Origin of the sequence: Bradyrhizobium sp. YCK136, assembly GCF_044570075.1 — a bacterium.
GTDB classification, from domain to species: domain Bacteria; phylum Pseudomonadota; class Alphaproteobacteria; order Rhizobiales; family Xanthobacteraceae; genus Bradyrhizobium; species Bradyrhizobium diazoefficiens.
In genome coordinates this window covers 9,503,916-9,561,586 of the sequence record NZ_CP172424.1, presented here as the reverse complement: position 1 = coordinate 9,561,586, position 57,671 = coordinate 9,503,916, and the positions used below count along the sequence as shown (strand labels likewise).

45 protein-coding genes, 2 tRNA genes and 6 pseudogenes (2 of these 53 cut by a window edge) are annotated in these 57,671 nt (G+C 63.5%); 19 read left to right on the top strand and 34 right to left on the bottom strand.

Going from position 1 to position 57,671, the window contains the following annotated elements:
* A protein-coding gene (locus tag ACFLEY_RS46230; RefSeq protein ID WP_060909508.1) for a metallophosphoesterase crosses the window boundary here: on the bottom strand, positions 1-742 show its 5' portion. Its footprint begins 86 nt before the window's first position; only the first 742 of its 828 coding nucleotides appear in the window; it begins with the start codon at positions 740-742; its stop codon lies off the left edge, out of view.
* A 207-nt stretch (positions 743-949) separates the two neighbouring features.
* Between ACFLEY_RS46230 and ACFLEY_RS46225 the strand changes: the two genes are divergently transcribed.
* The 4 genes and pseudogenes from ACFLEY_RS46225 (at position 950) to ACFLEY_RS46210 (ending at position 3,476) form a co-directional block, all read left to right on the top strand.
* Positions 950-1,636 carry a DNA-3-methyladenine glycosylase I gene (locus ACFLEY_RS46225; RefSeq protein ID WP_028172574.1) on the top strand — a complete coding sequence of 229 codons (687 nt, stop codon included), beginning with the start codon at positions 950-952 and terminating at the stop codon, positions 1,634-1,636.
* A gap of 302 nt (positions 1,637-1,938) precedes the next feature.
* Entirely contained in the window at positions 1,939-2,232 is a 294-nt protein-coding gene (locus ACFLEY_RS46220) for a hypothetical protein (protein ID WP_028172575.1), read from the top strand.
* Between the two features lie 260 nt (positions 2,233-2,492).
* Positions 2,493-2,703 (top strand): annotated as a pseudogene (locus ACFLEY_RS46215) (DUF3551 domain-containing protein).
* Positions 2,704-2,987: 284 nt separating this feature from the next.
* Complete coding sequence (locus tag ACFLEY_RS46210) at positions 2,988-3,476, top strand: PLD nuclease N-terminal domain-containing protein (protein ID WP_249162710.1); 489 nt, start codon at positions 2,988-2,990, stop codon at positions 3,474-3,476.
* Positions 3,477-3,539: 63 nt separating this feature from the next.
* On the opposite strand, the gene dinB is transcribed toward ACFLEY_RS46210, so the two are convergent.
* Entirely contained in the window at positions 3,540-4,640 is a 1,101-nt protein-coding gene (gene dinB / locus ACFLEY_RS46205; protein WP_396604458.1) for a DNA polymerase IV, read from the bottom strand.
* A 43-nt stretch (positions 4,641-4,683) separates the two neighbouring features.
* On the opposite strand from dinB, the gene ACFLEY_RS46200 reads away from it, so the two are divergent.
* Both ACFLEY_RS46200 and ACFLEY_RS46195 read left to right on the top strand, forming a co-directional pair.
* Positions 4,684-4,758 carry a tryptophan-rich sensory protein gene (locus ACFLEY_RS46200; RefSeq protein ID WP_369527220.1) on the top strand — a complete coding sequence of 25 codons (75 nt, stop codon included), beginning with the start codon at positions 4,684-4,686 and terminating at the stop codon, positions 4,756-4,758.
* A 95-nt stretch (positions 4,759-4,853) separates the two neighbouring features.
* Positions 4,854-5,063 carry a hypothetical protein gene (locus tag ACFLEY_RS46195; protein WP_060909506.1) on the top strand — a complete coding sequence of 70 codons (210 nt, stop codon included), beginning with the start codon at positions 4,854-4,856 and terminating at the stop codon, positions 5,061-5,063.
* A 27-nt stretch (positions 5,064-5,090) separates the two neighbouring features.
* On the opposite strand, the gene ACFLEY_RS46190 is transcribed toward ACFLEY_RS46195, so the two are convergent.
* The 5 genes from ACFLEY_RS46190 to ACFLEY_RS46170 form a co-directional block, all read right to left on the bottom strand.
* A tRNA-Ser gene (locus ACFLEY_RS46190) sits at positions 5,091-5,157 on the bottom strand.
* A 272-nt stretch (positions 5,158-5,429) separates the two neighbouring features.
* Entirely contained in the window at positions 5,430-6,773 is a 1,344-nt protein-coding gene (locus ACFLEY_RS46185) for a glycosyltransferase family 4 protein (RefSeq protein WP_396604457.1), read from the bottom strand.
* Positions 6,774-6,915: 142 nt separating this feature from the next.
* Positions 6,916-7,683, bottom strand: a complete 768-nt coding sequence (istB, locus tag ACFLEY_RS46180) for an IS21-like element IS1631 family helper ATPase IstB (protein WP_038952109.1) — start codon at positions 7,681-7,683, stop codon at positions 6,916-6,918.
* A gap of 4 nt (positions 7,684-7,687) precedes the next feature.
* The gene (istA, locus tag ACFLEY_RS46175; protein WP_100214066.1) at positions 7,688-9,445 is read right to left on the bottom strand and encodes an IS21-like element IS1631 family transposase; all 1,758 of its coding nucleotides are present in this window, start codon (positions 9,443-9,445) and stop codon (positions 7,688-7,690) included.
* A gap of 211 nt (positions 9,446-9,656) precedes the next feature.
* Positions 9,657-10,199 carry a hypothetical protein gene (locus ACFLEY_RS46170; protein WP_129557404.1) on the bottom strand — a complete coding sequence of 181 codons (543 nt, stop codon included), beginning with the start codon at positions 10,197-10,199 and terminating at the stop codon, positions 9,657-9,659.
* A 396-nt stretch (positions 10,200-10,595) separates the two neighbouring features.
* Here ACFLEY_RS46170 and ACFLEY_RS46165 point away from each other — a divergent pair, with 396 nt between their 5' ends.
* From ACFLEY_RS46165 to tnpC, 3 genes are all read left to right on the top strand, one after another.
* Positions 10,596-10,994 carry a transposase gene (locus ACFLEY_RS46165; protein WP_026192391.1) on the top strand — a complete coding sequence of 133 codons (399 nt, stop codon included), beginning with the start codon at positions 10,596-10,598 and terminating at the stop codon, positions 10,992-10,994.
* Positions 10,991-11,380, top strand: a complete 390-nt coding sequence (gene tnpB, locus ACFLEY_RS46160; protein ID WP_145982908.1) for an IS66 family insertion sequence element accessory protein TnpB — start codon at positions 10,991-10,993, stop codon at positions 11,378-11,380. Before ACFLEY_RS46165 ends, tnpB begins: the two co-directional genes overlap by 4 nt.
* 93 nt (positions 11,381-11,473) lie before the next feature.
* Positions 11,474-13,018, top strand: a complete 1,545-nt coding sequence (gene tnpC / locus ACFLEY_RS46155; protein WP_224517700.1) for an IS66 family transposase — start codon at positions 11,474-11,476, stop codon at positions 13,016-13,018.
* Here tnpC and ACFLEY_RS46150 read toward each other — a convergent pair.
* The 17 genes and pseudogenes from ACFLEY_RS46150 to ACFLEY_RS46070 form a co-directional block, all read right to left on the bottom strand.
* Positions 12,961-13,734, bottom strand: a complete 774-nt coding sequence (locus ACFLEY_RS46150) for a hypothetical protein (RefSeq protein ID WP_060909504.1) — start codon at positions 13,732-13,734, stop codon at positions 12,961-12,963. The genes tnpC and ACFLEY_RS46150 overlap by 58 nt on opposite strands.
* 129 nt (positions 13,735-13,863) lie before the next feature.
* Positions 13,864-14,927 (bottom strand): annotated as a pseudogene (locus ACFLEY_RS46145) (IS630 family transposase).
* Between the two features lie 55 nt (positions 14,928-14,982).
* A pseudogene (locus ACFLEY_RS46140) lies at positions 14,983-16,045 on the bottom strand (IS630 family transposase).
* 19 nt (positions 16,046-16,064) lie between these two features.
* Positions 16,065-16,346 (bottom strand): hypothetical protein, encoded by a 282-nt coding sequence (locus ACFLEY_RS46135; protein ID WP_129557403.1) that lies wholly within the window; start codon positions 16,344-16,346, stop codon positions 16,065-16,067.
* 59 nt (positions 16,347-16,405) lie between these two features.
* Positions 16,406-16,903: a hypothetical protein gene (locus ACFLEY_RS46130; RefSeq protein WP_129557402.1), complete on the bottom strand. Its 498-nt coding sequence runs from the start codon at positions 16,901-16,903 to the stop codon at positions 16,406-16,408.
* Positions 16,904-17,007: 104 nt separating this feature from the next.
* Positions 17,008-17,084, bottom strand: a tRNA-Arg gene (locus ACFLEY_RS46125).
* A 284-nt stretch (positions 17,085-17,368) separates the two neighbouring features.
* Positions 17,369-20,479, bottom strand: coding sequence for an EAL domain-containing protein (locus ACFLEY_RS46120; protein WP_038965178.1), 3,111 nt, complete (start codon positions 20,477-20,479; stop codon positions 17,369-17,371).
* A gap of 173 nt (positions 20,480-20,652) precedes the next feature.
* Positions 20,653-21,738: a branched-chain amino acid ABC transporter permease gene (locus ACFLEY_RS46115; RefSeq protein WP_171463731.1), complete on the bottom strand. Its 1,086-nt coding sequence runs from the start codon at positions 21,736-21,738 to the stop codon at positions 20,653-20,655.
* Positions 21,735-22,745, bottom strand: a complete 1,011-nt coding sequence (locus tag ACFLEY_RS46110) for a branched-chain amino acid ABC transporter permease (protein WP_011083706.1) — start codon at positions 22,743-22,745, stop codon at positions 21,735-21,737. Before ACFLEY_RS46110 ends, ACFLEY_RS46115 begins: the two co-directional genes overlap by 4 nt.
* A complete protein-coding gene (locus ACFLEY_RS46105; protein WP_011083707.1) occupies positions 22,742-23,464 on the bottom strand; it encodes an ABC transporter ATP-binding protein in 723 nt (240 codons plus the stop codon). The genes ACFLEY_RS46110 and ACFLEY_RS46105 overlap by 4 nt, the downstream gene beginning before the upstream one ends.
* On the bottom strand, positions 23,461-24,225 hold the full coding sequence (locus ACFLEY_RS46100; RefSeq protein ID WP_060909502.1) for an ABC transporter ATP-binding protein: 765 nt from the start codon (positions 24,223-24,225) through the stop codon (positions 23,461-23,463). Before ACFLEY_RS46100 ends, ACFLEY_RS46105 begins: the two co-directional genes overlap by 4 nt.
* Positions 24,226-24,403: 178 nt before the next feature.
* Positions 24,404-25,588 (bottom strand): substrate-binding domain-containing protein, encoded by a 1,185-nt coding sequence (locus ACFLEY_RS46095; protein ID WP_028172584.1) that lies wholly within the window; start codon positions 25,586-25,588, stop codon positions 24,404-24,406.
* Positions 25,589-25,699: 111 nt separating this feature from the next.
* A complete protein-coding gene (locus tag ACFLEY_RS46090) occupies positions 25,700-27,748 on the bottom strand; it encodes an acyl CoA:acetate/3-ketoacid CoA transferase (RefSeq protein WP_060909501.1) in 2,049 nt (682 codons plus the stop codon).
* A 113-nt stretch (positions 27,749-27,861) separates the two neighbouring features.
* Entirely contained in the window at positions 27,862-29,172 is a 1,311-nt protein-coding gene (locus tag ACFLEY_RS46085; protein ID WP_039186767.1) for an MFS transporter, read from the bottom strand.
* A 195-nt stretch (positions 29,173-29,367) separates the two neighbouring features.
* Positions 29,368-30,687 carry a sigma 54-interacting transcriptional regulator gene (locus ACFLEY_RS46080; RefSeq protein WP_309142264.1) on the bottom strand — a complete coding sequence of 440 codons (1,320 nt, stop codon included), beginning with the start codon at positions 30,685-30,687 and terminating at the stop codon, positions 29,368-29,370.
* A gap of 383 nt (positions 30,688-31,070) precedes the next feature.
* Positions 31,071-32,807: a bifunctional diguanylate cyclase/phosphodiesterase gene (locus ACFLEY_RS46075; protein ID WP_060909500.1), complete on the bottom strand. Its 1,737-nt coding sequence runs from the start codon at positions 32,805-32,807 to the stop codon at positions 31,071-31,073.
* A 198-nt stretch (positions 32,808-33,005) separates the two neighbouring features.
* Positions 33,006-33,977 (bottom strand): sensor histidine kinase, encoded by a 972-nt coding sequence (locus ACFLEY_RS46070; RefSeq protein ID WP_060909499.1) that lies wholly within the window; start codon positions 33,975-33,977, stop codon positions 33,006-33,008.
* Positions 33,978-34,156: 179 nt separating this feature from the next.
* Here ACFLEY_RS46070 and ACFLEY_RS46065 point away from each other — a divergent pair, with 179 nt between their 5' ends.
* Positions 34,157-34,996: an SDR family NAD(P)-dependent oxidoreductase gene (locus tag ACFLEY_RS46065; protein ID WP_060909498.1), complete on the top strand. Its 840-nt coding sequence runs from the start codon at positions 34,157-34,159 to the stop codon at positions 34,994-34,996.
* A 126-nt stretch (positions 34,997-35,122) separates the two neighbouring features.
* On the opposite strand, the gene ACFLEY_RS46060 is transcribed toward ACFLEY_RS46065, so the two are convergent.
* The 3 genes and pseudogenes from ACFLEY_RS46060 to ACFLEY_RS46050 form a co-directional block, all read right to left on the bottom strand.
* Positions 35,123-36,499 carry a cytochrome P450 gene (locus tag ACFLEY_RS46060; RefSeq protein WP_060909497.1) on the bottom strand — a complete coding sequence of 459 codons (1,377 nt, stop codon included), beginning with the start codon at positions 36,497-36,499 and terminating at the stop codon, positions 35,123-35,125.
* 142 nt (positions 36,500-36,641) lie between these two features.
* Positions 36,642-37,877, bottom strand: a complete 1,236-nt coding sequence (locus ACFLEY_RS46055; RefSeq protein ID WP_060909496.1) for an LLM class flavin-dependent oxidoreductase — start codon at positions 37,875-37,877, stop codon at positions 36,642-36,644.
* Positions 37,878-38,226: 349 nt separating this feature from the next.
* Positions 38,227-39,278, bottom strand: a pseudogene (locus tag ACFLEY_RS46050) (FAD-dependent oxidoreductase).
* A 159-nt stretch (positions 39,279-39,437) separates the two neighbouring features.
* On the opposite strand from ACFLEY_RS46050, the gene ACFLEY_RS46045 reads away from it, so the two are divergent.
* Positions 39,438-40,850: an MFS transporter gene (locus tag ACFLEY_RS46045; RefSeq protein WP_060909495.1), complete on the top strand. Its 1,413-nt coding sequence runs from the start codon at positions 39,438-39,440 to the stop codon at positions 40,848-40,850.
* 129 nt (positions 40,851-40,979) lie between these two features.
* Positions 40,980-42,158: a PHB depolymerase family esterase gene (locus ACFLEY_RS46040; RefSeq protein WP_028172592.1), complete on the top strand. Its 1,179-nt coding sequence runs from the start codon at positions 40,980-40,982 to the stop codon at positions 42,156-42,158.
* A gap of 93 nt (positions 42,159-42,251) precedes the next feature.
* Here ACFLEY_RS46040 and ACFLEY_RS46035 read toward each other — a convergent pair whose 3' ends face one another.
* On the bottom strand, positions 42,252-42,944 hold the full coding sequence (locus ACFLEY_RS46035; protein ID WP_011083722.1) for an MBL fold metallo-hydrolase: 693 nt from the start codon (positions 42,942-42,944) through the stop codon (positions 42,252-42,254).
* A 171-nt stretch (positions 42,945-43,115) separates the two neighbouring features.
* Between ACFLEY_RS46035 and ACFLEY_RS46030 the strand changes: the two genes are divergently transcribed.
* Positions 43,116-44,714, top strand: coding sequence for an alpha-amylase family glycosyl hydrolase (locus ACFLEY_RS46030; RefSeq protein WP_060909494.1), 1,599 nt, complete (start codon positions 43,116-43,118; stop codon positions 44,712-44,714).
* 186 nt (positions 44,715-44,900) lie between these two features.
* Here the strand turns inward: ACFLEY_RS46030 and ACFLEY_RS46025 are convergent.
* Positions 44,901-46,248, bottom strand: a pseudogene (locus ACFLEY_RS46025) (alpha-amylase family glycosyl hydrolase); the annotation flags it as partial.
* A 54-nt stretch (positions 46,249-46,302) separates the two neighbouring features.
* On the opposite strand from ACFLEY_RS46025, the pseudogene ACFLEY_RS46020 reads away from it, so the two are divergent.
* A pseudogene (locus ACFLEY_RS46020) lies at positions 46,303-46,793 on the top strand (MmcB family DNA repair protein).
* A gap of 114 nt (positions 46,794-46,907) precedes the next feature.
* On the opposite strand, the gene ACFLEY_RS46015 reads toward ACFLEY_RS46020, so the two are convergent.
* On the bottom strand, positions 46,908-47,462 hold the full coding sequence (locus ACFLEY_RS46015) for an ActR/PrrA/RegA family redox response regulator transcription factor (RefSeq protein WP_008141807.1): 555 nt from the start codon (positions 47,460-47,462) through the stop codon (positions 46,908-46,910).
* Between the two features lie 102 nt (positions 47,463-47,564).
* A complete protein-coding gene (locus tag ACFLEY_RS46010) occupies positions 47,565-48,887 on the bottom strand; it encodes an ActS/PrrB/RegB family redox-sensitive histidine kinase (RefSeq protein ID WP_060909492.1) in 1,323 nt (440 codons plus the stop codon).
* A gap of 106 nt (positions 48,888-48,993) precedes the next feature.
* Between ACFLEY_RS46010 and ACFLEY_RS46005 the strand changes: the two genes are divergently transcribed.
* The 4 genes from ACFLEY_RS46005 (at position 48,994) to ACFLEY_RS45990 (ending at position 53,346) form a co-directional block, all read left to right on the top strand.
* Complete coding sequence (locus ACFLEY_RS46005) at positions 48,994-49,797, top strand: ABC transporter ATP-binding protein (RefSeq protein WP_060909491.1); 804 nt, start codon at positions 48,994-48,996, stop codon at positions 49,795-49,797.
* A gap of 118 nt (positions 49,798-49,915) precedes the next feature.
* Positions 49,916-50,734 carry an ABC transporter permease gene (locus tag ACFLEY_RS46000; RefSeq protein WP_060909490.1) on the top strand — a complete coding sequence of 273 codons (819 nt, stop codon included), beginning with the start codon at positions 49,916-49,918 and terminating at the stop codon, positions 50,732-50,734.
* Between the two features lie 122 nt (positions 50,735-50,856).
* Complete coding sequence (locus ACFLEY_RS45995) at positions 50,857-52,185, top strand: polyhydroxyalkanoate depolymerase (protein ID WP_028172598.1); 1,329 nt, start codon at positions 50,857-50,859, stop codon at positions 52,183-52,185.
* A gap of 321 nt (positions 52,186-52,506) precedes the next feature.
* Entirely contained in the window at positions 52,507-53,346 is an 840-nt protein-coding gene (locus ACFLEY_RS45990; RefSeq protein ID WP_011083731.1) for a M48 family metallopeptidase, read from the top strand.
* Between the two features lie 64 nt (positions 53,347-53,410).
* On the opposite strand, the gene ACFLEY_RS45985 is transcribed toward ACFLEY_RS45990, so the two are convergent.
* Together ACFLEY_RS45985 and ACFLEY_RS45980 are read right to left on the bottom strand one after the other, a co-directional pair.
* Positions 53,411-54,171, bottom strand: a protein-coding gene (locus ACFLEY_RS45985) for an IS5 family transposase (protein WP_110115998.1) whose coding sequence is annotated in 2 segments (ribosomal slippage) — positions 53,411-53,832 and positions 53,832-54,171 — 762 coding nt in all. Because the reading frame shifts where the segments join, the coding sequence is not laid out codon by codon here.
* Positions 54,172-54,476: 305 nt separating this feature from the next.
* Positions 54,477-56,618 (bottom strand): transglycosylase domain-containing protein, encoded by a 2,142-nt coding sequence (locus ACFLEY_RS45980; RefSeq protein WP_060909489.1) that lies wholly within the window; start codon positions 56,616-56,618, stop codon positions 54,477-54,479.
* Between the two features lie 180 nt (positions 56,619-56,798).
* Here ACFLEY_RS45980 and ACFLEY_RS45975 point away from each other — a divergent pair, with 180 nt between their 5' ends.
* Positions 56,799-57,224 carry a DUF1330 domain-containing protein gene (locus ACFLEY_RS45975; RefSeq protein ID WP_060909488.1) on the top strand — a complete coding sequence of 142 codons (426 nt, stop codon included), beginning with the start codon at positions 56,799-56,801 and terminating at the stop codon, positions 57,222-57,224.
* 162 nt (positions 57,225-57,386) lie between these two features.
* On the opposite strand, the gene ACFLEY_RS45970 is transcribed toward ACFLEY_RS45975, so the two are convergent.
* Positions 57,387-57,671 carry the 3' end of an ABC transporter substrate-binding protein gene (locus tag ACFLEY_RS45970; protein ID WP_060912792.1) on the bottom strand. The gene runs 942 nt beyond the window's last position, so the window shows 285 of its 1,227 coding nt (coding positions 943-1,227); its start codon lies beyond the right edge, outside the window — the gene reads right to left on this strand; it ends in the stop codon at positions 57,387-57,389.

Genomic DNA, 57,671 nt, shown 5'->3' with positions numbered 1-57,671 from the left:
AGGCCGCCGGCCGCTTCAGCGGCGCGTCGAGATCGATCCATTGCGCCTCGCCCGCCGCCAGCCAGAACGCCTTGTTGGCATCGAGATCCAGCACGATATGCGTCGGCGGCCGGCCCGGTTGCAGGCCCGCGTTGAAGACCCAGGTCTGGCCCAGCCGGTCGAACCACGAGCCGTCGGTGATGAAGGGCGACTGATGCACATGTCCCGAGATCACCATCGACGGCTGATACTGCATGATCCACTGCACCACCTCGACATCGCCGAAGAAGCGCTTGCCGCCCCAGCTCGTCGGCGAATTCGCCGGCGGCGCATGATGCGCCCAGATCCAGCGCTGCGGCCGGCTCGCCGCGGCATCGCGGAGCTGGTCGGCGATGCGCTGCTTGACCAGCGGTCCATCCCACCACGGGCACACCGTGAACAGGGTGTCGCCGATGGTGAGGCCGTCGCCGTCGCAGGCGATCCCCAGCTCGCGCACCTCCGAGATCCAGCGCGAGATCTTCTCGCCTTCCGCGTTGCGCTCGTCGAGGTTGTGATTGCCGGAGCAGATGATCACGCGGGTCTTCCCGGCAAGCAGCGCGAGGTATTTCTTCACCACCACGATCTGCGCGCGAAAATCCACCATCGAGCCGATATCGAGCGCATCGCCGGCGAAGATCACCAGGTCGAATTGCGGCGCCGCGCTGACCAGCCAGTCGAACTGCGGCAGCGCGTAGTGCAGGTCAGCCACGACCAGGCAGCGCATTTGAAATCCGTTCGCGATTGAAATTGTCTGGGAATTCCAAAACGGCAAAAAGCAAGAAGCAGACCAGCACGGCCGCCCCCTCGCGTCAATCCAATGAGCCGGAGCATGCCGCGGCGTATCGCGGCATGCAGGGCATCGGGCGTCGCAGGTCTGGACCGGACCATCGAATTCTGCTGTCGTGGCATATCCTCAATCGCTCGTGTCCGCATGACCCCGTTCAAGACCATTCGTGCCCGCGCCGAGAAGCGCAAGGGCGGCCCCAAGGCGCTGGACAGGCTGATGCCCGACAAGCCCGACCTCAAGCGTCTGGCCAAGCTCGGCGACGACCGCATCCTCGCCGAGATGACCCGGCGGGTGTTTTGCGCAGGGTTTGCCTGGAGCGTGATCGATTCGAAATGGGACGGCTTTGAAGCGGCCTTCCTGCATTTCCAGCCGGCCAAGCTCACCTTCCAGCCGGAAGACTATTGGGAAGGTCTGCTGCGCGATGCGCGGATCGTGCGCAACGGCGCCAAGATCATGTCGGTGCGCGACAACGCCGCCTTCGTCCAGGCGATCGCAAAGGAGCACGGCAGCTTCGGCAAGTTTTTGGCGAAGTGGCCGTCGTCCGACGAAATCGGCCTGCTCGATCTCCTCACCAAGCGCGGCAGCCGGCTCGGCGGCAATACCGGCCAGATGCTGCTGCGCTTCGTCGGCTGGGACGGTTTCGTCACCTCCAGGGATGTCGTGGCCTGCCTGCGCGGTGCCGGCCTCGATATCGGCGAAGAGGTGAAGTCGAAGGGCGATCTCGCAAAAGTGCAGGCGCAGTTCAACGCCTGGGCCGGGGAGACCGGTCTGCCCTACACATATCTGTCACGCATCTGCGCGCTCTCGGTCGGCGAGGTCAGGAGCGAGTAACGGATCAAAAGGCATCAGGAGAGGCCTATCAGGCTGCCCATGATTTGCTCGGCGACGGCGCGGACCGCGACATCCGGATCGTCGAAGCTGCCGATTAGAGCCGCTCACAGGCAGATCGTGGACATCGTGTGGCGATCCCGTGCCGTGAGCACGGCGGATGAAATCGCGATCACGAAATACATTTCACCGGAACATTTGTGCGCAGCACCCGTTCGGGAATTTGAGCCAGGCGACACAGGCGCAGGGAACGCCCGTCCTAGCTCAACTCAATGAAACCCGGCACGACAGAAACGGAGCAGCCCATGAAGCTCACATCCGAACAGGTGAAGCAGACCGTCAACCAACTCGGCGCCCAGGTGCTGCCCGACGAGCATCCCGCCATGCCGCAGCTCAACAGCATGTTCGGCGAGCATACCTTCTTCGTCGACGAGACGGGCCTGAAGGTCCTCGAGCCGACCCCGTCGCTCGGCGCCGAGCGCCAGACCGGCGAAGTCGTCAGCCTCGCCGACTGGAGCGATGCCGACCTCACGCGTCTGATGGCCCACGAGCCGGAGCCGACGGGTGTGATCGTCGTGTTCGAGCATGTGAGGCATTGACCATTGCTGGTCGTGAAGGAAGATCAGATCGGCGGGGGAGACCCCCGCCGTGAGGGTGTGGCGCCGTCAATCGATACGGCCGCCTTCAGGCAGCCCCGAGCTTGAGATTTTCGCGAAAGCGTGGGCGCTTTTCGCCCCAGGTCGCATCAATAAACGCCGCAGCGTCTGGCAAGGGCTTTTACTGGCGGTATGGTCGACGCGTCGGCGATATAATTCGCCTCCATCCATCCATGGAGGTCGAGATGCATCGTGCCGTTCCGATGCTGGCATTGCTCGCCACATTTTTATCCGTTGTATTCTCGGGGCCGGCCCAGGCCGCCGAGGCGGATCGTTACTGCCTGCGTGGTCCGCAACTGGGGCTTTCCGGGCAATTGCCAGTTCGCCACACGCTCGCAATGTCTGGCTGCCGCTTCCGGCACGAACGCATATTGCGGCATCAATCCACGCTATGCCGCTCCGCGGCGGCGCTGATCACCCTCAGAGATAAACCGTTCTGCGGTTATCTGCGCGGCAGACGCGTCCAATCAGGAAAGGCACGCTCAGATGCGAAAGCTTGCACTGTTCGTCATTCTGCTCGCGTTCGCGGGAATGTTCCCTTCCAGCGAATCGTATCCTCAGAGCGCGCTTCGGGGCGCGGTCATCGGCGGTGCCGTCGGCGGTCGTCGCGGCGCTGCGATAGGAGCTACGGCCGGAGCGATCGCCGGCGCCCACCGGCGGCATCGGCATTGGCATAGATATTATTGGCGGAACGGCAGTTGCTGGTACCGCTCGAGCAGCGGAAGATCGCACCGCGTGTCGCATCGGTACTGCCGTTAAGTGGAGCGACGGATCGAGAACGGTCATTCAACGAGGGGATTGCAATGTTCTTCGTTCAAGAGGGATTCACGTACCGAAATTTCCTGATGGACATGATTGCGATATTCGCATTCGTCGTCTGGTTCTGGCTGCTCATCGTCATCTATGGCGACCTGTTCAGGCGCCACGACATCTCCGGGTGGGGCAAGGCACTATGGGTGCTCGCGCTGGTTCTGACCTCCTACCTCGGCATCTTTGCGTACCTCATTACGCAAGGGCGAAGCATGGCCGAACGTAACGCCGAGCAAGCTCAGCGGGCGCGCGAGGAGTTGCGGCACATCGTCGGCTTCAGCGTTGCAGACGAGCTTACCAAGCTTGATCAGCTCAGAAAGGCGGGATCCGTAACGGATGACGAGTACAGGCGGCTTCGCACCAGGCTGGTTTCCTAGCCGTCGTTGCGCGCAGCACATTCGGAAGCGATTTTTGAAAAATCCCGTCACCGTCCATCCGGTTCAAATACCGAAAGTCAGCTGCGGCTCCGGATCATCCCCGTCCTGGAGGGCAGACAGCGATACGCCCAACAGCCTGACGCGCTTGGGCAGTGGCATCTCGACTTCGAGCAGGCCGCAGGTCAGCCGCTCCAGATCGTCCCGGCCTGCAACCGGTGTTGGTGCGGACCTGCTGCGTGTGATGATCTCGAAGTCAGCAAATTTGATCTTCAAGGTGACTGTGCGGCCGCGATTGCCGGTCGCCTCGCAATGGCGCCAGACCTTGTCGACGAGAGGCTTGAGCGCGGCGACCAGCGCGTCGAATTCGTCGAGGTCGGCCTGGAACGTGGTCTCCGCGCCGATCGACTTGCGGATCCGGTTGGCCCGCACCGGACGTTCGTCGACACCGCGTGAGATCCAATAGTAATAGGCACCCGCCTTGCCGAAATTCGCGTTCATGAACTCCAGCGTCTGGTTACGCATGTCGCGACCGGTAAATATGCCGAGCGCATTCATCTTTGCGCTGGTCGCCGGGCCAATCCCGTGGAATTTGCCGACAGGCAGCGCCTCGACGAAGGCGGGTCCCATCTCCGGGGAGATCACGAACTGGCCGTTGGGCTTGCGATGATCGGAGGCGAGCTTGGCCAGAAACTTGTTGTAGGAGATGCCCGCCGAAGCGTTGAGCCCCCTCTCGGCCTTGATCTTCTCGCGGATCCGCAGCGCGACGTCGCGCGCCAGCGGAATGCCCTGCAGGTTTTCCGTCACGTCGAGATAGGCCTCGTCGAGCGACAACGGTTCGATGATCGGCGTGTATTCGGCAAAGATGTCGCGGATCTGCCTGGAGATCGCCTTGTAGACCTCGAAGCGCGGCCTGACGAAGATCAGGTCGGGACATTGCCGCTTCGCCGTTACCGACGGCATCGCGGAGCGAACGCCGAACTTGCGGGCCTCGTAACTGGCGGCCGCGACGACGCCGCGTTCGGCGGAGCCTCCGACCGCGACCGGCTTTCCGCGCAGCTCCGGATTGTCGCGCTGCTCCACGGATGCATAGAACGCATCCATGTCGATATGGATGATCTTGCGGACGGGCGAGGTTTCGCCCGTCACCGTGCCGGAATCGCTCATGGAGAGATGATACAATCGTGCAAGGAGAAGCGCGAGGCGATCGATGCTTTTCGCGCCTTACGCAGCCTGGGTCGCGTTTGCCGGCCTGCTCAATGCGGCCATCTGGCGTTTGAATTGAGGCGTTCAGTCTCGACCAGGTTCAAAGAACAGTCTCAGGCTTGTGAGTGGCAAGCATGGGCACGCGATCTAATATGAGGGCGCGGAGGACAACCCATGCAATACAGCTCCGAGCTCATTCGCACGATGCGTCAAGCGCTGGAGACCGTGATGGCGAGCGTACCGGCCCATCAATCGGTCTTCGGTCTGAAAGCGGCCGTGGCCGAATGCATCCTGAAGGCCGCCGCACACGGCCAGACGTCCTACGACGGACTGGTCGCGTCCGCCTCGGACCAGATCCAGGCGATGATCTCGATGCTCAGCTAGGCGCTGGCGTGAAGACGGCGATAAGAATGGCGCACCCGACACGATTCGAACGTGTGACCTTTGCCTTCGGAGGGCAACTCGACCTGTCTGGCGCGCTCGGCTTCTCTGAATTGCTAAGCTCGAAAGTCCCTGAAAACACAGCCGATCAGAACGGATAGGATACGGTGATGCCGTGCGTGAGGTCAAGCGACGTGAGGAATTGGTGTGACAGGTGTGACCGAGATGTGACCGCGAAGCAAGCAACGGTGGCGGTGGGACGGGGGACATTTTCACGGACCAGCCCATTAAATACCCGCGCGAAAAAATTTCCCGTTTCTGGGACGCTGAAGGCCCGATCCGGCATGCCTCCGCGCTCCCCATCACAAACTAATTCCCGCCGACGGCCAGTTCAGTGTCGGTACCCAGGATGGATTCAAGGTCATTGCTGAATTTCAGTGCGGCCTTTTCCCAACTCAGAAGAGGGATCAAGGCGCGTCGCATTTGCTTGGCTTGTGAGAAGGCTTTGGTCGGATCGGATAGTATTGTTTGAGCGCGGGTGGCCCAATCCTTGCAGATGTCTTCTGACTTTCCATCAACATCCGCAACACATGCGTCAGCGGTTGCGGTGCCTATTGCCGCTTGTACATCGGATTCCAACAGAAGCCACGCTAATCCGCTTTCAGATGAAACTATGACGGGAATGCCCGCCGATATTCCTTCAAGAGCCGTTAAGCCAAATCCTTCGCGCTTTGAAGGCATTATGATCGCCGATGCGCTGCGTATATCCCCGGCAACAGTTTCCGCATCTGCCGCGAACGGACGCGGTATCAAGTACTGAATCGCTTCCTTGAAGCCGCCGATAGCAGCTATCTCTTTCTCAAATTTTTCTGGAGCCGGATTGAACCCCCGAACAATCAGTCGGGGTCGGGAAGCGACGGTCCAGCTCCAATTAGTATTCAGGCTGCAAATCATCTGGCAAGCGAGACCAGCGCCCTTTAGCTCTCCGTCCTCCAAGCGAGCCAGAAAGAGACATTGCGGCCTTCGAGGCTTGGAAAGGTCAACTTCGTACTCCAGCAGTCTTCTATCTAGCCCTGGTCGCATTACGACGACCGGTACATCCGAGTTGGGAGTAATCTTGGTAGACATTTCATGGTGAATACGCGGACCAACTCCGACCACTAGTTGAGCGGACAGACATTGGCGGTACTGCACTTCAGCTTTCTCAGCTCCGCGTAGCATCCCATTTTCGCTCCTTGATTTGTATATTTCGATCTCTTCAGGGAGTGTATGGACGAAGTGAACGTTCGGGACGCCATAGAGCCGATGCGCTATGTGTTGCGCTGCCGATCCGGTAATATGATCATGACCAATAACGACTTCGGGAGTGTAGCCAGCAAGCTGTGATGGATGAAAGAGCAGCAGCCGTCCCGTACCTTCAATAGCAGGATCGGATGGGCAGCCTATCAATCGCACTCTTGCTGCTTTCGCGTCATCAATCTCTCTTTGCGCCGGTTCGATAACCAAACAAACGACGCTATGCCCGGCGGCCGCTAAGGCAATGCAAAGTTCGCGGTTGAGAGTGGAAAGGCCACCGTGGGCCGAACTCCATTCTGTCGCCACGGTCATTATTCGGCGGGGTTTGACGGCGACCTCTGTAGTCGGTTTGATAGTAGACAAGTCCAGCGTTTCAGCCGCTCTATCCAATGACGTCAGCAGCGCATCGGGAGGCAAGGTCTCGCTGGCTTCCTGGAAAGCGACCGCGCGTCTAACCGCTTCCTTAGTGCTGCGGACGGTCGGCCCCCGCGGGTCACTTCAAATTCCTCCGGGTGTGGTCAGTCAAATTCCTCCACCCGCGAGGCAGGACAAGGGACTGTTAGTTTGAGTTTGTTTCCCGGGCAAGAGCTTCAGCGGCTTCTTTGAGCCGATAGCTGCGTCCGTCGAACTCAAGCAGATGGCAATGATGCATAAGGCGATCGAGGATCGTCGTGCTCATAGTGTTGTCCCCAAGGTATGCCCCCCAATCCTGCACGACGCGATTGGAGGTGACGATGACGCTGCGGCGCAGTTTGTAACGCTGATGGATCAGGGTCTGCAGCAAAGTGCCGGCGTCGTCGGGGATGGCGCGTGCGAGGAATAGATCGTCCAGCACGAGGAGATCGCAGTCGATGATGGTTCGCAGCCGGACCTCGCGTTGTGCCGGAGAGTTCAGGGCGTAGCGGTGAAAGAAGTCGTCGGTCTCAAGATACTGGACCTTGTGGCTTTGCAGGATCGCCTGATAGGCAATCGCCTTGGCGATGTGCGACTTCCCGGTGCCAGGTTTGCCAACAAGCAGAGCGTTCTCGCCAGCGGCAATGAACGCCAGGGTGTGGAGCTGGAAGCAGGTCTGACGTGGCAGTTTGGGATTGAAGGACCAGTCGAACTCGGCGAGCGTCAGCTTTTCGTCGAGCCCGGATTGCTGGTATCGCCGCTCGATAAGACGGGACTGACGACGGTCCAGTTCATCCTGCAGGATAAGGGAGAAGGTCTCGAGGAAGGGCTGGTTGGCGCCCTGCGCCTGGAGCACGCGCGTCTGCAGCGTGTCGCGGACACCCGACAGGCGCAGCTGTCGTAGGCAACGCTCAATTTCCGGCATGGTCATCATGTGGCTAGGTCTCCAGTTTAAGGTGAGAAGGTGCAGCGGGAGCGCTCGTGGCGCCGGAGTTGGCCGGGGTTGCGCAGGCGACACGAGCGCGGATTGCCGTGGCGTGATCGTCGTGAGCCTCGGCCTGCCGACCATTGTCGTCGGCGTCGCGCCGCACAGCGCGGCTGAAGAGGTCGCCGTATTCCGCGGGGGTACGGATCAGCGGATGATCCTGGGTGAGCGGCGATGCCGGCTGTGGCGTCACTCCAACCTGCTCGATCGCCTGTTCGAACAACCGCTCGACGGTCGCACGCACGTGCTTGTAGCGGTAGATGCGGTTGTCGATGGCGTGCGCGCAGGCCTGCTCGACCAGCCGCGCCGGATACTTCCGGCCCAGCCCGACAATGCCCCACATCGCGCGCTGTCCGGGGCGCCCTTCGGTGTCGAACACCTGCTGGCACAAGGCCCTGGTCTGCGGTCCGATGCGCTCGGCGCTCGCCAGCAGCACGGCGGTTTGCCGCGACGGGTTGAACGGCCGTTCGCTGGTCGGCAGGACGACAGAACCGGGGTGCGCCATCCGGGAATGAACACGCAGCAGCGCACGGGTGTGGCGATCACGGATCTCGATCGTGGTGGTGTAGATGCGCACGACGACCTGGCTGCCGATCGGCGCGGGCCGCGCGGCGTAATAGCTGTTGTCGACGCGTACGGTGGTGTCGTCGCAGACAGTCCGGACGACTTCGGTGAAGATGCGGAAGGGAGCGACAGGCAGCGGCCGCAGGTGCGGCTTCTCTTCCTGGAACATCGCCTCGACCTGACGGCGCGTGCTGCCGTGGATGCGTTTGGAAGCCCAGTTCTCCTCCCAGTGCCTCAAGAACTCGTTTTGCGCCTCCAGCGTCTCGAAGCGCCGTCCGGCCAGCGCAGTGCCCTGGGTATGTTGAATCGCATTCTCGACGCATCCTTTCCGATTTGGATCGGCCACGCGCGCGGGATCGGCGACCACGGCGTAATGAGCCAGCATCGCGCTGTAAATCGGGTTGAGCTGGGGCTCGTACAAATCCGGCTTGAGGACGCCTTCCTTCAGGTTGTCGAGCACGACATAGCTGGGGACCCCGCCAAAATACCGGAACGCCTCTTCGTGGAGCTGCGCCCAGACTTGTTGGCTGGACTTCCAGACTACCCGCCGGAAGCTGCGCCGCGAGTAGCGTAGCGTCATCACGAACAGGCGGGGACGACGGTACCGCCCGCTCTTCGGATCAACCGTCGGCGCGCCCTCGCCATAGTCGACCTGAGCTTCCTCGCCGGGGAGGAACTCAAGACGATCAAACTGCTCAGGATCAGCGTGCCGCAACCGGCGCACAAACCGCTTGACACTCTGGTAGCTGGACGGAAAGCCAAATTGATCAACCAGGTCCTGGTAAATCGCCTGCGCGTTCCGCTTCAGCCGGACCTGTTCTTCGATCCACGTCCGATGCGCTTCGCAAGCCGAACGGGCCAGGCTGCTGGTGACCGTCGCTTCCGATGTCCCAAAAGCCGGTGGTCGGGGTGGAGGAATTTGGCCGTCCGCGCTCACCGAGCCGGTGGTCACTTCCCCGGGGGAATTTGCCTCCGCACCGGCCCGCAGCGCCTGATAACGCCGGATCGTCTTGCGATCGACACCCGTCAGCCGGTGAATCTCGCGCTGGCTGGTGTTGCGATCAAGTAATGTAAGTACGGTGCTTTGCAGATGTCGCTTCAAGACGTTCAACTCCCCGGCCCCTTGCTGGCTAAAGGGGTCGAACATAAACGTCCTGCCTGACCGGCTACTGCTGTTCAGCGGCGCTGACGGCGATCATCAGGTGGGGGAGTTTCAAGTGACCATACCCGGGGGATTTTGACCGACCCACGGGGCGGCATAGGGCGAAACGAAGCCACGACCGCAATTATCTCCGAGGGATCTAGCCGCTTCCAGGTGTTTGCAGCCAACTCTCGCTTTGCATCAATGACCCTCCATTTCAGCCACTCGGCCTCCGGGTTTTGCTTGCCAGCTCCTGCACCGCCGCAACGGCCTCAGCCGTGCCGCGACTGATAAGGTTATTTAGAATGACATTGCGCAGCTGCTCTACGTTATCCTCAAACCGGAGCCATCCCCCGCCCTCTCGTTCTGCCGGGGGAGGAATATGGCGGAAAAGCCAGACGTACAGTTCTGCTAGTTGTGCTTCTGAGAGGTAGCGAACGAATGCAGCCTCACCAAACGAGGTTGTCTCTAAGGTCGCCCTCAGTATCTCTATCGCTAGCTTCTCGTCACGCTCACGCAAATCACAGAAGTATGGCCAAGCTAACGTTGCGTCCCTTTGAATGAGAGACGCCGCTGCTACAATGAACTCCTCGCCTCCAGCAGTTTGGTTGCCCAGTCCAGAATCGGGGTGGGAGAACAAGTCGATAGTTAGCTGCGTAGCCGGGGCATACGATTCTTGTACCAAAAAGCGGATTATCGGTTTGGCCCGGAAGTCGCCCGCCTCCGTCTGGCTCAAGACCTGCCAAAGCAAATTGTTCAACCTCTCGTCGGAGGCTGATGAGAACCACGATAGCACGGTACGAATATCAAACTCCGAGCGTGCCTTCGTGAGCAATCGCCCGATGACAAGCAAGACCTGCCTAGGGGTTAGATCGAAGCATCGCTGAGCGATTCGACTTCGTGCCTCCTGATCCGCACGGTCTTCAGTAAATGAAACCCCGAGTATCGATGTGGCCCACTTCCGCCATGTCCGCTTATCGAGTTGGAGGTACGATGCGTAGTCCTCAGACATCAGCAAACGGAAAGCTCGGTAGCCTGCTGCCGCTGGTCGATGGAACGTAAGCGGAGCTTTTCTCCCATTTGATTGACTGGTTTCGCTTCGGCTTTCGCTCTGCGATCCTTGGCTTGTCAGAGAGCCGAGAGGAGACTGAAGGCGATGGAACAATCGGGGGAGGAAGCCGAAGCTGATGGCTTTGTGGGGAAGCTTACGCGCCGGACGCGTTCTGGAGGCCGGTTATGGTCTGCGGAGATCAAGGGGCGCGCTGTTTTCGAGAGCATGAAGCCCGACGCCCGGGTATGTGATGTCGCACGGCGTTATGGTGTGAAGGCCCAGCAGTTGACGACGTGGCGCAGATTGGCGCGTGCTGGCCGGCTCGCATTGGTCACGGACGACGCGGCGGATTTCGTGTCGATCGAGCTGAGCGATCCAGTGGCGTCAGGCAAGAGCGAGGGGCCCGTCGAGATTACGATTGGCAAGGTTTCGGTCCGCCTGGATGCGGACGTGTCGGCGGTGCGGATCGCGGAGATCGTGACTGCGATCGAGCGCGGCGCATGATCATTCCGGCGCAGGGACTGCGGATTGTGCTTGCTGTGCGTCCTGTTGACTTCCGGTGCGGGCACGACGCGCTGGCCGGTCTTGTGCAAAACACGCTTGGGCTCGATCCGCATTCGGGCCTGATCGTGGTTTTTCGTTCGAAGCGCGCCGACCGGCTGAAGATTTTGCTATGGGACGGCACGGGCCTCGTTTTGGTCTACAAGCGCCTTGGCCGCGATGGTCGTTTCGAGTGGCCGCAGATCAGCGACGGCGTCATGCATCTGACGCGCGTGCAGTTCGAAGCGCTGGCTGAACTGGAAGCGAGTGGGCGAACGGATTGTCGCGACGCCAGCTGCGGCGAACTGACTCAGACCCGCCAACCTGTTTCGCGCGGGGCTTTGGGATGATAGCTTGCGGATGTGCCGCCGTCCCCCATTGATCCCGCCCGTCTTGCAGCGCTGCCCGCCGATTTGCGCGCGCTCTTCCGCGCGCAGGAAGCGATGATTGAAGCCGAGCGTCGTCGCGCAGACGATGAATGCTCGGCGCGCCTTCATGTCGAGAGTGAACTGGCTGCGTCCAAAGAGAGCGTCGAACGCCTCGAACTGCTCGTGAAGGAGTACGAGCGCGCACGTTTCGGTAAACGCTCGGAAAAGTTCAATCCCGATCAGATGCAACTGGTTCTCGAGGACATCGAGATTGCCATCGCCGAAGTCCAGGAACGCCAGGACGATCGTGCGCGCCGCGCCGGCACGGCGCCGTCCAGCCGCCGGACCAGGCGCGCTGCCCGTGCCTTTCCCGCGCACCTGCCGCGCATCGAGCAGGTGATCGAACCCGAGAACCTCGAGTGTCCCTGCGGCTGCGGCCGGATGGTCCAGATCGGCGAGGATCGCTCCCGCCGTCTCGATGTCATGGCCGCCCAGTATCGTGTGATCGAGACGGTGCGACCGCGCTACGCCTGCGCAAAGGGCTGCACCGGTGTTGCTCAGGCGCCGGCGCCCGCCCATCTCGTGGAGGGTGGCATCCCCACCGAGGCGCTGCTGGCGCAGGTGGCGGTCGCCAAGTTCAGCGAGCACATGCCACTCTATCGTCAGTCGCAGGTTCTGGCTCGGCATGGCATCTTCATCGATCGCGCCGTTCTGGCAGACTGGATGGGAACGGTCGCCTTCCACCTCGCGCCGCTGGTCGAGCGCATGAGCGTCGTGATGAAGCAATCGGGCCGCTTGTTCATAGACGAGACCAGGGCGCCTGTGCTCGATCCGGGCCGGGGCCGAACGAAGACCGGCTATCTGTGGGCTGTCCTGCGCGACGATCGCGGCCACGGCGGCGCTGATCCACCAATCGTGGTCTACCACTACGCGCCAGGACGCGGTGGTGACCATGCTGAGCGCATCCTCGAGGGCTTCGACGGCATCCTTCAGGTCGACGGATACCAGGGCTATCATCGGCTCGCACGGCCCAAGCGCAAAGGCGGCGTGCCGCTGCGGCTGGCCGCATGTTGGTCCCACTCAAGGCGCAAGATCATCGCAGCGACTCCGAAAGCCGGCTCACCCATCGCCGAAGCCGTTCTCGCGCGCATCGCCGCACTCTATGCGATCGAGAAGGAGATCCGTGGCGCCGACGCCCCGGCTCGGCAAACGACCCGTAACGAGCGATCACGGCCGCTCGTCGCTGAACTCGAGAGGTTTCTGCGCGAGCAAGCCGCTCGCCTGTCGCCGGGCAGCGAGATGGGCAAGGCGATCGCCTATCTCCTGAACCATTGGGATGGCCTCACCTTGTTTCTCGACGATGGTTGCGTTGAGATGGACACCAATCCCGTCGAAAATCAAATCAGGCCGCTGACTCTGACGCGTAAAAATAGTTTATTTGCTGGTCACGACGAAGGTGGTCGTTCATGGGCGCGCATAGCTTCGCTCATCGCCACCTGCAAAATCAACAGCGTGGAGCCCTACGTCTGGATGAAAGCGACGCTCAAAGCGATCGCAACCGGTCACCCGCAGTCCCGGATCGACGAGCTCCTGCCCTGGTCGTTCGGCCGCACCTCGTAATTCTCCGTCGTTGCCGCCTCCATACCCCCCGCCAACGATTTGCAAACACGTTGATCAACAGACTGCAATCCCCACGCCAAACCTTTGCGAATGGGACGCGAACGTCGCTTACGATGGAACGTTTGGGTTCCGATCCAATGTTTTGATCGAACGAAATTTTCATCCAAGTAGCGCCGAGCGGACGAGACGACGCTTTTGCGAGACTCTTCGGATAGCGACAGCCACCCTCGCGATTTTTTGAGGTCCGATTGGAACTCGGCCGCTGGATCAAGGCGGCCATTCTGATTCGCGAACAGAATCATGTTCAGTCGCCACCAATCAAAGCTGCCATTAGTGTCGATCTTCGCTAGCTCTTGCTCCGCGAGTGCGACGGCATTGACTTTCTCCCGCAAACCTTCTTCGGCGGCACGCGCTTTCTTTCGTTCAAGGTCGTCCCGTTGCCATCGTGCGGCAGCAGAAGACAGCTCGACACTGTGCGCCTGTGCTAAGAGCTGCTCCACTGCGCTCCTTACGTCCTTCTCGCGAAGATGCCCCAGTTCATAAACCTTGACCTGCTCGGCGTCCCAGATTCCCCGCAGCTCGGCTTCGAGAGTATGAGGCCATTCCGCCGACCGGCAGCTAATTCGTAAGCGCAGAGCATTAAGTTGGTTACCGTCACCCGCCAGCTGCCTAACGAGGTCCGGGATAGACTTCTCGATTTGGCTCAGTTGGGCCAAGGCCTCGTCAAGGCCATCCAGGTATATGTTCCAAACCTTGTTGTCTTGCTGCCAAGCAACGTGATGCTTACTTCCGATCAGCCTAGATTGAAGCTCTGAGGGGCCGGTAAGTCGAGCTAGTACCCGGAATCAGAGCTGAGTGATACGGCGGCCTTTGAAACGGCGTTGACGGACCTTTTTCTTGGTCCAGACGAAGGGCTCGGCTCTGTCGTTGTATGCGTTGACGTAGGCATCGATGTGTTCCTGAAGCTGCTTGAGGCTCGTGAAGGAGGTGCCGCTGAGCGACTGCCCCTGCAAGATGGAAAACCATACTTCGACCTGATTGAGCCATGACGCACTTGTCGGCGTGAAATGAAATTGCACGTTGGGGTGGGCCTTGAGCCAGTCCTCGTTCTTTTTATGGGTGTTGAGGTTGTCGAGGATGACGTGAAGCTTGCGGTTCGGAAAAGCCGCGGTGACGCTGTTCATGAAATCGAGAAACTCGACGCGGCGCCGGCGTTTTGAATGGGTCGCGATGATCTTTCCGGTGGCGACTTCGAGCGCCGCAAACAATGTTGTGGTGCCATGCCGCTTGTAATCGTGGCTTTGGCCGGTCAAGGCGCGGCCATTGGGCAACTTCAGATAACCCTGCGCTCGCTCCAAAGCCTGGATCGAGGGCTTCTCGTCCACGCACAGCACAATAGGCCGACAACATCGGCGGCTTTGGCCGTAAAGTTCGGGTCGTTGCTCTCGCACCAGGACTTGCGAGCCACCAGGTCAATCTTGTGGCTGCGCAGGAACCGCCAGACATATTGGACATCGACATCGCCCAGCGCCTCGGCCAGCAGGGGGCCGGTCCAGCGCGCAAACCCTTGCGGTGGCGGCTTATCCAGCAGCTTCAGAATCCGCTTGTCGGTCGTCTTCGTATAGATCGGCTGCTTGCCAGGCCGCGGCTTGTCTTGCAGCCCTTCAAGGCCATGGTCGGCATAGCGATGCCGCCAAAGGCTGACAATCCGCGGCTGGACCCCAACTTCCTTGGCGATCGACCGGGTGCTGCGCCCATCCGCCGCCAACAGAACTATCCGCGCCCGCTTCAAATCGCGCTGCAACGTCACCGGTGAGCGACAGCACGCCTCAAGCATGGCCTTCGCCGGCGGCGCGACATAGTTGCGATCTTTCCTCGAAAGGTGGACTTCTCTTGCTTCGGGTATCATCCCGACCTTGAATCACGACTCACGTTCCAAGAAAAGTGGGTACTAGTACCCGGAATCAGAGCTGAGTGATACGGCGGCCTTTGAAGCGGCGTGACGGACCTTTTTCTTGGTCCAGACGAAGGGCTCGGCTTTGTCGTTGTACGCGTTGACGTAGGCGTCGATGTGTTCCTGAAGCTGCTTGAGGCTGTAAAGGAGATGCCGCTAAGCGACTGCCCCTGCAGGATCGAAAACCATACCTCGACCTGATTGAGCCAGGACGCACTTGTCGGCGTGAAATGAAATTGCACGTTGGGGTGGGCCTTAAGCCAGTCCTCGTTCTTCTTGTGGGTGTTGAGGTTGTCGAGGATGACGTGAAGCTGGCGGTTCGGAAAGGCCGCGGTGAGGCTGTCCATGAAATCGAGAAACTCGACGCGGCGACGGCGTTTTGAATGGGTCGCGATGATCTTTCCGGTGGCGACTTCGAGCGCCGCAAACAATGTTGTGGTGCCATGCCGCTTGTAATCGTGGCTTTGGCCGGTCAAGGCGCGGCCATTGGGCAACTTCAGATAACCCTGCGCTCGCTCCAAAGCCTGGATCGAGGGCTTCTCGTCCACGCACAGCACAATGGCCTTCGCCGGCGGCGCGACATAGAGGCCGACAACATCGGCGGCTTTGGCCGTAAAGTTCGGGTCGTTGCTCTCGCACCAGGACTTGCGAGCCACCAGGTCAATCTTGTGGCTGCGCAGGAACCGCCAGACATATTGGACATCGACATCGCCCAGCGCCTCGGCCAGCAGGGGGCCGGTCCAGCGCGCAAACCCTTGCGGTGGCGGCTTATCCAGCAGCTTCAGAATCCGCTTGTCGGTCGTCTTCGTATAGATCGGCTGCTTGCCAGGCCGCGGCTTGTCTTGCAGCCCTTCAAGGCCATGGTCGGCATAGCGATGCCGCCAAAGGCTGACAATCCGCGGCTGGACCCCAACTTCCTTGGCGATCGACCGGGTGCTGCGCCCATCCGCCGCCAACAGAACTATCCGCGCCCGCTTCAAATCGCGCTGCAACGTCACCGGTGAGCGACAGCACGCCTCAAGCACCTTGCGATCTTTCCTCGAAAGGTGGACTTCTCTTGCTTCGGGTATCATCCCGACCTTGAATCACGACTCACGTTCCAAGAAAAGTGGGTACTAGGGTAATAAAGTCGACAAGCTCGTCAGCCTGCTTTGCAGTATCTGCCGCCGCTTCTAGCTCGCTTGTCTTGCCCATGCCCGGTATCCCAAGCAGGATGAGACACGGGACTTCGGCCAAAGCGTGCAGCTCTACGCCCCTTGCATCAAGGTATGGACCCATCCGGCTTTCCGAATCCGGCAGGTATCCGTCCATCAATGAGACCTGACTTCCCGTGGGAAACCAGAAACGTTTCCAGCGAAATGGTGTATCCGGCATGGGGCTTCTGGCCTTCACAAAATGACGTCACTAAAGATAGATGAGTTGATAATACCAGTTCAATCAACTGATGCGAGAGGCGATCGCTGCGGGGTGCGAGCGCCGGCAAGTGGATTTTGGAATGCAGTGTAGCCCCATTCGCGGCGTGCCATCTCAAAGACGGAGCGCAGCAACCCCAGCTCCCGTATTACCGTGCCTGGCTGCACCTGCTTCAAGCGCGTGTCGCGATAACGGCTAAAGGTAGCTGCATCGATCCTTGCAAGTGGCAGTGCGCTCCATCGGTGACGAAGGAACACTTCGATCCGTTTTCGCTCCGGGACGATGCCGCGCTTCTCGCTCGTGACATTGTCGCGATAACGCGTGAGAAGTTGCGCAACAGTGATCGTATTGAGCGATCGCACGTCGTTAGGGATCAACGTCCGGTCTAGTTCGGCTTCGGTCTGCCGTGCCCAGCGTTGTGCGTCAGACTTGGATTGGAACGACTTGGCTTGTGGCGCGTGTCCGTAGCGCCGTACTTGGACCTGCCACTTGCCGTTTCTGAACCGTAGGCTTGCCATGCAAAAAGCTCCTCTCGTGTGACCAGCTTGTGACCGGCCGGTTCGAGGAGCTTTTGAGGAGCTACCACCAACGCTCTAAAACGTTGGTAGATCAAGAGAAACGCTGGCGCACCCGACACGATTCGAACGTGTGACCTTTGCCTTCGGAGGGCAACGCTCTATCCAGCTGAGCTACGGGTGCAGTGGGCCTCATTTAGCCGATTGGCGAGGGGTGGGCAACCGCTTCCGCCGTGTTCGGCCACGTTGATTTGCGGGCAATGCGGCCAGGAACCGGCAGGCTGTCGCAGCCAAGCCGTATTGCCGCATAAAGCGCCTGGTCGGCCAGGCCCAGCAGCCGGTCGGGGGTGCCGTCGGCCTCGCCGGGAATGTGGCTGGCGACGCCGACGCTGAGTGTGACGTGGTCGCCGGCTTCCTGGCGCTATGGGCGATCCGCAAGGCCATGACGGCGATGCGGATCTCGCCATCTCAGGCCACCGCCGCCACCGGAACGGCGTGGCTCGGGCCGAACAGCTTTCGCACCTCGCTGGCGGGCTTCGGCGCGCTGAACAGATAGCCCTGCATCTCGGTGCAGCCGAGCGCGCGCAGCAGCTCGCGCTGGGCCTCGGTCTCGACGCCCTCGGCGACCGTGGTCATGTGGCTCGCGGCGGCGATGTTCACCACCGCCTGCACGATCACGGGCGCGCCGCTCGTCTCCGCGATGTCGGCGACGAAGCAGCGGTCGATCTTGATCTTGTCGAACGGGAAGCGCTTCAGATAGCTCAACGAGGAGTAGCCCGTGCCGAAATCGTCGAGCGCGATCCGCACGCCGATCGCGCGAAGCTGGTGCAGGATCGCGAGCGCCGCCTCGTCGTCGCGGATCAGCACGGCCTCGGTGATTTCGAGCTCGAGCCGGCGCGGATCGAGTCCGGAGGCGGCGAGCGCGCCGGCGATCCTGAGCGCCAGCGTGTCGCATTTGAGCTGCACCGGCGAGACGTTGACCGCAACCCGCACATGCGCCGGCCAGGTCGCGGCTTCGTTGCAGGCCATGCGCAGCACCCAGTCGCCGAGCTCGTTGATCAGGCCGGTATCCTCGGCGATCGGAATGAACTCCGCCGGCGAGATTCCGCCGCGTTCGGGATGGCGCCAGCGCAGCAGCGCCTCGCAGCCGGAGACCTCGCCCGAGCGCAGATCGACCAGCGGCTGATAGTGGATCTCGAAGCCGCCGTTCACCAGGGCCTGACGCAGATCCTGCTCCATGGTCAGGCGCGCCTTGGCGCACGCGTCCATTTCCGGCTCGAAGAAGCGGTGGGTGCGGCGTCCCTCGGCCTTGGCGCCGTACATCGCGAGGTCGGCGTTCTTGATGAGTTGGTCGAGATCGTTGCCGTCCTGCGGCGCCAGCGCGATGCCGATGCTGGCGTCGGTGGAGAGCTGGTGGCCGAGACAGTGATAGGGCTGCCGGATCGCCTCGTAAATCCGCGTCACGAAGGACAGCACGTCGGCACGGGACTGGATTCCGGTCTGGATCACCGCGAACTCGTCGCCGCCGAGCCGCGCGATCAGGTCGCTCTTCTTGAGGCAGCCACGGAGGCGGGTGGCGATCGCCTTCAACAGCTCGTCGCCGACGTGATGGCCGAGCGAATCGTTGATGCCCTTGAATTCGTCGACGTCGATGTAGAGCAGCGCGAACTGCCCGCCGTCGGCGACCTTCGCCAGCTCGCGTTCGATCTGCTCGCGGAACAACGTACGATTCGGCAGGTCGGTCAACGCATCGTAGTGCGCCATATGCGCGATCTTCTCGTGGGCGCGCCGCCGCTCGGTGACGTCCTCGACAACATTGATGATGTAGCGCGGCTCGCCGGACTTGTCGCGAATGCCGATCCGGGTCGAGGTGATGTAGCGCCGTCCGATGGTCGGGGTGCTCCAGATGTGCTCATCCAGAAATAGTCCGTCCGGCGATTGCAGCAGCTTGTCGTCGTCCCGGGTGATGATCTCGGCGGCGTCCGTCGGATAAAGGTCGAACGCGGTCTTGCCGACGATCGTCTCGGGGGCGGTGACGAGTTGCTCCTCGGCCACCTCGTTGGCCAGGAGGTAGCGCCGCGTGTGGGCGTCCTTCACGGTGATGCGCGAGGGAATATGGTCGATGATCTCGCGCAGGAAGGTGTGGTTGCGATCGCGCTCCTGTTCCAGGTTGCGGCGCTCGGTGATGTCTTCGATCGTGGCGACCCATCCGCCCTGCGCGAGCGGGGTGTTGATGACCTGGAAGGCGCGGCCGTTGGCGATCTGATGGGTTCTCGTGGAGACCGTGCCTTCGGCGACGGTCCTCATGACGTCGTCGCAAAATTCCTCGACGTCGCCGTCGAACGCGTCACGTTCCTTGCGATGGTACATCGCCTCGCGGATGTGACAGCCGGGCTTGATGACGTCGTGGGAGAGGCCGAACATGTCGGCGTAGCGGCGGTTGCAGGTGACGATGTATCCGGCGGCGTCGTACAGGATCAGCCCTTGCGACATGTTGTTCAAGGCCGTGTCGAGCCGCAGCCGCTCCGCTTCGATTCCCTCCTGGGCTTCGCGGTTCTGCCGGTTGATCTGGCGGATGATCAGAAAGAGGATCAGCGCGATCACCACGGCCGAAAGCGCGGCCGTCGTGACCATGAAGCCGGTCTGCTGCCGCCAGTCGGCAAGCGCCGCCGCCGTGGTGTTGGTGGCAACGATGACCAGCGGGAAATGGTTCAGCGACGCGGCTGAGCCAAGCCGCTCCTCGCCGTCGACCGGGCTCCTGACGCGAAGCGTTTGATGGCCGCCCTCGGTCAGCACCTTGTGCATCAGCGGCGCGGTCTTGAAGCTCCTGCCGATCAGCTCCTCGACATGCGGATAGCGCGCCAGCATCTTGCCTTCGCGATCGAACAGCGAGATCGCCGTGCCTTCGGCGAGCGCCACGGATGCGAAATAGTTCTGGTAGCTGTCCGGATCGATCCGCCGGACCATCGCACCGACGAAGGTGCCGTCCGGCAGGCTCAGCCGGCGTGCGACGACCGTGGTCCATTTGCCGATGATGAAGCTGCGGACGGACTCCAGCAGCACCGGTTCGGCCATCGGGTCCGATTTGAAGGTCTGGAAGTAGGCGCGCGAGGAGATGTTGATCTTCGGCAACGGCTGGGCCCGCGACCAGTTGATCAGTTCGCCGTCGGCATCGTAGATCGCGATGTCTCCGAGATAGGAGACCGAGCTGACCTTGCTGCGCAGCATCTGGTTTGTGGCAGGTCCGTACATGCGCTCGCGGAACATCCCGGGCGAGGCGATGCCCGGCAGGTTCATCTGCCCGATCAGATCGGCGGCGACGACGTCGGAATCCTCGAATTGCTGATCGAAATGCCGCGCGATCAGCTGCACTGTGTTTTCCAGCTCGCGCTCGCGGTTGGTGAGGGTTCGCTCGCGGAATTCGCCGACGGCCATGGCGGTCACGGCGAAGATCCCCGCGACCAGCAACACGCCGCACAGGGTCAGCCACAGGACAGGACCACGCCGCGCCAAGGCCGCCCAGCCGTTCTTTGCGGCTAAGGACATTCCGGCTGCCACCGTGGAAAAGACCTGGCGCATTCCCCCTCCCTGGAGGAACATGAATACACCGCACAAATGGCCCAAACCTTAGGAAAGCCGGTTACCTGAGCATTAATGCGGTTGCACGGCCAGGCCGCATGCAGCTGGGCGGGAATCGCTCCGCGGTTGCGCGATGCGCGTAACAATCGCTGCGCTGCATCACTAACGGCAGCTTAATGCGAGGCGCCCGCGCTCTTGTCACCGCCGCCACTGCGCAGCCGTCCGACCACGCCGGTCGGGAAGAAATAGACGCTGGCAATGAACAGCAGCCCGAGCCACAGCAGCCAGCGGTCGGGATGCAGAAGTCCCGGCAGCAGCGGCAAGCCGGCTTCCGACGCCGCCTTGGAGGCGACGCCCATCAGCGACTGGAGATAGTTCTGCGCGAGGATGAAGATGGTGGCGCCGATGATCGCGCCGTAGATCGTGCCCATGCCGCCGATCACCACCATCAGCAGGATGTCGAGCATGATCGAGAAGCTGAGCGAGGTGTCAGGGCCGGCGTAGCGCAGCCACAATGCGTTCAGGATGCCGGCGCTGGCGGCGACGAGGGCCGCGAGGCAGTTGGCGTAGGTCAGGTGGAACACGGTGCGGAAGCCGAGCGCCTCGGCGCGAAAACGGTTCTCGCGGATCGCCTGCAGCACACGGCCGAACGGCGAGTTCACCACGCGCAGCAATGCGAGGATCATCAGGGCCGAGATGGCGAGCACGAGGTAATAGGTGAGAATGCGGCCGTTGACCTCGAAGCCGAACAGGTTTCTGGAGATCAGCACCGTGCCGGGGCGCAGCAGTTCGGGCAGCTGGAAGCTGCGGCCATCCTCGCCGCCGGTCAGCCAGGACAGCTGCGAGGCCAGCACCTGGAAGGCGGAGGCGACCGCCAGCGTGATCATGGCAAAGAAGATCGCTGCGACCCGCAGCGAAAACAGTCCGATCGCGAGCGCGAGCAGGGCCGCCAGCGGCAGGCCGACGACGATGCCGGTTGCGACCGCGGCCCAGTTCGGACCCATCCCGTACAGCGCGATCGCGATCGCGTAGCTGCCGATGCCGTAGAACATGGTGTGGGCGAACGACACCGAGCCGGTATAGCCGAGCAGCAGGTCGTAGGAGGCGACCAGCGCGGCGAAGACGCAGATCTTGGCCGCAACGTTCAGCGCCTTGGCACCGGGAAACAGGAACGGCGTCGCCGCAAGCGCCAGGATGATGAGGACGAGGACGAGCGTGAGAACGCGGCTGCGCGGCGGATCGCCTGAGAGGATCATCATCGGCTGGTCACCGCATAGAGGCCGCGCGGCCGCCACATCAGAATGGCGACCATCAGCAGGATGTTGGAGACGAGGGCGAGTTTCGGCACCAGGAAGCCGCCGTAATTGGCGACCATCGCCACCAGGATCGCGCCGATGAAGCAGCCGCCGATCGACCCGAGCCCGCCGATGATGACGACGATGAAGATCAGCACGGTGAGGTCGTCGCTCATGGAGGCGTGGACCTGCTCGCGATAGAGCGCCCACATCACCCCGCCGAGGCCTGCGAGCGCGGAGCCCGTCATGAACACGCCGAGGAACAGGCGGCGGATGCGATAGCCGAGCGCCTCGACCATCTCGCGGTTCTCGACCCCGGCGCGGATCAGCAGGCCGAGCTTGGTGCGGTTGAGCACGAGCTGGATCGCGATGAAGACGGCAAGGCCGATCAGCGTCGCCAGCACGCGGTATTTGGCGATCGCGACGTCGCCGAGGATGAAGGAGCCGCGCAGCGAGGTGGGCAGCGGCATCGGGATGATCTGCGGCCCCCACAGCGCATAGAGCGTCTGCTCGGCGACGATCAGGCCGCCGGTCGTCATCAGGATCTGCTTCAGATGCTGGCCGTAGACCGGCAGGATCAGCACGCGCTCGACGACCAGGCCGAGCGCGCCGGACACCGCCATCGACAGCAGCGCAGCCGGCGCCAGCACCGCGAGGTTCATCCAGAGCGAATCGGCCTGAATGGACGCCGCAAACGGTGCCAGCACCAGGGTTGCGACATAGGCGCCGACGGCGATGAAGGCGCCATGACCGAAATTGAGCACGTCCATCAGGCCGAACACCAGCGTCAGCCCGGAGGCCATGATGAAGATCATCATGCCCATGGCGAGGCTCGCGGCGGTCAGCGTCAGCCAGGTGCTGGGCGAGCCGACCAGCGGGATCACCAGGAGGGCGAGCGCGATCGGCAGCAGGATCGGCGCGATGTCGCGCTTCGGCTTCGGCAGCGGATCGTTTGCGGCAAGTTCTGTCACTGATGCGCCTCCAGGCTCAGGCCGAGCAGCCGCTCCTGCAGCGGCACGTCGGCGGCGAGCGCCGCCATCTCGCCGCGATGAACGATGGTGCCGTTGTCCATGACCAGCACGTTGTCGCCGAGCTCGCGCGCGGCAAAGAAGTTCTGCTCGACCAGGAGAATGGTGGCGCCCTTGCGCTTGATCTCCTTCAGGCACTCGATCAGCGCCATGACGATGGCGGGCGCCAGCCCCTTGGTCGGCTCGTCGATCAGCAGCAGCTTTCGTGGCTCGATAATGGCGCGCGCGATCGACAACATCTGCTTCTGTCCGCCCGAGAGACTTCCCGCGCGCGACAGCCAGAACCGGCGCAACGCCGGGAAGAAGCCGAAGATCCAGTCGAGCTGGGCGTCGTCGAGCGGCCCGTCGCGGGCCGCCAGCACGAGGTTCTCCTTCACCGTGAGATCGGAGAACACCGCCATGCTTTCGGGCACGTAGCCGACGCCGAGCCGGGCGATGTCGGGCGTGGCGCGGCTCTCGATGCGCATCCCGGCGAGGCTGATCTCGCCCTTCGAGGCCTGCCACAGGCCCATGATGGTGCGCAGCGTCGTGGTCTTGCCGGCGCCGTTGCGGCCGAGCAGCATCGTGGTCTGTCCTTGCGGGACGACGAGATCGATGCCCTGGAGGATGTGATAGCGGCCGATATGGGTGTGCACGCCGGAGAGTTTCAACAGCTCGGTCATGCGGCGCTCTTCGGTGCGATGCCGAGATAGGCCTCCTGCACGATCGGCGAGGCGATCACTTCGGCAGGTACGCCGTCGGCGACGAGCTGGCCGTTATGCAGCACGATGATGCGGTCGGCCAGCGAGCGCACCACGTCCATCTTGTGCTCGACCAGCAGAATGATCTTGCTCCTGTCCTGCTTGAGCTGCGCGATCAGGTTGAGCACCACAGGCACCTCGTCGATGCTCATGCCGGCGGTCGGCTCGTCGAACATGAACACCTTCGGCTCCAGCGCGATCATCAGCGCCACCTCCAGCTTGCGCTGGTCGCCATGCGACAGCGCGGTCGCGGCGACGCCGCGGCGGCCACCGAGCGCGACCTGGTCCAGGATGGCGTCGGCGCGCGCGATCAGGTCGCGGCGGACCATCCACGGCCGCAGCATGTCGTAATGGGTGCCGTTCGCCGCCTGTACCGCGAGGCGGACGTTCTCTTCCACGGTGAGGTTCGGAAACAGGTTGGTGAGCTGGAAGGCGCGTCCGAGGCCCGCGCGGGTGCGCAGCGGCGCGGAATGCTGGGTGATGTCGGTGCCGTTGAACAGGATGCTGCCACTCGATGCGCGTAGCTGGCCCGAGATCAGGTTGAAATAGGTGGTCTTGCCGGCGCCGTTCGGCCCGACGATGGCGGTGAGCTCGCCGGGGCGGAACGTGCAGGAGACGTTGTTGACCGCGACGTGGCCGCCGAAGCGGATGGTGAGGTCGCGGGTTTCGAGAGAGAGCGTCATTCGATGTTTCGACCGAGTTTGGCGAATAAAATGGAGATGTATCCGCGATCACGCTGCGCTCCCTCCCCCGCTTGCGGGGGAGGGTTGGGGAGAGGGTGTCTCAGCAATCGAGAACCCCCGAGCGAGAAGAGCCCCCACCCGGCCTCCCCCGCAAGCGGGGGAGGTGAAGCAAGAAAGCTCAGCGCTTGTTGCGGACGGGAACGTCCATGTCCTCGATCTTCAGCTCGCGCACCGGCTCGAGCACGGCCCAGGCGACGTTCGGATCGACCTTGACCTTGAAGTGATACATGCTCTGGAGCGCCTGATGGTCGTCTTTCCGGAACACCATCTTGCCCTTCGGCGTGTCGAACTCCAGGCCTTCCATCGCGGTGATCAGCTTCTCGGTGTCGGTCGACTTCGCCTTGGTGACGGCGGCGACGACGGACATCGCGGCGGCGAAGCCGCCCGCGGTGAAGAAGTCCGGCGGCGCGTTGAAGCGCTTCTGGTGCTCGGCGACCAGCCAGTCGTTCACCGGGTTCTTCGGGATCTCGTAGAAGTAATAGGTGGCGCCTTCCATGCCGGGCAGGCCCTTGTAGGCGGCGAGCGCCGGCAGGATGTTGCCACCGGTGGAGAGCTCGATGCCGTAGCGCTTCGGATCCATGTCCTGGAGCTTGGCCAGCGGATTGCCGGCGCCGGCCCAGATCACCCAGATCACCTTGCGGCCCGGCTTGTCCTTCAGCGCGTCGAACAGGCGCTGGCCGACCGCGGTGAAGTCGGTGGTCGAGGTCGGGGCATATTCTTCGGCGGCGAGCGTCGCGCCGGTCTTGGCAAGCGCCTCCTTGAAGGCGGCGACGCCGTCGCGGCCGAAGGCATAGTCCTGCGCCAGCGTTGCGACGGTGACGCCCTGCTTGCCGATCGCGACCGCATTCGAGATCGCGTCCTGCGAGGAGTTGCGCGCGGTGCGGAAGATGTAGCGATTCCACTTCTCGCCGGTAATCTGGTCCGCGACCGCCGGCTCGACGATCAAGATCTTCTTGTTCTCCTCGGCGACCGGGAGAATGGCAAGCGCTGCGGCCGACGATGTCGTGCCGATCGCGATATCAGCCTTGTCGTCCTGATAGGCTTCCGCGAGCGCTGCCTTGGAGAGATCGGGCTTGCCCTGGTCGTCCTTGGTGATGACGACGATCTTGCGGCCGTCGAGCGTCATGGTGCCCTTGGTGGCGTACTCAAAACCCATCTGCAGGCCGGTCTCGGTCTGCTTGGCGTAGGCCTCGAGCGGACCGGTCTTGCCGTAGATCAGCGCGACCTTGAGGTCGTCGGCCCGTGCGGAGGTGCCCGCGGCGAGGGCGAGGATGGTTGTTGTTATGATGAGTGATCGACGCACGATGGTCCCTCCTGATTCAAAGTTTCTCGGTAACAGCGAGTTGCACAACGTTACGAACATTGCAATTCATCCTTCCGGCGGACTGCGCCGGCACATGAGCATGCATCATTTTTAGGCCTGCCGTGTCACGCGCGTGTCGCCTGATGCGGCGGGGCTGCCGGCAGACTCGATCTGCCGCCAGTCCGACTGTGCCTCTTCCGCGCTCTCGAAGATGTGCGGCGCGACGCCGCGCTTCTCCAGGGCTTCGCCGAGCTTGATGCGCAGGAAGCCGGACGTGGTGTAGCGCGACACGCCGGAATAGAAGCGGTCGACGAGGCTGCGCACCATGGCCGAATAGTCGTCCATCAGCTCCGGCAGGATCGAGAAGTTGTCGTAGTTGACGATGGCGTAGACCCGGCGGCCGAGCGGGGCGAGCTTCGCCTCGACGAGGGCCGCGATCGCATCGATCTCGGCCTTACTGCGCAGCGGATAGCGTTCCAGGTTGACGAAGAACAGGTTCTGCTGCTCGTCGAGCGTGAAGCGCTGGTCGAGCGGAATGGTCAGCAGTCGCTCGCGCAGGTCCATGGGGCCGTCGCGGAAGATGCGGGTGTCCATCAGGATAGGGTCGCGCGGGATCAATGGCTTGAAATCCATCAGGCGCAGGATGTCGCGCTCGATGTCGATGCCGGGCGCTATTTCCATGAGTTCGAGCCCGTCGGGCCGCAACGCGAAGACGCAGCGCTCGGTGACATAGAGCACGCGCTGCCCCCGCGCCGCCGCGAAGGGACCGCTGAAGGTGACGTGCTCGACGCTGTCGACGAATTTACGAGACCTCGCCTCGTCGAGGATGGCGAGCTTTCCGTCGTTCACCGCAATGCGCTGCTTGCCGGCGCCGAACGTGCCGACGAAGACGACCTCCTTGGCGTTCTGGCTGATGTTGATGAAGCCGCCGGCGCCCGCGAGCTTCGGCCCGAACTTGCTGACGTTGAGGTTGCCGGCGCGGTCGACCTGGGCGAGCCCGAGGAAGGCGGCATCCAGGCCGCCACCGTCGTAGAAGTCGAATTGATACGGCTGATCGATCACCGCCTGGGTGTTGATCGCCGCGCCGAAATCGATCCCGCTCGCCGGGATGCCGCCGATCACGCCGGGCTCCGCCGTCAGCGTGATGAGATCGATGATCCGCTCTTCATTTGCGACCGAAGCGATCCCTTCGGGCATGCCGATGCCGAGATTGACCACGCTGTTGGCCTTGAGCTCGAGCGCGGCGCGCCGGGCGATGATCTTGCGCTCGCTGACCGGCATCACGGGCAGGGAGGCGGCGCGGACCCGGATCTCGCTCGAGAAGGCCGCATTGTATTGCGTGCCGAAGGTCTGCCAGTGGTTCTCAGGTCTCGCCACGACGACGCAATCGACGAGGATGCCGGGAATCTTGACCTGGCGCGGATTGAGGCTGCCGCTCTCGGCAACGCGCTCGACCTGGGCGATGACGATGCCGCCGGAATTATGCGCCGCCATGGCGATCGCGAGCGCCTCCAGCGTCAGCGCCTCCTTCTCCATGGTGAGATTGCCGTCGGGATCGCCCGTCGTGGCGCGGATGATCCCGACTTGAATCGGAAACGTCCTGTAGAGCAGGCATTCTTCGCCGCCGATCTTGATCAGCTCCACCATGTCCTCGGTGGTGCGCGCATTCAGCTTGCCGCCGCCATTGCGGGGGTCGACGAAGGTGCCCATGCCGACGCGGGTGATGTGGCCGGGCCGGCGCGCGGCGATGTCGCGGAACAGATGCGTGATGACGCCCTGCGGCAGGTTATAGGCCTCGATCTGATTGGCGATCGCAAGCTGCTGGAGCTTCGGGGCAAGGCCCCAGTGCCCGCCGATCACGCGCCGGACCAGGCCTTCATGCGCGAAATGATTGAGGCCGCGATGCTTGCCGTCGCCCTGGCCGGCCGCGTAGACGAGCGTCAGATTGCGCGGCTTGCCCTGCGTGTAGGGCGCATCGCCCTCGTGTGAGAGATAGAGCTCCTCCAGTGCGATCGCGATCTCCTCGGCAAAGCCGATGCCGACGAAACCGCCGGTCGCGACGGTGTCGCCGTCGCGGATCAGCATGACCGCTTCGGCCGCCGTGACGACCTTGCCTTTCTCGGAATTGCGCAGATAGGGCAGAGCTGGATGATGGCTCACGGCGTTCCTCCCGATCCCTGGACGGTATGCCGTCGTTGCTGTGCGTCGATCCTAGCGCGGGGAGCAGGCCCGGAACAGGCTGCTCCTCGCGACAAGAGGTATCGTCAGGACGTTCAGGACTGCACTATCTTGCGTGTTTCGGTGGCGAAATAGACCGACACGACGGTGATGATCGCCAGCGCGATCATGTAGAGCGAGATCGGCCAGGTCGCCGGCGCGTACGCCGTCATCAATCCCGTCGCGATCAGCGGCGACAATGCGCCGGCGAAGATCGAGGCGAGGTTGTAGCCGAGCGAGACGCCGCTATAGCGCACCTTGGTGCCGAACAGCTCCGACAGGAAGCTCGCCTGCGGGCCGTACATCGCGGCGTGACCGACGGCGAGGCCGAGCACGATCGCGATCCAGGCATATTGCGGGTTCTTGGTCGAAAGCAGCATGAACAGCGGGAACGACATCAGCGCCGAGAACACCGCGCCGAAGATGTAGATCGGCCGCCGCCCGAGCCGGTCGGAGAGCGCGCCGAAGGCGGGAATGGTGAAGGTCTCGATCGCCGCGCCGATCAGCACGCCGTTGAGCATGTCCTGCTTGTTCATGCCGAGCGATTGCGTCGCATAGGCGAGCACGAAGGTCGCGTAGATGTAGAAGAAGCCGTTTTCGGCAAAGCGCGCGCCCATCGCGAGCAGGATGTTCTTGGGATACATCCGGATCGCCTCGAGGATCGGCATCTTGACCTCTTGCTTGGTGTCCTTGACCTTCTGGAACTCCGGCGATTCCGCGATGGTGAAGCGAATCCACAGGCCCACCAGCACCAGCGCGATCGAGAACAGGAACGGGATGCGCCAGCCCCAGGAAAGAAGCTGTGCGTCGGTCAGCATCGCGGACACCACCGAGAACACCAGCGTGCCGAGCACGAGGCCGAGCGGCGCCCCGAGTTGCGGCCAGCTGCCGTAGAATCCCTTCTTGTCCGCGGGCGCATGCTCGACCGCCATCAGCACCGCGCCGCCCCATTCGCCGCCGAGGCCAAAGCCCTGGATCAGCCGGCAGGTCACCAGCAGGACCGCGGCCCAGATGCCGGCGGTCTCGTAGGTCGGCAGGAAGCCGATCGCCGCGGTCGCCGCGCCCATGATCAGCAGGGTCAGATAGAGCATGGTCTTGCGGCCGATCTTGTCGCCGTAGTGGCCGAACACGACGCCGCCGAGCGGACGCGCGATGAAGCCGAGCGCGTAGGTCGCGAACGCCAGCAGCGTTCCCATCATGGGGTCGAAGGTCGGGAAGAACAGCTTGTTGAAGATCAGCGCCGCGGCGGTGCCGTAAAGGAAGAAGTCGTACCACTCGATGGCCGTGCCGATCAGGCTCGCGGTGGCGACGGTCACGTGCGAGGGCTGTCTCGCCTCAAGCTGATGGACTGAGATCGCTTCACTCATCTTGCGTCCTCCCTAGTTGCGAATGCGCATGTGCAGCATGCGTCATTGTGCAGGGCGAAGAGCAAGCTCCGCGCCAGATGCCGCAGGTTTGCGCAAAATGGCTGAAAACCCAGCAGTTTCAGCGCCCGCCCCGGGACAGAGCGGCAACGCGCCGTGTCTGGAGTCCGAGACTCCGGACACGCGATGTCTCGCAACTCAGACGGATGCGGCTCCCGAGGCGAGGCCGAACTTGGCGAGCTTCTTGTAGAAGGTCGCGCGCGAGATCTGGAGCATCTTGGCGGCCTCCGAGATCTGGCCGTTGCTGGCGGCGAGCGCCTGTTCCAGCGTGTGCTTCTCGAACTCGGCCTCGGCTTCCGCATAGGGCAGGACGAGGCCGGCCGGCCGCGATGGTGCCGTGGGCACCGTCTCCGCGCCGACGGGGAGAATGCGATCGAAGTCGTCGCTGGTGAGGCGTCCCGAATCGCTCAGGATCAGCGCGCGTTCCAGGATGTTGCGCAGTTCGCGGACATTGCCGGGCCAGCCATAGCGCGCAAGCGCAGCCAGACCGCTGGGCGTGATCCTGGCATTGAGGTAGTCGCCGGATGCGCTGATGTCTTCGAGCAGCCGTCCGCAGATCTCGGGCAGGTCGTCCAGGCAGTGGCGCAGGGGCGGCAGCTCGATCGAGAGCACGTTCAGCCGGTAGTAGAGATCCGCCCGGAATGTCCCCTCGCTGACCCGCTTGTGCAGGTCGACATTGGTGGCCGCAATCACGCGCACGTCGACCCTGGTGACCTTGTCGGAGCCGAGTGGCTCGATCTCGCGCTCCTGCAGCACGCGCAGCAGCTTGGCCTGCAATTGCAGCGGCATCTCGCCGATCTCGTCGAGAAACAGCGTGCCCCCGTCGGCGATCCGGAATTTGCCGTCGCGACCCTTGCGGTCCGCGCCGGTATAGGCGCCCGGCGCGGCGCCGAAGAACTCCGATTCGATCAGCGTATCCGGGATCGCCGCGACGTTGACGCTGACGAACGGCCTTTCGGCGCGGGCGGAGGCGTTGTGGATGGCCTGCGCCAGCATCTCCTTGCCGGTGCCGGTCTCCCCGGTGAGGAGAACGGTGACACTCTGGCGCGCTGCGCGCGCTGCAAGTTCCTTGGCCTGTGCGATGCCGGCGGTTGCACCGACATAGTCGTCGAAAGTGAACCGGGCGGCGCGCGCATGCGACAATTGCCGCCGCGCCAGCCGCAAATCGTTCTCGAGCTGGGCGACGCGACCGAGCAGTGGCTTCAGGCCCTCGAGGCGGTCGTAAAGCACGAAGCCGATCGCGCCGATGATATTCCCCTTCTCGTCCTCGATCGGCATGCGGGTCACGACGAGTTGCTCGCCGCCGAGCTCCATGATGTCGAGGATGATCGGTTCGCCCGTTTCCACGACCCTGCGCATCAGGCTGTTGGGGATGACCTCCTCGATCGGGCGGCCGAGCGCCTCGGATTCGTGCGAGAGGCCCATCGCAGTGACGTATTTTTCGTTGACATACACCACGCGTCCGCTGCATCGATCGCGATGGCGCCCTCGCACAGATGCTCCAGCCGCTCGAACAGCGTCTCCATGGCGCGTGCGCGGATATAGGCGGGATCGCTGACGACGGAAGAGGGACCGGACATGGCGTGCCTCGCGGGAAGCCCGCCTGTTTATTACCAAAAGGGCAGCAATTTCAAAGGGGAGAATTGGCGCTGGCTTCGCGACCCATTCTCGGTCGTCGTCCTGGACAAGCGAGCAAAGCGAGCGCCGATCCAGGACCCATTACCCCAGGAAGCTGTTTGGCGAAGACTCGTGGTCACCATCCCGCGCCACGGCACCCGCCTGGGGTAATGGGTCCTGGCTTTCGCCAGGACGACGGCGGTGTTTGTTGCGCCGCTGTCGCCCTACCGCCGATACCCGCCCGCCCGCGAATAGCCCTGTCGGTTCTGCTGCATCGGGCGGCTGGCCACGCTGGCGCGGGACTCGCTGGCGACGGGTGTTGCGAGCTTCAGCTCCTCCAGGAAGATCGGCCGCGAGAAATAATAGCCCTGCGCGTAGCGGATCTTGGTCGCGGCCTGGAGGTAGGCGAGCTCCTCGTAGGATTCGAGGCCCTCGGCGATCACGGTCATGCCGAGCGCTTCGCTCAAGGATTCGATCGCGCGCAGGATGCCCTGGCTGCGCGGCCGCTTATGGATGTCGGTGATGAAGGAGCGGTCGATCTTGATCTCGTCGGCCGTGATGTCGGCGAGCGCCGAGAGCGAGGAATAACCGGTGCCGAAATCGTCGATCGAGATGCCGACGCCGAGCTTGCGGAACATCGGCAGGATTTCCGACTGGAAATGGCTTTTGGCGACGAAGGCCTCTTCCGTCAGCTCGATCATGAAGCGTTGGGGAAAGCCGGTGTTGTCCAGCGCCTGCGCGAAGCTGCGCATGAACTCGGGATTGCCGGCCTGCCTGGCGGCGACGTTGATGCTGATGGAGGCGTCCGCGCCGAACGTGTCGTTGATCAGGTCGATCGACTTGACGATCTCGGCGAGCACGAGATGGGTCAGCTCGTCGATCAGTCCGAGCTCGCCGGCAAGGTTGATGAACGAGCCCGGCGCCTGGATCACGCCTTCGTCGTCGCGCAGCCGCACCAGGGCCTCGATGCCCTTCACGGCCTGCGTGCGGATGTCGACCTTGGACTGGAACGCGCAGCAGAAGCGCTTCTCCAGGATGGCGAGCCGCAGCGACTGCTCGATCTTGGTGCGCGCCAGCGCCTCGCGCTCCATGCTGGCGTCGAAGAAGGCGGCCGATCCCTTGCCGTCGTTCTTGATGCGGTACATCGCGATGTCGGCGTTCTGACGCAGCATCTCGAAGCTGCTTCCGTGATCGGGATAGATGCTGATGCCGACCGAGGTCGAGGCGAAGACCTCCGAATGGTCGATGAAGAACGGCGCGGTCAGCCGCTCCAGCGTCGCTTGCATGAATTCGGCGACTTCCTCCTGGCCCTGGATCGGGGAGAGCAGCAGCAGGAATTCGTCGCCCGAGATGCGCGACAGCATGTCGGAATCGCGCAGGTCGCGCCCGAGCCGCTTCGCGAGCTCGACCAGCAGCGCGTCGCCGACGGCGTGGCCGTAATAGTCGTTGATGTGCTTGAAATTGTCGACGTCGAGAAAGGCGAGCGCGAAGCGCTCGCCGCCGCCATCGCGCGCGAGCAGGTTGTTGGCGCGGTGCTCGATCACGCGCCGCGACGGCAGGCCGGTCAGCTCGTCGAAATAGGCCGAGCGGAACAGCTGGTCCTCGAAATTCTTCTGCTCGGTGATGTCGGAGGAGGCGGAGATCAGGAGCTCGCGTCCGGCGAGGCGAACGGGGCGATGGGTCGTGAGCAGCACCTGGCGCGCCGCGCCGTCGTGCAGGGCTTCCTCGGTGACGACCGCCTGGCCGGCGCTCAGCGCCCGGCGGCAGGCTTCCTGGCGCGGCGTCAGATCGGGCGAGGGACGGCTGCCGTCCATGCCGAGCTGCGCCGCTGCGGCATCGTTAACCAGCAGAAGCTCGCCATGGGGGTCCTGAACGGTCAGGCCGGCCGGCAGCATTCTAACGATTTCCTTGAGGAATCCGAGTTCGGCTTCGCTCGCGCCGGAATATCTGTTGTCGTTCATAGAAGTCATGAATCTTGTTGTTTCAGCGCGCCTTTGCAATGGGCGCGATCTTGCGTGGTTCCCTCTTAAGTTCGGTTAAGGGGTCCGGAGAAATACGGTGGTGTCTTGCGGCGATGCGGCACGCGCGCCGATCGTCATTAACAGAGGGTCAATGCGCCCAGCGAAATCGCGAGCGGAGCGCGCGGGTCTGCTTTCGCTTTAGCGGCTTTCGCCTTGGGGGATGCGGCATTGCATGATGCAATGCAGCCCGGTCTTCAGATACGAGATCTCGGTCCTGCCATCGAAGGCGGAAAGCGCCGATTTCAGCAGCTTGGTGCCGAAGCCAGGCTCGGACACCTTGTCCACGGTTGGCCCCTCGGTCTCGTCCCAGGTGATGGTCAGGCGATCGTCGCTGACGGTCCACGACACCTGCAGCAGACCGCGCGGCGCAGAGAATGCGCCGTATTTGCCTGCATTGGTGGCGAGCTCGTGAAACATCAATGACAGCGTGACCGCGAGCTTCGCCGGCAGGAACAGCCGGTCGCCGTTGAGGGTGAAGCGGACGTGGCCGTAGGGGCCGAGCTCCGAGATCAGGAGATCGCGGATGTCGCAGCCGGCCTTGTCGATCCGCGAGATCAGATCGTCGGTTGCGGCCAGCGATCGCAGCCGCGGATCGACCCGGGCCCAGACCTGCGGCTGGTCATGCAGCACCTGGTGAATCACGGCGTGCACTGTCGAGAGCTTGTTCTTCAGCCGGTGCTGGAGCTCGTCGACCAGCAGCTTGCGATAGTCTTCTTCCTCGATCAGGCGCTTGGAGATCCGGCGCTGCTCCGCCAGCATGGTGCGATAGTGCTCGACGCCCCAGATGGTCAGCGCGCTCACGGCCCAGTAGTGCGCCAGCAGGGCAAAACGCGCGCGATCGGCAAGCGCGTCGCTGAAATTCACGACGACGCCGAGCACGCCGCCGACGATCGCCGTCACGATGCCGATCCGGAAGCCTCCGAACGCGGCGGCAAAGAACACGGCCGGAAAGTACGGGGTGAAGTAGACGTCGGGCCGCACTTGCGCGAGGCCCCAGCGCGCCAGCGTCGCAACGAGCAGGCAGGCCACCGCAAAGGCAATGCTCAAGCCGAGCGACGGAGGTGCCGCGCCCTGCCAGCCCTTGCGGAATTCGTCGATCAGCTTCTCCATGCGCCGCCCGGTTGCGAGGTGCGTTCGTTGCGAATGTTACGCATCTCGCCAGCGCAAGCAAAGCTTGCCTTGTCGGGAGCCGGCAGGAATAGTGACCGTCGCGGTGCCGACTGTCGCGGCGCCGTCGTCGATCGGTATCCGCCATTTGGCGTCAAGAGGTTCGAAAACAGGGACATTCCATGGGCAGGCTGGACGGAAAGGTCGCGGTGATTACGGGTGCGACGAGCGGGATCGGATTACGGACCGCTGAAGTCTTCGTTGCCGAAGGTGCCAAAATTGTGATCGCGGGGCGGCGCATACCGGAAGGCGAGGCGCTGGCGAAGCAGCTCGGGGCCAATTGCATCTTCCGCCAGACCGATGTGACGGTCGAAGCGCAGATGCAGGCGCTGATCGCGCTCGCGGTAGACAAATTCGGCCGGATCGATTGCCTGTTCAACAATGCCGGCGGGCCGGCGCAGACCGGCGGCATTGAGGGCCTCGAGGTCGAGCGCTTCGACGCGGCGATGGCGACGCTGGTGCGCAGCGTCATGCTCGGCATGAAGCACGCCGCGCCCTACATGAAGAAGCAGGGGTCCGGCAGCATCATCAACAATGGCAGCATCGCTGGCCGGCTCGCCGGCTTCTCCTCGTCGGTGGTTTACGGCGCGGCCAAGGCGGCGGTGATCCATCTCACCAAATGCGTGGCGATGGAGCTCGGCGAATCCAACGTCCGCGTCAACTCGATCTCGCCCGGCGCGATCGCGACCGGCATTTTCGGCAAGGCGCTTGGGCTGGCGACCGACGCCGCGGAGAAGACGCCGGCGGTGATGCGCGAAGTCTACAAGACCGCCCAGCCGATCCCGCGCGCCGGCATTCCCGACGACATCGCCCATGCCGCGGTGTTCCTGGCGAGCGACGAATCCAGCTTCATCAACGGCCACGACCTCGTCATCGACGGCGCCATCACCGGCGGCCGCAACTGGAGCCAGCAGCAGCAGGGGTACGTGGCGCTACGCAAGGCGTTCGATCAGGGGGCGTAGCGAGGGATTTTCTGTCGTCATTCCGGGGCGATGCGAAGCATCGAACCCGGAATCTCGAGATTCTCAGGTGCGCAATTGCGCACCATAGCTCGCACTTCGTGCGCCCCGGAATGACGGCGTACCAATTCACACCGCCTTCACCCGCACCTTCAACCCGTCCCGCGGCTTCGGGATCGGCCACATCTGCCAGTCCGGCTTGTAGCCCGGCTCCAGCGACACCTCGATGTTCTGCAGGAAGTGCCGGGCAAAGCATTTGGCCTGCATGTAGGCGAAGTGCAGGCCGAGGCACATATGCGCGCCGCCGCCGAACGGCACCCAGGCGAAGCGGTGGCGGTTGCGCTGGGCCTCCTCGGTGAAGCGCAGCGGATCGAAGCGGTCCGGCTCCGGCCAGATGTCCTTCATGTGATGCGTATAGAGCGGATTGACGCCGACGGCTGTGCCGGCGGGAATCCTGAAACCCTTGAAGGTGCAGTCGCGCATCGCGCGGCGCGGCATCGACGGCACCGGCGGCTTGATCCGCAGCGCTTCCTTGAATGCCATTTCGGACAGCGGCATCTTCTCGAGATCGTCGAAGCTGCTGGGTGCATCAGGAGCGAGCCCGAGTGCCAGAACCTCGGCGCGCAGCCTGTCCTGCCAGTCCGGGTTTGCGGCGAGCTCGCCGATGAAGGAGGTGAGCGACGAGGTCAGCGTGTCGTGCGCCGCCATCATCAAAAAGCTCATGTGGTCGATGATGTCCTGCTCCGACAGCAGCGCACCGTCCTCATGGGTGGCCCGGCAGAGCTGCGAGAACAGATCATCGCCGCCGTGATTGCCGCGGCGGAGCGGAATCTGCTGGCGAAAATAGGCGACGATGCGCTTGCGGCCCGCGACACCGCGCGCCATCTGCGTGCCGGGCAGGGGACGGCGGATCGGCGCGACGGCGGCCGCGACCATGTCGACGAAGGCGCGGTTGATCTCGTCGACCTCCGGCCCGATATCGGCGCCGAGAAAGGACGCGGCGGCGAGATCGAGCGTGAGCTGCTTCATCGCCGGATAGAGCTGCATCTCGCCGGGCTTGGCCTTCCACTGCGCGACGCGCGCGGAAATGCCGCGGTCGAGATCGCTGAGATAGGATTTCATCGGTCCGGACTTGAACGCGACCGACAGCGCCTTGCGGTGCAGCCGGTGCTCGTCGAAATCGAGCAGCATCAATCCGCGCGGAAACAGCAGGCCGAGCACCTTGTTCCAGCCGTGCGTCGACGAGAACAGTTTTTGCTGGTCGAACATCACGAGCTCGTTGGCTTCGGGTCCGAGCAGCACGACATTGGTCTCGCCGAAAACATGGGTGCGGTAGACCGGGCCGTATTTGGCGCCGTTCGCCTCGATATGCCCCTTGGGGTCGGCCAGCACCTGGAAGGTCTTGCCGATGACCGGCCAGCCCTCGTCGCCCGGGATGTGCGTCAGCTCGTTACGCCTGGGGGCGGTAAACTGAAGCGCAGGGGCGGCCACATTCTGCATCGACATGACGAGTGCTCCGGTTGGCTGACCGAACGGACATCGCGCGACCGCAACTTTATTGCGGCCTGCGCCAGCTGACCGGGGCAGCATAGCACAGGCCGATATCGCTTGCTTGAGATCGTGGTTACACGTGTAACGCCAACGAGCCCTACCGCTTCGCCGCTTCCTTCTGCAGATCCGGGGCGTTGACGGCGGGAATGGCGACGCGGCCGGGTCCGGTGACCTTCAGCGCTTCGGCAGCCTTCTCGTTCTCCATGATCTTGGCCATCACGGCCTGGCCGGCGCGTTCGAAGATCGCGCGGTTCTCGATCACGAATTTTTGCGACTTGCGGAGGCCATCGATATAGCCGTTGATCTCCGGCACGACATAGCGCGCGACCAGGTCCCAGCTCCGGCGCGTGTTCTCCGGGTTGGCCCAGTCGTGCACGAAGCCGATCACGGCGCCGACGCCGCCGGAGACCTGCATCACGTTCTTGATCATTTTCACGAGGTCGTCGGGCGTGCCGATGACGGAGGCGGCGCCTTCGACGAAGGCGGTCTTGTCCACGGCATCGTCGGGCGAGGTGAACGCGGTGAGGCCCGGCCGCTGCAACGTGCCGACATTATATTCGTTGTGCCAGCGCATCAGCCCGGCGCCGGCCTCGCGGCGGGCCTGCTCGCGGGTCTCGGCGACGTGCCAGGTCAGCAGCACGCGCCAGTCGGCGCGGTTCACCGTCGTGCCGTGCTTCCTGGCGGCATCCTCGGCGAACTGCCATTGCTGCTGGAGCGACATCAGGCCCTGTGTCGTCATCGAGCCCAGCGAGATGATGCCGATGCCGTATTTGCCGGCGAGCGTCATGCCGGAGGGCGAGATCTGCGAGGCCACCACGAACGGCATTTCCTCCTGCAAGGGCAGGAGCTGGAGCGCGGCATCGTTCATGGTGAACCAGTCGCTCCTGGCGGTGACGCGCTCGCCGTTGAACAGGCGGCGGATCACGCCGATCGCCTCGTCCTGGCGGTCGCGCTGCGTCATCGGGTCGATGCCGAGCGTGTGCGCGTCGGAGGCGAGCGCACCGGGACCGGAGCCGAAGATGGCGCGGCCGCCGGTCATGTGATCGAGCTGCACCATGCGCTGGGCGACGTTGAAGGGATGGTGATAGGGCAGCGACACCACGCCGGTACCGAGCCTGATCCGCTTGGTGCGCTCGCCGGCCGCGGCCAAAAACATCTCGGGCGAGGCGATCATCTCCCAGCCGGAGGAATGGTGCTCGCCGCACCAGAACTCGTCATAACCGAGCGCGTCGAGCTGCTCGACCAGGTCGAGGTCGCGCCGGAACTGGAGCATCGGATGCTCCCCGATCGGGTGATGCGGGGCAAGGAAGGCTCCGAACTTCAGGCGCGCCATGGCGTTCTCTCCGGCTGGATTTTTTGTTTGTTGAGATGGTGAGGCTACGTGCCCGATGGCGCGAACGCAATCGCGCGATGTCCCGCGCGGCGGAATGCAGGCATGCGCTCATCTTCTCCCTCTCCCCGCTTGCGGGGAGAGGGTCGGGGTGAGGGGGAGTCTCCGCGGGGACGGAGGCAGTGGGGTTTCGAGATGCCCACGCCGTCATTGCGAGCGCAGCGAAGCAATGACGCGTCGAGGGGGCGTCGTTCCAATGGACAGTCGACTCGCGGAGACTCCCCCTCACCCGGAATTCAAACTGCGTTTGAATTCCGGCCTCTCCCCGCAAGCGGGGAGAGGCGAAGGAAGATCACCGCGTCATCCTGTTCCACGCATCCAGGCCGGCGATCTTGTACGCCTCCGCCAGCGTCGGGTAGTTGAACGTGTTCTGGATGAAATAGTCGATGCCGTCTTTGAGGTTGAGCACGGCCTGGCCGATATGGATCAGCTCGGTAGCGCCTTCGCCGAGGATGTGCACGCCGAGCAGGCGGCGCGTCTTGGTCGAGAAGATCATCTTCATCATGCCGCTGTTCAGCCCCATGATGTGGCCGCGCGAGGTCTCGCGGAAGCGGGCGATGCCGACCTCGTAGGGAATGCCGCGCGTGCGCACCTCTTCTTCGGTGAGGCCGGCGGTCGAGATCTCCGGCACCGAATAGATGCCGTAGGGAAAGAACTCCGGCGGCGCCAGGGGCTCCATGCCGAGCGCGTGACAGGCGGCGACGCGGCCCTGCTCCATCGAGGTCGAGGCGAGGCTCGGAAAGCCGATCACGTCACCGGCCGCGTAGATGTGGGGCACGCTGGTCTGCAATGTCACGGGATCGACCGTGATGCGCCCGCGATGATCGACGGCGATGCCGGCGGCCTCGAGGTTGAGGCGGTCGGTGGCGCCGACACGCCCCGCTGCGAACAGCAGCATTTCCGTGGTGACGTGACGCCCGTCCGACAAATGCGTGACGATATTGCCCTGCGCATTCTTCTCGATCGCGTTGACCTTGGGTGATGCGGCGCGACGAAGCGCGCCTCGCCGTTGGCGGTGCGCACCAGGTTGCGGCTGAACTGATGCTCGAGAACCTCGACCTCGTGATCGAGGGTTTTCTGCAGCCGGGTCATCAGGTCGCTTGCCGCGATATCCTGCTTCACCCGGTAGGAGCGGCCGTAGAAGCCACGCTCGCGCCAGCCGGACAGATTGAGCACGGTCTCGCGCAGGGTTTTGGAGAGAATGGTGCCGGTGTGGACGGAGACGCCGCCGACCCGCCGGCCCTTCTCCACCACCAGCACGGCCTTGCCGAGCTTGGCGCATTGCACTGCGGCTCGGCGCCCCGACGGGCCCGAGCCGATCACCACCATGTCGTAGTCGTACATCGGAAGACTTCCGAACCCCGCGAGATCCGCGGGAACCGACATGCAGCAATCGGGCCAAAGCGGCAAGAAGGCGGCAAGTCCTACCTCGGAGGTAATCGCATCGATGACGCCGATCTGCGAGCATCGCGCGCAAATAAATTCCGGAAGGGCCGCGCGCCGATGCATCAAACCGTCACAAAGCAGATCGATTCGTCGCGCCGCTGGTGGGTGCTCGGCATCGTCGTCGCCGCCCAGTTCATGTTCGGCGTCGACGCCTTCATCGTGAACGTCGCCATTCCGACCATCGCCGTCGATCTGCACGCAACGCCGGCGCAGATCGAATCCGTCATCGCGATCTATCTGATCGCCTATGCCACGCTGGTCGTCACCGGCGGCAGGCTCGGCGACATCCACGGGACCAAGAACGTATTCCTGGCCGGCGTGCTCGGCTTCACCCTGACCTCGCTGTGGTGCGGGCTGGCGCAATCAGGCGCGGAGCTGATCATCGCGCGGCTGGCGCAGGGCGCCACCGCCGCGCTGATGGTGCCGCAGGTGCTGGCGACGCTGCATCTGTTGTTCACCGACGGCCAGCGCAACCGCGCCTTTGCCGTCTACGGCATTGTGCTCGGGCTTGCGGGCGCCGCGGGCTTCCTGCTCGGCGGGCTTCTCGTCACGCTCGATCTCGCCGGCACCGGCTGGCGCTCGGTGTTCTTCGTCAACGTTCCCGGCGGCCTCGTCATCGCCGGTGCCGCCTGGCGCATCATGCCGTCGGTGCCTCGCCGGGCCGGTACGAAGCTCGACATCAAGGGCAGTGTTGTGCTGTTCGCAGGGTTGTTGTGCCTGATCGGTCCGCTGCTGTTCGGGCACGATGTCGGCTGGGCGCCGTTTCTGTGGGCGGCGATGGCGTTCGGCGGGGTGATCCTCGCGCTATTCCTGAAGCTCGAGCACGCAGTCGGGCGCGCCGGCGGCATGCCGCTGATCGATCTCACGCTGCTGGCGGATGCGGCGTTCCTGCGCGGCCTCGGCGCGGCCTTCTTTTTCTTCGTCGCCAATCTCTCGTTCTATCTCGTCATGACGCTGTTCATGCAGCGCGGCCTGAAGATCCCGCCGCTCGAAGCCGGCATGGCCTTCATTCCGCTCGCGTTCGCCTTCATCGTGGCCTCGCGTCACAGCGGTGTGCGGGCGCGCCATCGCGGCACCAAGGTGTTGATCGAGGGCTGCGCGCTTCAGATCGCGGGCCTCGCCGCGCTCGCGCTTGTTGTAGTCGATCTCGATGCGCCGACGCCGATCGGGCTTGCGCTCACCATGATCATCTTCGGCTACGGTCAGGGCCTGGTGATGGCGCCGCTGTCCGGCGCGGTGCTTTCCACCGTAAAGCCCGTCGCCGCAGGCTCGGCGTCCGGCATGTACGGCACCATTGCGCAGATCGGAAATGCGGCCGGAGTGGCCGCAATCGGCGCATTGTTCTTCGCGCTCGAAGCTCTGCAATCACCGCGCGCAGGATTTCTCGTCTCGCTCGCGCTGTTTGTGACATTAATAATGATCTGCGCCGCATTTCTGGCGTGGATGCGCCGCGCATCTGCACGAAGTTGAGGCATTGCGGTTAATGCGTGCGGTTTCTCCGTGAATTTCTGGTAATTGACAGCACACACACTTTTCATTTTGCAGTGCAGCAACTATCTGGTTTGGGTGGACGTTGAACGTCGCCTGCCAGGAGTTGCCGTGTCGCTTGCCAGAAATATCGATCTCTTGAGACGCCTGCCGAAGGTGGATGGTCTGCGCTTTGCCGACTTCGGCCGCAGCGCGGATGCGCCCGGTCCATTGCAAGAGGTTGCGGACTTCGGTGACAATCCCGGCAATCTTCGCATGTTTGCGTTCGCGCCGGCGCAGTTGCAGATGCCGCGCGCGCTCGTCGTCGTGCTGCATGGCTGCGGACAGACCGCAGCGGCTTACGATCTCGGCGCGGGCTGGTCGACGCTCGCACGGCACTACGGCTTCGCGCTGCTGATGCCCGAGCAGCAGCGCGCCAACAACGGCAACACCTGCTTCAACTGGTTCAATCCGGAAGACACTGCGCGCGACAGCGGCGAGGCGCGCTCGATCCGCGAGATGATCGCGCATATGGTCAAGACGCACCGCATCGATCCCAGGCGCGTCTTCATCACCGGCCTCTCCGCCGGCGGCGGCATGACGTCCGTGATGCTCGCGACCTATCCGGAAGTCTTCGCGGCCGGCGCGGTGATCGCAGGCCTGCCCTATGGCATCGCCTCGAATTTGCGCGAGGCGCTGGACGGCATGTTCCATTCGCCGGCGCGTCCCGCGCGCGAGCTCGGCGATCTCGTGCGCAACGCTTCCGATTATCGCGGCCCCTGGCCGAAGATGTCGGTGTGGCACGGCAGTGCCGACCGCACCGTCAATCCCGGCAATGCCAACGAGATCGTCAAGCAGTGGCTCGACCTGCACGACCTGCCTGACGTGCCGATGGCCGAGACCAATGTCGACGGCTATCCGCGCCAGGCCTGGTGGAACAAGGACGGCGAGACGCTGGTCGAGTCCTACGCCATCACCGACATGGCGCACGGCACGCCGCTCGGGCTAGCCGACAACGACCAGCGCTATGGCGTCGAAGGCGCGTTCCTGATCGAGGCCGGCATCTCCTCGTCCTACCACATCGCAAAGTTCTTCGGCCTGACCGGCTGGATTCCGGACGCGGCGAAGAAGAAGGCGGAGGCAAAGCCTGGAGCGCCGAAGCCGGCGCTGACGCCAGCGCCGCATCTGGCCCGCTCGATCCGCGACGCGGTCGCCGAACCGCCGGCTGAGCCGAAGCGCGAGGACGCCCGCGGCTTCGACCTCGGCCAGATCATCACGCGCGCGCTCACCGCCGCGGGGTTGATGAAGTAGCTCAGCCCTCACGCGTCGTCCCGGATCTGCGCTTACGCTTGTCCGGGATGACAGCTCTGTTTGTGGCGACGCCGCTGCATCGCTGAATAGAGCTTACATCTCGCCGGTGATGAACGGATTGGTCATCCGCTCCTGGCCGATGCTCGAGCCGGCGCCATGGCCGCAAATGAAGCCGACATCGTCGCCGAGCGGCAACAGCTTGGTCTTGATCGAGCTGATCAGCGTGGCGTGACTGCCGCCGGGCAGGTCGGTGCGGCCGACGGAGCCTGCGAACAGGACGTCGCCGACATGGGCAAAACGTAATTCCTTGTTGAAGAACGCCACGCTGCCGGGCGAATGGCCGGGGCAGTGCAGAATGTCGAACTGCAAGCCGCCGATCGACACGGTGTCGCCCTCCTCTAACCAGCGGTTCGGTGCGAAGTTGCGCACCCCGGTCATGCCGAAGCGCGCGCCGCTCTCCACCACATTGTCGAGCAGGAACTTGTCGGCTTGATGCGGTCCCTCGATCGGCACCTTCAGCGCATCGCGCAATTCCGCGGCGCCGCCGACATGGTCGATATGGCCGTGGGTCAGCCAGATCTTCTCCACGGTGACGCCGGTCTGCTTGATCGCCTCCAAAATCTTCGGCACGTCCCCGCCGGGGTCGATCACCACGGCCTTCTTGCCGGGTTCGTCCCAGATGATGGTGCAGTTCTGCTCGAACAGCGTCACGGGGACGATGATCGCGCCGGCCTTGGCTTGCGAGGACTCTTGCGAGGATCCTTGGGTATCATTTTGCTCGGTCATGGCGCCACAATGCCGATTTTTGCCATGCCGCCAAGCAAAAGATTCGTGGCCCGGCCCCGGAACAGCCGCCTCGGCCGTCACACGGCCGTCCCAATTGGCCTGCTGGTTTGAACCGGGGCGTTGCTTCCGCGTTCTCTCGCGCGAGGCGGATTTTCGGGTGGGTTCTCCGACATGGCACAGGGCGAGGTGAATTGGTGGCGCGACGGCATCTTCTACCAGGTCTATCCGCGCTCGTTTCAGGACAGCGACGGTGACGGCGTCGGCGATCTCGCCGGCATCTTGCGGCGGCTGCCTTATGTGAAGTCGCTCGGCGTCGACGCGATCTGGCTGTCGCCGATCTTCCCCTCGCCGATGGCCGATTTCGGCTACGACATTTCCGACCATACCGGCATCGATCCGCTGTTCGGCACGATGGCGGATTTCGACGCGCTGCTCACGGCCGCGCATGAGCATGGTCTCAAGCTGATCCTCGACCTCGTGCCCAACCACACCTCGGACCAGCATCCCTGGTTTGTCGAGAGCCGGTCCTCGCGCGACAATCCCAAGCGCGACTGGTACGTCTGGCGCGATCCGGCGCCCGATGGCGGCGTGCCGAACAACTGGCTGTCCGAGTTCGGCGGCAGCGCGTGGCAGTTCGACGAGACGACGGGTCAATATTACTATCACGCCTTCCTCGCCCAGCAGCCGGACCTCAACTGGCGCAACCCGGACGTCCGCGCGGCGATCTACGACGCGATGCGGTTCTGGCTGGACAAGGGCGTCGACGGCTTTCGCGTCGACGTGATCTGGCACCTGATCAAGGACGCCGAATTCCGCGACAATCCGCCCAATCCTCACTACGTCGAGGGCCGTCCGCCGAACGAGAAGATACTCACGCAATATTCCACCGACCAGCCGGAGGTGCACGACGTCATCGCCGAGATGCGCCGCGTCACCGATGCCTATCGCGCCCGCGTGCTGATCGGCGAGATCTATCTGCCGCTGCACCGGCTGATGGCCTATTACGGCAACGACCTCACCGGCGCGCAGATGCCGTTCAACTTCGCGCTGCTCTCGACGTTCTGGAGCGCGCGCTCGATCGAGACGATCATCGACGACTACGAGAAGGCGCTGCCGAAAGGCGCCTGGCCGAACTGGGTGCTTGGCAATCACGACCGCCCGCGCGTCGCCAGCCGCGTCGGGCCCGAGCAGGCCCGCGTCGCCGCCATGCTGCTGCTGACGCTGCGCGGCACGCCGACGCTCTATTACGGCGACGAGATCGGCATGCATCAGCTCGCGATCGCGCCCGAGGATGTGCGCGATCCCTTCGAGAAGAACGTGCCCGGCATCGGCGTCGGCCGCGACGGTTGCCGCACGCCGATGCAGTGGGATTCCTCGAACTTCGCCGACTTCTCGAACGTCAGGCCGTGGCTGCCGCTGCCTGAGGATCATATCCACGAAAATGTCGTCAATCTCGAAGCCGACACGCGCTCGATCCTCAGCCTGTACAGGCGGCTCATCGTGCTGCGAAAGAGCAGCCCGCCCCTGGTGGCCGGCAACTATCATCCGATCGCGGCGCAGGGCGATCTCCTGATCTACCGCCGCGAGGCCGAGGGCAGGGCGGTGATCGTGGCCCTCAATCTCGGCCCCGACCCGATCGCCGTCACCACCAGCGCGATCCGCTTCGGCAGCGAGATCCTGCTGTCGACGTTCCTGGATCGTGAGGGTGAGCGGCTGGAAGGGGTGCTGGATCTGCGCGGCAATGAGGGCGTGATCGTCGCGCCGCCCTAAAAAGTAGGGCGAGGCGATAGCGTCATTCTCCAACGTCGTCCTGGACAAGCGAAGCGCAGATCCAGGACCCATTACCACAGGACGCAGTGTGGCGGAGGCTGGTGGTTATCAGCTCACGCGCCAACGACCTCTTGGGGTAATGGGTCCTGGCTTTCGCCAGGACGACGGCGGAGTGTGTGGATGCACCTACCCCGGATGCTTGTTACCCGCAGTATCCTCATCGATATCGCTCCGCTTCAGTAAATAATCCAACCCGCCGACCCGATACCAGCGATAGCCATACGGCTCCAGGACGACGCGGTGCTGGGCGCTTGTCGGCGTGGCTGTGGTCTTCCGCGAGCAGATTGATCAGGTGCGCGCCGGCATCATCAGGCAGCCCCGTCGAGAACGCGATCTCGCGTGGCTTCTCATCGAGATTGTGCACGAACAGCACCGAATTGTTGCGCCAGTCATAGCGCATGATGAAGACAGCCGGATCACGCGTCGCAATGATCGCGAAATTGCCCCAGCCGATCTCCGGCACCTCCTTGCGCATGCGGACGATGCGTTCGGTCCAGTTCAGCATGGAATTGGCATCGCGCCGCTGCTTGGCGACGTTGACGTGCGGAAAGCCATAAGGGCCCTTGTCGATGACGGGACAGGCCGGCTTGTCGTTCTTGGTGAAGCCGCCATGCGGCTCGGTCGACCATTGCATCGGCGTGCGCGCGCAATTGCGCTCCGGCAATGAGAGATCGTCGCCCATCCCGATCTCGTCGCCATAGCGGATCACGGGCGTTCCCGGCAGCGTGCACATCAGGCTGTAGGCAAGCTCGAGCCGCCTGCGGTCGCCGCCGAGCATTGGCGCGAGGCGGCGGCGGATGCCGCGGTCGTAGAGCTGCATGTCCTTGTCGGGGCCGAAGCTCTTGAACACGGTGTCGCGCTGTGCCGGGGTCAAGCGCCCGAGATCGAGCTCGTCGTGATTGCGCAGGAACAGGCCCCATTGCGCCGAGGCCGGCCGCGGCTTGGTCGCCTTCAGCGCCTTTGCCAGCGGTCGCGAGTCGGCCGACGCCAGCGCATAGAACAGATGCTGGTTGACGTGGAAGTTGAACATCATGTGCATGCGGTCGGCATCGCGGCCGAAATATTCCATGTCGGTTTCCGGCAGCACATTGGCTTCGGCGAGGATTATGGCGTCACCCTGGCGCCATTGCAGGAATTCGCGGAACGCGCGCAGCATGTCGTATTGCTCGACCGGCTTCTTCACCTTGGCGCCCTTGGTCGCAATCACGAAGGGCACGGCGTCCATGCGGAATCCGGAGACGCCGAGCTGGATCCAGAAGCCCATGATCTTCAAAATCTCGGCCTGCACGTGCGGGTTCGAGGTGTTGAGGTCGGGTTGAAAATCGTAGAAGCGATGAAAATACCAGGCGCCGGCGTCCTTGTCGCGCGTCCAGGTCGATTTCTGCACGCCGGGAAACACCATGCCCTTGTTGGCATTGGCGGGCTTCGTGTCGGACCAGACGTACCAGTCGCGATAGGGCGAGTTCTTGTCGCGCCAGGTGGCGCGCCCCGGAATGACGGGTGGAATGGAATCGGCTATCCTCACCCCATGGACAGCAGCGCCCGCAACATCGCCCTCGTGCCGCCGCCGGACCGCCGCCAATCCGAGACGGCGCTGGCGATCGCGCGCGGCACGGCGCGGCTGCTGCGCTCGCTCGGATTTTCCTGCATCAGCGAACTGCCGCTACCGTCGGGCCGGCGCGCCGATCTGGTGGCGCTGAACGAGCGCGGCGAGATCTGGATCGTCGAGATCAAGTCGTCGTCGAGGATCTGCGCGCAGATCAGAAATGGCACGAATACCGCGCCCATTGCGACCGGCTGTTCTTCGCCTTCACGCAGGACCTGCCGTGCGAGATCTTTCCGCAAGACACCGGCCTCATCATCGCCGACGCCTATGGCGCGCATCTGCATTGCGAGGCGCCCGAGCACAAGATCGCGGCCGCCACGCGCAAGCAGATGACGGTGCGTTTTGCGATGGCGGCGGCTTTGCGGATCAACCGGCTGGTCGATCCGCAGGGGCACGCGGATTTCTGGGAATGAGTCCGTAGGATGGGTAGAGCGAAGCGAAACCCATCACTTTCGGTCAGGTAAGCAAGGCGGTCAGGTAAGCAAGGAAGGTGGGTTTCGCTTCGCTCTACCCACCCTACGAAGCTGTTACCGCGGCGCGCGCTTGGCCAAAATGCGCTGCAACGTCCGGCGGTGCATGTTGAGCCGCCGCGCCGTTTCCGAGACGTTGCGGTTGCACATCTCGTAGATGCGCTGGATGTGTTCCCAGCGGACGCGATCGGCGGACATCGGGTTGGTCGGCAGCTCGGATTTCTCTGCGCTGGTCGACAGCAGCGCGGCGACGACGTCGTCGGCATCGGCCGGCTTGGAGAGATAATCGATCGCGCCCATCTTCACCGCGGTCACCGCGGTGGCGATGTTGCCATAGCCGGTCAGCACGATCGCGCGCGCATCCGGGCGCTTCTTCTTCAGCGCCGAGACCACGTCGAGGCCGTTGCCGTCCCCGAGGCGCAAATCAACCACGGCGAATGCCGGCGCCGCCTTGCCGATCTGTGCCAGGCCGTCCGAGACGGTGTCGCACGATGTCACCGCAAAGCCGCGCGTCTCCATCGCGCGCGACAAGCGCTCCAGAAACGGCTTGTCGTCCTCCACGATGAGAAGCGAGCGGTCGGTCTGTTCGTTCAGTTCGGCGATGGCGTTCAAGGTTTCGTCCTCTCTCTGCACATCCACATATGGCGTCGCAAACGGGCGGCGCCAAGGCCGCCAATAGTCGATCAGCCGGCCTGTGCGACGCAAGGTCGCGGCCTATCCTATTGTTTCTTCAAGCGTCTCGATAGCCTCAAAACGCTGTCGCGGCCACGTTATCTGGACCACCGCGCCGTGTTCCGGAAAGATCCGGTTGGTAAACGAGACCTTGGCGCCGGTGCGTTCGAGCAGGGTGCGCGCGATGAACACGCCAAGCCCGAGGCCGCGCCGTTCGCCGCCGGCGTCATCCTGGGTGCGCCGCCGCGACAGATAAGGCTCGCCGATCCGGTTAAGGATATCGGGCGGAATGCCGGGGCCGTCGTCGGAGATCAGGAGCTCGATCGTGTCCTTGTTCCACCAGGCGTTCACCTCGACGGTGGTGTGGGCGAAATCGACTGCGTTCTCGACGATGTTGCCGACGCCGTAGAGGATCGCCGGGTTGCGCGAGCCGACCGGCTCGGCGAAGGCGGCCACCGCGATCCGCACCTTGATGTCGACGCCGAAATCGCGGTGCGGGGCCACCACCTCCTCGATCAGCTCCGACAGCTTCATGCGGTCGAACGGCGCGCCGGTGGAGGAGAGCTGGGTGATCTTGCTGAGGATGTCGCGGCAACGCTGGGTCTGCTCGCGCAGGGTTTTCAAATCGGCGGCAAAGATCGGGTCCTTCACCGTCTTTTCCAGCTCGCGCGAGATCAGGAAGATCGTCGCGAGCGGCGTGCCGAGCTCGTGCGCGGCCGCGGCGGCGAGGCCGTCGAGCTGGGTCAGATGCTGCTCGCGCGTCAGCACCAGCTCGGTCGCGGCGAGCGCATCCGCAAGCTTGCGCGCCTCCTCGGTGACCTGGAACGAGTAAAGGCTGGTGACGCCGATCGCGAGCACGATCGAGAGCCAGACGCCGACGAGATAGATCGGCGGCAGCACCAGCGGATCGTCGGAATCCCAGGGCAGCGGCAGGTGGAAGAAGAACAGGACCGAGGCGCAGGCGACGGCCAGCACGCCAAGCCCGAAGGTGAAGCGGGCCGGCAGCGCGGTTGCCGAGATCAGCACCGGTGCCAGGAACAGGAACGAGAACGGGTTCTGGAGCCCGCCGGTGAAGAACAACAGGCCGGCCAGCTCCACGATGTTCAGCGCAAGCAGTCCGGCCGCCTGCATCGGCTCCAGCCGCTGCAGCGGATTGGACACGGTCTGGAGCGCCAGATTGAGCGAGGCCGACAGGGCGATGATGCTGACGCAGGGGACGATCTCGACGTTGAACTCCAGCCCCTGCGCCACGATGAAGATCGCGGCGAGCTGGCCGAGCACCGCGAGCCAGCGCAGCCGCAGGATGGTGTCCAGGCGGATATGCCGCTGCGCGGGGCGAAAGTCGGAAGCGGCAATTTCGGTCATGTCGGCCAATGTGGCGGTGCCTTCTGGTCACGAACGCGCGGCTGGTGGAACCACCCGGATTACAAGCCTTGCGCTGTCAGCTGCAATAGCAGAAGAACGGCTCAGCATGACCGGGAACGACAAAGCTTCAAGTCCGCCGACTGTCGCGGAGCGCAGCTCCTCTGCGGCAATTGCGGTCGATCACCTCGTCAAGGTCTACAAGCAGACCCGCGCCGTCGACGATATCTCCTTTTCGCTGCCGCGCGGCAGCATCACCGGGCTCCTGGGCGGCAACGGCGCCGGCAAGACCACGACCATCGCGATGATCATGGGCCTGGTGCTGCCGACCTCCGGCCGCGTGCAGGTGCTCGGGCATAAGATGCCCGAGGAGAGCGCTTCCGTGCTGGGGCGGATGAATTTCGAAAGCCCCTATGTCGACATGCCGATGCGGCTCACGGTGCGGCAGAACCTCACCATCTTCGGCAAGCTCTATGCGGTGAAGAATCTCGCGGGCCGCATCGCCAGGCTCGCCGACGATCTCGACCTCACCGAATTCATCGACCGTGCCAACGGCAAGCTCTCCGCCGGCCAGAAGACCCGCGTCGCGCTGGCGAAAGCGCTGATCAACCAGCCCGAGCTGCTGCTCCTGGACGAGCCGACCGCCTCGCTCGACCCTGACACCGCCGATTGGGTGCGAGGCCATCTGGAGCGCTATCGCAAGGAGAACAACGCCACCATCCTCCTGGCCTCGCACAACATGCTCGAGGTCGAGCGTCTGTGCGACCGCGTCATCATCATGAAGCGCGGCCGCATCGAGGATGACGACACGCCGGAGGCCATCATGGCCCGCTACAACCGCACCACGCTGGAGGAGGTGTTCCTGGACGTCGCGCGCGGCCGGGTGAACGGCGAGAAGGAGGCGGCGCGATGAGGGAGTCCCGATTTTTCGGTCCTAGCCCGGATGGATCCCGTCATCCCGGGGCGCATCATAGCTCGCGCTCTGCGCGCCCCGGAATGACGAAGCTTCATCCGGGCTGCACGGTGCCGCGATGACTGACATCACCCTCCATCGCGGCATCTCCATGCAGCGCATCGGCGCGATGATCCTGCGCTACTGGTACCTGTTGATGTCGTCCTGGCCGCGGCTGCTCGAGCTGCTCTACTGGCCTGCGCTCCAAGTCATCACCTGGGGCTTCCTGCAGCTCTACATCGCGCAAAACGCCAATTTCTTCGCGCGCGCCGGCGGCACGCTGATCGGCGCCGTCATCCTCTGGGACATCCTGTTCCGCGGCCAGCTCGGCTTCTCCATCTCCTTCCTGGAGGAGATGTGGGCGCGCAACCTCGGCAACCTCATGATGAGCCCCCTGAAGCCGATCGAGTTTCTGCTGTCGCTGATGATCATGAGCCTGATCCGGCTCGCGATCGGCGTGATCCCGATGACGCTGCTCGCGCTGTTTTTGTTTCACTTCAACGTTTACGCCCTCGGCCTGCCGCTGATCGCGTTCTTCTGCAATCTGATCTTCACCAGCTGGTCGGTCGGCATCTTCGTGTCAGGACTCGTGCTGCGAAACGGTCTCGGCGCCGAGAGCATCGTCTGGACCCTGATGTTCGCGATCATGCCGCTCGCCTGCATCTACTATCCGGTCAGCGTGCTGCCGGGCTGGCTGCAAGTTGTCGCCTGGACGCTGCCGCCGACCTACGTTTTCGAGGGGATGCGGGCGCTCTTGATCGAGAACACCTTCCGCACCGACCTGATGCTGGAGGCGCTGGCCATCAATTTAGGGCTGCTTGTTGCATCTTTTGGGGCATTCCTTGCCCTTTTGCGCAGCGCCAGGAAGAACGGCTCGCTGCTGTCCGCCGGCGAATAGTTTCACTTTCCCGTGGATTCAGGCTGATTTAACCGTCTTTGCCACGTAGATGTACGGGGACGGTGCATTGACGCAATATTACGCATTCGGCAGTATGCTGCGATGCGAAGAGGGATATAGCGATGCCTATTGGTGAGTTTGGCGGCGCGCCGCCCCTGGCTGCAGAAGGCAGTCCGGTCCTGACGACGCCGATGTACTGGATGTACGAGATGGCCCACGCCTCTCTCAATCCGGCACGTGCGGTCACCGACGCGACCAAGTTCCTGTTTCAGAATCCCCTCAATCCCTGGGCGCGCACCGAGGTCGGCAAGTCGGTCGCCGCGGCCTGCGAATTGTTCGAGCGCACCACGCGCCGCTACGGCAAGCCGGAATGGGGCCTCAACGACACCGAGGTCAACGGCATCCGCGTCCCCGTCGAGATCCGTTCGGTCTGGGAAAAGCCGTTCTGCCGGCTGCTCTACTTCGATCGCAAGTTCACCCGTCCGCTGCGCAGCCCGCAGCCGCGCGTGCTGATCGTGGCCCCGATGTCCGGCCACTATGCGACGCTGCTGCGCGGCACGGTCGAGGCGTTGCTGCCCGCGCATGATGTCTACATCACCGACTGGGCCGATGCCCGCATGGTGCCCCTCAGCGACGGCCGCTTCGATCTCGACGACTACATCGACTACATCATCGAGATGTTGCACGTCCTCGGCGGCAACACCCATGTCATGGCGGTGTGCCAGCCCTCGGTGCCCGTTGTCGCCGCCGTTTCGATCATGGAAGCGCAGCGCGATCCGTTCGTGCCGACCTCGATGACCCTGATGGGCGGCCCGATCGACACCCGCCGCAATCCGACCGCGGTGAACAACCTGGCCCAGGAGCGCGGCATCGACTGGTTCCGCAACCACGTCATCACCAAGGTGCCGTTCCCGCATCCGGGCATGATGCGCGACGTCTATCCGGGATTTTTGCAGCTCAACGGCTTCATCAGCATGAATCTCGACCGGCACATGGATGCCCACAAGCAGCTTTTCGCCCATCTGGTGAAGGGCGACGGCGATCTCGTCGACAAGCATCGTGAGTTCTATGACGAATATCTCGCGGTGATGGACCTCTCCGCCGAGTATTACCTGCAGACCGTCGACACCGTGTTCGTGAAGCACGCGCTGCCGAAGGGCGAGATGACCCATCGTGGAACCCGCGTCGATCCCTCCAAGGTCAAGCGTGTGGCGTTGATGACGGTCGAAGGCGAGAACGACGACATCTCCGGTCTGGGTCAGACCGAAGCAACGCACACATTGTGCCGCTCGATCCCCGATCATCGCCGCGTTCATTACGTCCAGAAGGGCGTCGGCCATTACGGCGTGTTCAACGGCTCGCGTTTCAAGTCGGAAATCGTGCCGAGGATTCACGACTTCATGGTCTCCGCTGCGAATCCGAGCTCGTTGCAGGCTCTCGCGGCCGAATAGAGCGTTTTCGAGCGAAGCGGGACCGGTCCGCGCAAAGAAAACGCGTCAGAAGTGGAATCGAGAGCCATCTCCGTTCGATCACATCGGAGCGGACCTCGCTCTCGACGCGTTTTTCGGCTTTCCCGTCGAAAATTCGGGTGCTGCCGGAGGTTCCGACAGGGCTTGGTTCCCTCCAGATTCGCGGTATTTAGGTAGCTTTATAGGAGTGAGTCAGCCCTCACCCCTTGGGGGTGTCGCATGCGTCCGGAGGGGGCGAACAAAGCGGGTTCCAACCCCAGTCTGTAGGGTCTCCCGGACGCCAGACCCCTGTATATTGGGCAAATGATTTGTTTTTGCGCCGAGCGCTTTCCCTGGCGGCGGTTATGGCAGAATCCGGGCGAACTCCTGCTCCCCGGACTGACAGACATGGCCACTCGCGCTCTCCTCTATCGGCGGCCCCACGAGCCAAAAACCCTCGTCATCACCCATGGATCGCAGTTTTTTGCGATTCGGCTGCGCAGGCACAGGCGTGCGCGCCGCTACACGCTCAGAATTCATCCGAGCGATCGCGAAGCCATCCTCACCATGCCGCCGCGCGGCACGCTCGCCGAAGCAAAAGACTTCGCGCAGCGTCACGGTGCATGGATTGCGGCACGTCTCGGGCGTTTGCCGAAGGCCGCGCCGTTCCAGCCTGGCACAGTGATACCGCTTCGCGGTGTTCCCCATCGCATCGTTCATCGCGCCGGTGCGCGCGGCACGGTGTGGACCGAAGTGCGCGACAGCGGTGAACGCATTCTCTGCGTCGCCGGCGGCGTCGAGCATGCTGACCGCCGCGTCCATGACTTCCTCAAGCGCGAGGCGCGCCACGATCTTCAGCGTTCGGCCGAAGCCTATGCCGCCGAGCTCGGTGTCAGGGTCAAGCGGCTGTCGATCCGCGACCAATCCAGCCGCTGGGGCTCCTGCACCTCGGCCGGCTCGCTGTCGTTCTCCTGGCGCCTGATCCTCGCGCCGCCCTTCGTGCTCGACTATCTCGCCGCCCACGAGGTCGCCCATCTCGTCGAGATGAACCACTCGGCGCGGTTCTGGCGCGTGTGCGGCAAGGTCTGCCCCTCGATGGAGCGCGCCAAGAAGTGGCTCGACACGTGCGGGAACGACCTGCACCGGTACGGGGTCGAGGATTAGCGTCCGCTGCTAACCAAATTGGAGCTGTCATCGCCCGCGAAAGCGGGCGATCTAGGGTCCAGACTCAATTGAGCCAATATGCGACGAGAGCGGCGAGATGAACAGCGGCCAAAAAATTACGGGCGAGCTTGTCATATCGCGTGGCGATGCGCCGGAAGTCCTTGAGCCTGCAAAAGCAGCGTTCGATGACATTTCGTCCTTTGTAGGCGCGTTTGTTGAAGCGATGGATGACGACACGGTTAGATTTATTGGGGATTACGGGCTTGGCGCCACGACGAATGATTTCGCCGCGAAGCTTGTCGCCATCATACCCTTTGTCGGCGAGGAGCACGCTCATGGGTGGCGCGAGCGCCAGGACATCGGGAGCCGCAGCGATATCGGCATCCTGGCCTGGAGTCAGATGCAGGACGACCGGCCGGCAGAGCGGATCGCTCAGCGCATGGATTTTTGTCGTGCGGCCTCCGCGCGAGCGGCCGATTGCTTGATTGTGCTCCCCCCTTTTCCGCCGGAGGCACACCGGTGAGCTTTAATCGAGGTCGAGTCGAGCGACAGTACGACGCCGTCTTCGCCAGGCTTGGCCAGCGCTTCGAAGATTGCGCACCATCGTCCTCGCTTGGCCCAGCGATTGAAGCGATTGTAGATCGTCGTGTAAGGGCCGTATTCACGTGGACAATCACGCCATCGTGCACCCGATTGCAGCATGTGAATGATGCCGCTGACGATGCGTCGGTCGTCGTCCCGATCCGGCCCCGTCAGTCCCCTCGGCAGATGCGGTTCGATACGCGCCCATTGCCTGTCGTTCAGCCAAAACAAACCAGCGCGCATTCTCTCGCCCCCGAATCAACACGTAGGCAAGAGAATCACGTGGCGCTATTTAGGTACAGACCCTAGTATTCCGAGGCGGTTGTTACTGAATCGAGAGGCCGCAGCGTACTGGATTGCCCGCTTTCGCGGGCAATGACGGCGGAGAGTGGGGCGACGTCAGCGCCTTGCGCTACGGCTTTTGATTTGCCCGACGTATCAATGACCTCGCACAATCCACCGCGCATCGCGCCAGCGATCACCGGCTACTGTGCATGGGGTTGTTTTCGCAGTTTTTGTTTTGAGGCCCCAAAGGCCTCAAGCCGAACCTATCGATTCCCGCCAAACAGCCGGTCCATCAACCAGCCATCCAGCCCCGCCGCCGCTTCCGGCCGCGCATTGGCGCGCGTCGGTGGCGGGCGATAGCCGCCATTGCTCGCCGGTGCCGGCCCGGGCGCGGCCGCTGTTGGCGGCGATACCTGCGATGCCGCCTGCGCGAGGTTCGACAGGCCCCAGCTCGCTTGCGAGTTCGGCAAGTTCGCGACCGGCACGCCCTCGTGCGCGGTGCGCATGAAGCGCGACCAGACTTCGACCGGCAGGCCGCCGCCGGTCGCCTTCTTGGTCGGCGCGTTGTCGTCATTGCCGAGCCAGACGCCGGTGACGAGGTTGGCGGTGTAGCCGATGAACCAGGCGTCACGGTAATCCTGGCTGGTGCCGGTCTTGCCGGCCGCCGGCCAGCCGGGGATCTCCGCCTTCTTGGCGGTGCCTGATATCAGCGTTTCCCGCATCATTGAATTCATCATGCCGACATAGCGCGGGTCGATCACCTGGTTGCGCTCGTCGGGCTGGCGCATGTAGAGCAGCTTGCCACTGAGCGTCCTGATCCGCGTGACGACATGCGGCGTCACCACGAAGCCGCCATTGGCGAAGGGCGCATAGGCGCCGACCAGCTCGACGACCGAGACTTCGGAGGTGCCGAGCGCGATCGAGGCATTGGGCTCGAGCTTCGAGGAGATGCCGAGCCGGTGCGCAGTGCGCACCACGTTCTTGGGCCCGACCTCGAGACCGAGGCGGATCGCGACCGTGTTGAGCGACATCGCCAGCGCCTGGGTCAGCGTCACCGCGCCGAAATATTCATGGGTGTAGTTCTCAGGTCTCCAGCCCTTGACCTCGATCGGCGCGTCCTGGCGCACGGTGTCGGGCGTCAGGCCCTGCTCGAGCGCGGTCAGGTACACGAACGGCTTGAACGAGGAGCCCGGCTGGCGCTTGGCGGTCACCGCGCGGTTGTACTGGCTCTCGGAATAGTTCCGCCCGCCGACCATGGCGCGCACGGCGCCGTCGGGCGTCATCGCCACCAGCGCGCCCTGGCTGACATTGAACTTCACGCTCTTGGCCGCGAGTTCGTCGATGATGGCGGCTTCCGCCTCGCCCTGCAGCTTCGGATCGATCGTGGTCTCGACCTTGATGCTCTCGTCGATCTGGCCGACGAGGTCGTCCAGCACCTCGCCGATCCAGTCGGCGACGTAATTGACCGTGCCGGCGCCGACCGGCTTCACGTTGTAGGAGGGATGGCCGATCGAGGCCTGCGCCTGCGCTTCGGTGATGAACCTTGCATCCGCCATCGCCGTGAGCACGATTTGCGCGCGCGCTTCCGCGCCTTCCGGGTTGCGGTTCGGCGCAAGCCGCGAGGGCGATTTGACCAGGCCGGCCAGCATCGCGGCTTCTGCGATGGTCACGTTCTTCGCCGACTTGCCGAAATAGCGCTGCGCGGCGGCCTCGACGCCATAGGCGCCGGAGCCGAAATAGACGCGGTTGAGATAGAGCTCCAGGATCTCGTCCTTGGAATGCTTGCGCTCCAGCCAGATCGCGAGCTCCGCCTCCTGCAGCTTGCGCTGCATGGTGCGCTCCTGGGTCAGGAACAGGTTTTTCGCGAGCTGCTGCGTCAGCGTCGAGCCGCCCTGCGACACGCCGCGATGGAGCACGTTGGTGACGAGGGCGCGCAGGATGCCGACGGGATCGATGCCGAAATGCGAATAGAAGCGGCGGTCCTCGATGGCGATGAAGGCCTTGGGCAGGTATGGCGGCAGATCCTTCAGCGCGACATTGGCGCCGGCCATCTCGCCGCGTTGCGCCAGCATGCTGCCGTCCATGCCGACGATCTGGATCGTCGGCGGACGCTTGGGAATTTCCAGCGACTGGATCGGCGGCAGATGGGCGCCGACATAGATCACGACGCCGATCACGGCGATGGCACCCCACAGGCCCACCACCGCGCCCCAATAGACCAGGCGGCCAAGGCTGGCGCCGATACGCGACTTCGACCGGCGCTTGGCGGACGATTTCGCTGACTTCTTCGGCTTGTCCTCGCCGCCCGGGACGCGGTCGGCCGCAGTCAGGCGCAGGTCGGCGAGCGCCGCGGGCAAGCCGAACAGCGGCTCCTTCCGCCCACCCTTTTTCTTTCCCCACGCCATACGCAAAACGCCCGGTCAGCCCGCCCCGCCGCACGCTAGCGGTCGCTGTTTAAGGCCCGGTTACCCAGGCGTTAACGCGCGATTAGGAGGTGCGGCATTCGTCCGCCGCAGTTCCGCTGATCGGACGGCGAAGCTAGGATCGCCGCCACAAAACAAGAGGGAACACACGAGGGAGTACCTATGGGCCACATCGATCCGACCAAGGAGATTTTCGCGCAATTCCGGGACAACGATCGCCCGGGCCCGATCCACATGCTCAACTTGGTGCGGCTGCGCAAAGACGCCGCCTACCCGGACGGCCGCAAGGCGAGCGGCGCGGAGGCCTATGCGGCCTATGGCCGCGAGAGCGGCCCGGTGTTCGAACGCCTCGGCGGGCGCATCGTCTGGCAGGGCAGGTTCGAGCTGATGCTGATCGGCCCGCAGGAGGAACGCTGGGACCATTGCTTCATCGCCGAATACCCAAGCGTCGCCGCCTTCGTCGAGATGATCCGCGATCCCGTCTATCGCGAGGCGGTGAAGCACCGCCAGGCCGCCGTGGAGGATTCGCGGCTGATCCGGCACGCGGTGCTGCCGGTGGGGAAGAATTTTGGCGAGGTGCCGACTTGAGAGCCGCGGAGCGACACTCTCTCTGCCGTCACGGCCGGGCTTGACCCAGCCATCCACGCCTTCTTGTTCAGTCATTCCGGGGCGGCTCGAAGAGCCGAACCCGGAATCTCGAGATTCCGGGTTCGATGCTGTCGCATCGCCCCGGAATGACAGCGGAGGAAACTAACCCGCCGGCCCTGCATCCTCCAGGATCGGGCCGAACAACTCCCAGCGCTCGCCGTTGAACTTCATCATCTGAAGCTGCTTGTTGACGCGGTAGTCGGTCGGCGAGGTGTTGGCCTTGATGCCCGGCAGCGCGATGTCGCCGGTCACGTCCTTCAGCGACGCCGCCTGCTTCATGACGTTCTCGCGCGTCAGGTTGTCGCCGCACTGCTGGAGCACATGGGCCAGAAGCTGCGCGGTGCCGTAGCCGTAGGTGTTGAAGTTCGAGTCCTTGTCGCCGTCCGG

Coding starts and splice junctions, on each gene's coding strand:
- istB (WP_038952109.1), bottom strand. CDS start 7,683: ATGATGACCATGCCGGAAATTGAGCGTTGCCTACGACAGCTGCGCCTG.
- ACFLEY_RS46035 (WP_011083722.1), bottom strand. CDS start 42,944: ATGACCGAGCAAAATGATACCCAAGGATCCTCGCAAGAGTCCTCGCAA.
- ACFLEY_RS46100 (WP_060909502.1), bottom strand. CDS start 24,225: ATGACGCTCTCTCTCGAAACCCGCGACCTCACCATCCGCTTCGGCGGC.
- ACFLEY_RS46010 (WP_060909492.1), bottom strand. CDS start 48,887: ATGACCGAAATTGCCGCTTCCGACTTTCGCCCCGCGCAGCGGCATATC.
- ACFLEY_RS45980 (WP_060909489.1), bottom strand. CDS start 56,618: ATGGCGTGGGGAAAGAAAAAGGGTGGGCGGAAGGAGCCGCTGTTCGGC.
- istA (WP_100214066.1), bottom strand. CDS start 9,445: ATGTTCGACCCCTTTAGCCAGCAAGGGGCCGGGGAGTTGAACGTCTTG.
- ACFLEY_RS46165 (WP_026192391.1), top strand. CDS start 10,596: ATGGAACAATCGGGGGAGGAAGCCGAAGCTGATGGCTTTGTGGGGAAG.
- ACFLEY_RS46045 (WP_060909495.1), top strand. CDS start 39,438: ATGCATCAAACCGTCACAAAGCAGATCGATTCGTCGCGCCGCTGGTGG.
- ACFLEY_RS46195 (WP_060909506.1), top strand. CDS start 4,854: ATGCAATACAGCTCCGAGCTCATTCGCACGATGCGTCAAGCGCTGGAG.
- ACFLEY_RS46130 (WP_129557402.1), bottom strand. CDS start 16,903: ATGGCAAGCCTACGGTTCAGAAACGGCAAGTGGCAGGTCCAAGTACGG.
- ACFLEY_RS46030 (WP_060909494.1), top strand. CDS start 43,116: ATGGCACAGGGCGAGGTGAATTGGTGGCGCGACGGCATCTTCTACCAG.
- tnpB (WP_145982908.1), top strand. CDS start 10,991: ATGATCATTCCGGCGCAGGGACTGCGGATTGTGCTTGCTGTGCGTCCT.
- ACFLEY_RS46000 (WP_060909490.1), top strand. CDS start 49,916: ATGACTGACATCACCCTCCATCGCGGCATCTCCATGCAGCGCATCGGC.
- ACFLEY_RS46070 (WP_060909499.1), bottom strand. CDS start 33,977: ATGGAGAAGCTGATCGACGAATTCCGCAAGGGCTGGCAGGGCGCGGCA.
- ACFLEY_RS45995 (WP_028172598.1), top strand. CDS start 50,857: ATGCCTATTGGTGAGTTTGGCGGCGCGCCGCCCCTGGCTGCAGAAGGC.
- dinB (WP_396604458.1), bottom strand. CDS start 4,640: ATGAGCGATTCCGGCACGGTGACGGGCGAAACCTCGCCCGTCCGCAAG.
- ACFLEY_RS46120 (WP_038965178.1), bottom strand. CDS start 20,479: ATGCGCCAGGTCTTTTCCACGGTGGCAGCCGGAATGTCCTTAGCCGCA.
- ACFLEY_RS46005 (WP_060909491.1), top strand. CDS start 48,994: ATGACCGGGAACGACAAAGCTTCAAGTCCGCCGACTGTCGCGGAGCGC.
- ACFLEY_RS46135 (WP_129557403.1), bottom strand. CDS start 16,346: ATGCCGGATACACCATTTCGCTGGAAACGTTTCTGGTTTCCCACGGGA.
- ACFLEY_RS45975 (WP_060909488.1), top strand. CDS start 56,799: ATGGGCCACATCGATCCGACCAAGGAGATTTTCGCGCAATTCCGGGAC.
- ACFLEY_RS46060 (WP_060909497.1), bottom strand. CDS start 36,499: ATGTCGATGCAGAATGTGGCCGCCCCTGCGCTTCAGTTTACCGCCCCC.
- ACFLEY_RS46105 (WP_011083707.1), bottom strand. CDS start 23,464: ATGACCGAGCTGTTGAAACTCTCCGGCGTGCACACCCATATCGGCCGC.
- ACFLEY_RS46220 (WP_028172575.1), top strand. CDS start 1,939: ATGAAGCTCACATCCGAACAGGTGAAGCAGACCGTCAACCAACTCGGC.
- ACFLEY_RS46115 (WP_171463731.1), bottom strand. CDS start 21,738: ATGATGATCCTCTCAGGCGATCCGCCGCGCAGCCGCGTTCTCACGCTC.
- ACFLEY_RS46225 (WP_028172574.1), top strand. CDS start 950: ATGACCCCGTTCAAGACCATTCGTGCCCGCGCCGAGAAGCGCAAGGGC.
- ACFLEY_RS46065 (WP_060909498.1), top strand. CDS start 34,157: ATGGGCAGGCTGGACGGAAAGGTCGCGGTGATTACGGGTGCGACGAGC.
- ACFLEY_RS45990 (WP_011083731.1), top strand. CDS start 52,507: ATGATTTGTTTTTGCGCCGAGCGCTTTCCCTGGCGGCGGTTATGGCAG.
- ACFLEY_RS46055 (WP_060909496.1), bottom strand. CDS start 37,877: ATGGCGCGCCTGAAGTTCGGAGCCTTCCTTGCCCCGCATCACCCGATC.
- ACFLEY_RS46075 (WP_060909500.1), bottom strand. CDS start 32,807: ATGAACGACAACAGATATTCCGGCGCGAGCGAAGCCGAACTCGGATTC.
- tnpC (WP_224517700.1), top strand. CDS start 11,474: ATGATTGAAGCCGAGCGTCGTCGCGCAGACGATGAATGCTCGGCGCGC.
- ACFLEY_RS46085 (WP_039186767.1), bottom strand. CDS start 29,172: ATGAGTGAAGCGATCTCAGTCCATCAGCTTGAGGCGAGACAGCCCTCG.